The sequence below is a fragment of the Anabaena sp. UHCC 0399 genome (genome assembly GCF_034931465.1).
In the GTDB taxonomy this organism is placed as follows: domain Bacteria; phylum Cyanobacteriota; class Cyanobacteriia; order Cyanobacteriales; family Nostocaceae; genus Trichormus; species Trichormus minutissimus.
Map to the genome: position 1 here is coordinate 1 of NZ_JAYGGZ010000027.1, position 57,671 is coordinate 57,671.

General features: G+C 40.9%; 50 protein-coding genes, 1 tRNA gene and 2 pseudogenes. 29 read left to right on the forward strand and 24 right to left on the reverse strand.

All coding sequences use genetic code 11. The features are described 5' to 3' along the window. The 4 genes and pseudogenes from VB693_RS15570 to VB693_RS15585 form a co-directional block, all read left to right on the forward strand. Positions 1 to 742: pseudogene (locus VB693_RS15570) on the forward strand (serine/threonine protein phosphatase); the annotation flags it as partial. Positions 743 to 1,017: 275 nt separating this feature from the next. Next, a pseudogene (locus VB693_RS15575) lies at positions 1,018 to 1,965 on the forward strand (protein kinase domain-containing protein); the annotation flags it as partial. A gap of 796 nt (positions 1,966 to 2,761) precedes the next feature. Further along, positions 2,762 to 4,351, forward strand: a complete 1,590-nt coding sequence (locus VB693_RS15580) for a CHAT domain-containing protein (RefSeq protein WP_323267055.1) — start codon at positions 2,762 to 2,764, stop codon at positions 4,349 to 4,351. Positions 4,352 to 4,458: 107 nt separating this feature from the next. Next, positions 4,459 to 5,097, forward strand: coding sequence for a hypothetical protein (locus tag VB693_RS15585; protein WP_323267056.1), 639 nt, complete (start codon positions 4,459 to 4,461; stop codon positions 5,095 to 5,097). A 377-nt stretch (positions 5,098 to 5,474) separates the two neighbouring features. Here the strand turns inward: VB693_RS15585 and VB693_RS15590 are convergent, their stop codons facing one another. The 12 genes from VB693_RS15590 to VB693_RS15645 all read right to left on the reverse strand — a co-directional run bounded on the left by VB693_RS15590 (position 5,475) and on the right by VB693_RS15645 (position 22,198). Next, positions 5,475 to 6,815: a PrsW family glutamic-type intramembrane protease gene (locus tag VB693_RS15590; protein WP_190704544.1), complete on the reverse strand. Its 1,341-nt coding sequence runs from the start codon at positions 6,813 to 6,815 to the stop codon at positions 5,475 to 5,477. A 627-nt stretch (positions 6,816 to 7,442) separates the two neighbouring features. Then, positions 7,443 to 8,042 carry a DJ-1/PfpI family protein gene (locus tag VB693_RS15595; protein WP_323267057.1) on the reverse strand — a complete coding sequence of 200 codons (600 nt, stop codon included), beginning with the start codon at positions 8,040 to 8,042 and terminating at the stop codon, positions 7,443 to 7,445. A gap of 134 nt (positions 8,043 to 8,176) precedes the next feature. Next, entirely contained in the window at positions 8,177 to 8,635 is a 459-nt protein-coding gene (locus tag VB693_RS15600; RefSeq protein ID WP_323267058.1) for a nitrate reductase associated protein, read from the reverse strand. 154 nt (positions 8,636 to 8,789) lie between these two features. After that, positions 8,790 to 9,989: a DUF1624 domain-containing protein gene (locus tag VB693_RS15605; protein ID WP_323267059.1), complete on the reverse strand. Its 1,200-nt coding sequence runs from the start codon at positions 9,987 to 9,989 to the stop codon at positions 8,790 to 8,792. A 269-nt stretch (positions 9,990 to 10,258) separates the two neighbouring features. Next, a complete protein-coding gene (locus VB693_RS15610) occupies positions 10,259 to 10,708 on the reverse strand; it encodes a phosphate-starvation-inducible PsiE family protein (protein WP_323267060.1) in 450 nt (149 codons plus the stop codon). 199 nt (positions 10,709 to 10,907) lie between these two features. Next, positions 10,908 to 13,241, reverse strand: a complete 2,334-nt coding sequence (locus VB693_RS15615; protein ID WP_323267061.1) for a nitrate reductase — start codon at positions 13,239 to 13,241, stop codon at positions 10,908 to 10,910. A gap of 124 nt (positions 13,242 to 13,365) precedes the next feature. Beyond that, a complete protein-coding gene (locus VB693_RS15620; RefSeq protein WP_323267062.1) occupies positions 13,366 to 14,880 on the reverse strand; it encodes an MFS transporter in 1,515 nt (504 codons plus the stop codon). A gap of 90 nt (positions 14,881 to 14,970) precedes the next feature. Beyond that, positions 14,971 to 15,804, reverse strand: a complete 834-nt coding sequence (locus VB693_RS15625; protein ID WP_323267063.1) for a nitrate ABC transporter ATP-binding protein — start codon at positions 15,802 to 15,804, stop codon at positions 14,971 to 14,973. An 80-nt stretch (positions 15,805 to 15,884) separates the two neighbouring features. After that, positions 15,885 to 17,861 (reverse strand): nitrate ABC transporter ATP-binding protein, encoded by a 1,977-nt coding sequence (locus tag VB693_RS15630; RefSeq protein WP_323267064.1) that lies wholly within the window; start codon positions 17,859 to 17,861, stop codon positions 15,885 to 15,887. A 273-nt stretch (positions 17,862 to 18,134) separates the two neighbouring features. Then, the gene (ntrB, locus tag VB693_RS15635) at positions 18,135 to 18,974 is read right to left on the reverse strand and encodes a nitrate ABC transporter permease (RefSeq protein ID WP_323267065.1); all 840 of its coding nucleotides are present in this window, start codon (positions 18,972 to 18,974) and stop codon (positions 18,135 to 18,137) included. Between the two features lie 138 nt (positions 18,975 to 19,112). Next, complete coding sequence (locus VB693_RS15640) at positions 19,113 to 20,438, reverse strand: CmpA/NrtA family ABC transporter substrate-binding protein (RefSeq protein WP_323267066.1); 1,326 nt, start codon at positions 20,436 to 20,438, stop codon at positions 19,113 to 19,115. Positions 20,439 to 20,578: 140 nt separating this feature from the next. Beyond that, the gene (locus VB693_RS15645; protein WP_323267067.1) at positions 20,579 to 22,198 is read right to left on the reverse strand and encodes a ferredoxin--nitrite reductase; all 1,620 of its coding nucleotides are present in this window, start codon (positions 22,196 to 22,198) and stop codon (positions 20,579 to 20,581) included. 545 nt (positions 22,199 to 22,743) lie between these two features. Here VB693_RS15645 and VB693_RS15650 point away from each other — a divergent pair. The 4 genes from VB693_RS15650 to VB693_RS15665 all read left to right on the forward strand — a co-directional run bounded on the left by VB693_RS15650 (position 22,744) and on the right by VB693_RS15665 (position 28,760). After that, a complete protein-coding gene (locus VB693_RS15650) occupies positions 22,744 to 23,169 on the forward strand; it encodes a ubiquinol-cytochrome c reductase iron-sulfur subunit (protein ID WP_323267068.1) in 426 nt (141 codons plus the stop codon). Between the two features lie 74 nt (positions 23,170 to 23,243). After that, positions 23,244 to 24,473 carry a HEAT repeat domain-containing protein gene (locus tag VB693_RS15655; RefSeq protein WP_323267117.1) on the forward strand — a complete coding sequence of 410 codons (1,230 nt, stop codon included), beginning with the start codon at positions 23,244 to 23,246 and terminating at the stop codon, positions 24,471 to 24,473. 132 nt (positions 24,474 to 24,605) lie between these two features. Next, positions 24,606 to 26,117, forward strand: coding sequence for a hydroxysqualene dehydroxylase (locus VB693_RS15660; protein WP_323267069.1), 1,512 nt, complete (start codon positions 24,606 to 24,608; stop codon positions 26,115 to 26,117). 1,428 nt (positions 26,118 to 27,545) lie between these two features. Next, positions 27,546 to 28,760 (forward strand): murein transglycosylase A, encoded by a 1,215-nt coding sequence (locus tag VB693_RS15665; RefSeq protein ID WP_323267070.1) that lies wholly within the window; start codon positions 27,546 to 27,548, stop codon positions 28,758 to 28,760. A 71-nt stretch (positions 28,761 to 28,831) separates the two neighbouring features. Here the strand turns inward: VB693_RS15665 and VB693_RS15670 are convergent, their stop codons facing one another. Continuing rightward, complete coding sequence (locus VB693_RS15670; protein WP_323267118.1) at positions 28,832 to 29,272, reverse strand: hypothetical protein; 441 nt, start codon at positions 29,270 to 29,272, stop codon at positions 28,832 to 28,834. A gap of 336 nt (positions 29,273 to 29,608) precedes the next feature. Between VB693_RS15670 and VB693_RS15675 the strand changes: the two genes are divergently transcribed. Further along, a complete protein-coding gene (locus tag VB693_RS15675) occupies positions 29,609 to 30,091 on the forward strand; it encodes a hypothetical protein (protein WP_323267071.1) in 483 nt (160 codons plus the stop codon). A gap of 12 nt (positions 30,092 to 30,103) precedes the next feature. Here VB693_RS15675 and VB693_RS15680 read toward each other — a convergent pair whose 3' ends face one another. Both VB693_RS15680 and crtH read right to left on the reverse strand, forming a co-directional pair. Continuing rightward, the gene (locus tag VB693_RS15680) at positions 30,104 to 30,958 is read right to left on the reverse strand and encodes a DUF72 domain-containing protein (protein WP_323267072.1); all 855 of its coding nucleotides are present in this window, start codon (positions 30,956 to 30,958) and stop codon (positions 30,104 to 30,106) included. Positions 30,959 to 31,072: 114 nt separating this feature from the next. After that, positions 31,073 to 32,590 (reverse strand): carotenoid isomerase, encoded by a 1,518-nt coding sequence (gene crtH / locus VB693_RS15685; RefSeq protein ID WP_323267119.1) that lies wholly within the window; start codon positions 32,588 to 32,590, stop codon positions 31,073 to 31,075. Positions 32,591 to 33,159: 569 nt separating this feature from the next. Here crtH and upp point away from each other — a divergent pair. The 3 genes from upp to VB693_RS15700 all read left to right on the forward strand — a co-directional run bounded on the left by upp (position 33,160) and on the right by VB693_RS15700 (position 34,934). Continuing rightward, on the forward strand, positions 33,160 to 33,810 hold the full coding sequence (upp, locus tag VB693_RS15690; protein ID WP_323267073.1) for a uracil phosphoribosyltransferase: 651 nt from the start codon (positions 33,160 to 33,162) through the stop codon (positions 33,808 to 33,810). Positions 33,811 to 33,896: 86 nt separating this feature from the next. After that, complete coding sequence (locus VB693_RS15695) at positions 33,897 to 34,247, forward strand: hypothetical protein (RefSeq protein WP_323267074.1); 351 nt, start codon at positions 33,897 to 33,899, stop codon at positions 34,245 to 34,247. A gap of 408 nt (positions 34,248 to 34,655) precedes the next feature. Beyond that, positions 34,656 to 34,934 (forward strand): YggT family protein, encoded by a 279-nt coding sequence (locus VB693_RS15700; protein ID WP_190704597.1) that lies wholly within the window; start codon positions 34,656 to 34,658, stop codon positions 34,932 to 34,934. A 70-nt stretch (positions 34,935 to 35,004) separates the two neighbouring features. Here VB693_RS15700 and VB693_RS15705 read toward each other — a convergent pair whose 3' ends face one another. Next, positions 35,005 to 35,421 carry a biotin carboxylase gene (locus tag VB693_RS15705; RefSeq protein WP_416233393.1) on the reverse strand — a complete coding sequence of 139 codons (417 nt, stop codon included), beginning with the start codon at positions 35,419 to 35,421 and terminating at the stop codon, positions 35,005 to 35,007. A gap of 201 nt (positions 35,422 to 35,622) precedes the next feature. Here VB693_RS15705 and VB693_RS15710 point away from each other — a divergent pair, with 201 nt between their 5' ends. Beyond that, a complete protein-coding gene (locus VB693_RS15710; protein ID WP_323267076.1) occupies positions 35,623 to 36,237 on the forward strand; it encodes a hypothetical protein in 615 nt (204 codons plus the stop codon). A gap of 155 nt (positions 36,238 to 36,392) precedes the next feature. On the opposite strand, the gene VB693_RS15715 is transcribed toward VB693_RS15710, so the two are convergent. Then, positions 36,393 to 37,070 carry a class I SAM-dependent methyltransferase gene (locus VB693_RS15715; protein WP_323267077.1) on the reverse strand — a complete coding sequence of 226 codons (678 nt, stop codon included), beginning with the start codon at positions 37,068 to 37,070 and terminating at the stop codon, positions 36,393 to 36,395. Between the two features lie 547 nt (positions 37,071 to 37,617). On the opposite strand from VB693_RS15715, the gene VB693_RS15720 reads away from it, so the two are divergent. Together VB693_RS15720 and VB693_RS15725 are read left to right on the forward strand one after the other, a co-directional pair. Continuing rightward, positions 37,618 to 38,475, forward strand: a complete 858-nt coding sequence (locus VB693_RS15720; RefSeq protein WP_323267078.1) for an SDR family oxidoreductase — start codon at positions 37,618 to 37,620, stop codon at positions 38,473 to 38,475. Positions 38,476 to 38,628: 153 nt separating this feature from the next. Next, positions 38,629 to 38,886: a hypothetical protein gene (locus VB693_RS15725; protein ID WP_323267079.1), complete on the forward strand. Its 258-nt coding sequence runs from the start codon at positions 38,629 to 38,631 to the stop codon at positions 38,884 to 38,886. A 129-nt stretch (positions 38,887 to 39,015) separates the two neighbouring features. Here the strand turns inward: VB693_RS15725 and mgtE are convergent, their stop codons facing one another. After that, positions 39,016 to 40,413, reverse strand: coding sequence for a magnesium transporter (mgtE, locus tag VB693_RS15730; RefSeq protein WP_416233394.1), 1,398 nt, complete (start codon positions 40,411 to 40,413; stop codon positions 39,016 to 39,018). 290 nt (positions 40,414 to 40,703) lie between these two features. Here mgtE and VB693_RS15735 point away from each other — a divergent pair, with 290 nt between their 5' ends. Next, positions 40,704 to 41,075 (forward strand): four-helix bundle copper-binding protein, encoded by a 372-nt coding sequence (locus VB693_RS15735; protein ID WP_323267080.1) that lies wholly within the window; start codon positions 40,704 to 40,706, stop codon positions 41,073 to 41,075. A gap of 697 nt (positions 41,076 to 41,772) precedes the next feature. Next, a complete protein-coding gene (locus VB693_RS15740) occupies positions 41,773 to 42,369 on the forward strand; it encodes a hypothetical protein (protein ID WP_323267081.1) in 597 nt (198 codons plus the stop codon). 40 nt (positions 42,370 to 42,409) lie between these two features. Here VB693_RS15740 and VB693_RS15745 read toward each other — a convergent pair whose 3' ends face one another. The 4 genes from VB693_RS15745 to VB693_RS15760 form a co-directional block, all read right to left on the reverse strand. Next, a complete protein-coding gene (locus tag VB693_RS15745) occupies positions 42,410 to 43,960 on the reverse strand; it encodes a mercuric reductase (RefSeq protein WP_190704621.1) in 1,551 nt (516 codons plus the stop codon). Positions 43,961 to 44,148: 188 nt separating this feature from the next. Then, positions 44,149 to 44,889 (reverse strand): TVP38/TMEM64 family protein, encoded by a 741-nt coding sequence (locus VB693_RS15750; RefSeq protein WP_416233395.1) that lies wholly within the window; start codon positions 44,887 to 44,889, stop codon positions 44,149 to 44,151. Between the two features lie 35 nt (positions 44,890 to 44,924). Next, positions 44,925 to 45,665, reverse strand: coding sequence for a TVP38/TMEM64 family protein (locus tag VB693_RS15755; protein ID WP_323267083.1), 741 nt, complete (start codon positions 45,663 to 45,665; stop codon positions 44,925 to 44,927). A 248-nt stretch (positions 45,666 to 45,913) separates the two neighbouring features. Further along, positions 45,914 to 46,615, reverse strand: a complete 702-nt coding sequence (locus VB693_RS15760; protein WP_323267084.1) for a TIGR04283 family arsenosugar biosynthesis glycosyltransferase — start codon at positions 46,613 to 46,615, stop codon at positions 45,914 to 45,916. A 155-nt stretch (positions 46,616 to 46,770) separates the two neighbouring features. On the opposite strand from VB693_RS15760, the gene nrtS reads away from it, so the two are divergent. Together nrtS and VB693_RS15770 are read left to right on the forward strand one after the other, a co-directional pair. After that, positions 46,771 to 46,995, forward strand: coding sequence for a nitrate/nitrite transporter NrtS (gene nrtS, locus VB693_RS15765; RefSeq protein ID WP_323267085.1), 225 nt, complete (start codon positions 46,771 to 46,773; stop codon positions 46,993 to 46,995). 21 nt (positions 46,996 to 47,016) lie between these two features. Further along, the gene (locus VB693_RS15770) at positions 47,017 to 48,027 is read left to right on the forward strand and encodes a sodium:calcium antiporter (RefSeq protein ID WP_323267086.1); all 1,011 of its coding nucleotides are present in this window, start codon (positions 47,017 to 47,019) and stop codon (positions 48,025 to 48,027) included. 1 nt (position 48,028) lies between these two features. Here the strand turns inward: VB693_RS15770 and VB693_RS15775 are convergent, their stop codons facing one another. Continuing rightward, positions 48,029 to 48,619, reverse strand: coding sequence for a Uma2 family endonuclease (locus VB693_RS15775; protein ID WP_323267087.1), 591 nt, complete (start codon positions 48,617 to 48,619; stop codon positions 48,029 to 48,031). Positions 48,620 to 48,825: 206 nt separating this feature from the next. On the opposite strand from VB693_RS15775, the gene VB693_RS15780 reads away from it, so the two are divergent. The 8 genes from VB693_RS15780 (at position 48,826) to VB693_RS15815 (ending at position 55,576) form a co-directional block, all read left to right on the forward strand. Then, entirely contained in the window at positions 48,826 to 50,061 is a 1,236-nt protein-coding gene (locus tag VB693_RS15780) for an LL-diaminopimelate aminotransferase (protein ID WP_323267088.1), read from the forward strand. A gap of 155 nt (positions 50,062 to 50,216) precedes the next feature. Beyond that, the gene (gene trmFO, locus VB693_RS15785; protein WP_323267121.1) at positions 50,217 to 51,530 is read left to right on the forward strand and encodes an FADH(2)-oxidizing methylenetetrahydrofolate--tRNA-(uracil(54)-C(5))-methyltransferase TrmFO; all 1,314 of its coding nucleotides are present in this window, start codon (positions 50,217 to 50,219) and stop codon (positions 51,528 to 51,530) included. Between the two features lie 91 nt (positions 51,531 to 51,621). Further along, positions 51,622 to 52,116 (forward strand): hypothetical protein, encoded by a 495-nt coding sequence (locus tag VB693_RS15790; RefSeq protein ID WP_323267089.1) that lies wholly within the window; start codon positions 51,622 to 51,624, stop codon positions 52,114 to 52,116. A gap of 8 nt (positions 52,117 to 52,124) precedes the next feature. Next, positions 52,125 to 52,499 carry a hypothetical protein gene (locus VB693_RS15795; RefSeq protein ID WP_237990036.1) on the forward strand — a complete coding sequence of 125 codons (375 nt, stop codon included), beginning with the start codon at positions 52,125 to 52,127 and terminating at the stop codon, positions 52,497 to 52,499. 94 nt (positions 52,500 to 52,593) lie between these two features. Then, complete coding sequence (locus VB693_RS15800) at positions 52,594 to 53,781, forward strand: murein hydrolase activator EnvC family protein (protein ID WP_323267122.1); 1,188 nt, start codon at positions 52,594 to 52,596, stop codon at positions 53,779 to 53,781. A gap of 40 nt (positions 53,782 to 53,821) precedes the next feature. Then, positions 53,822 to 53,894, forward strand: a tRNA-Arg gene (locus VB693_RS15805). Positions 53,895 to 54,250: 356 nt separating this feature from the next. Further along, positions 54,251 to 54,631 (forward strand): hypothetical protein, encoded by a 381-nt coding sequence (locus VB693_RS15810; protein ID WP_323267090.1) that lies wholly within the window; start codon positions 54,251 to 54,253, stop codon positions 54,629 to 54,631. Between the two features lie 204 nt (positions 54,632 to 54,835). After that, a complete protein-coding gene (locus VB693_RS15815) occupies positions 54,836 to 55,576 on the forward strand; it encodes a hypothetical protein (protein ID WP_323267091.1) in 741 nt (246 codons plus the stop codon). A 207-nt stretch (positions 55,577 to 55,783) separates the two neighbouring features. On the opposite strand, the gene VB693_RS15820 is transcribed toward VB693_RS15815, so the two are convergent. Beyond that, positions 55,784 to 56,071 carry a hypothetical protein gene (locus VB693_RS15820; protein WP_323267092.1) on the reverse strand — a complete coding sequence of 96 codons (288 nt, stop codon included), beginning with the start codon at positions 56,069 to 56,071 and terminating at the stop codon, positions 55,784 to 55,786. Between the two features lie 835 nt (positions 56,072 to 56,906). Here VB693_RS15820 and VB693_RS15825 point away from each other — a divergent pair. Together VB693_RS15825 and VB693_RS15830 are read left to right on the forward strand one after the other, a co-directional pair. Beyond that, entirely contained in the window at positions 56,907 to 57,398 is a 492-nt protein-coding gene (locus tag VB693_RS15825) for a hypothetical protein (protein ID WP_323267093.1), read from the forward strand. Between the two features lie 10 nt (positions 57,399 to 57,408). Beyond that, complete coding sequence (locus VB693_RS15830; RefSeq protein WP_242039361.1) at positions 57,409 to 57,651, forward strand: hypothetical protein; 243 nt, start codon at positions 57,409 to 57,411, stop codon at positions 57,649 to 57,651. Positions 57,652 to 57,671: the final 20 nt, after the last annotated feature.

A 57,671-nucleotide genomic window follows, 5' to 3' on the forward strand; every position in this document is an offset into this window, starting at 1 on the left:
CGATGTTGCCGATCGCTTGATAGAAATTGCCAACACAAAAAATGGACACGATAATGTCACTATTGCTTTAGTACACTATCAAGTCAAATACTCTGAACCAGAGTCAGCTATTCAAGTAATCATGCCCGATAGTGCCAGCATCCCAACCGTGAATGCGGCTGCACAACCGACATCACCAACATTACTAGAAAGCGACCCTGGGCAACAGACAAAAGTCTTACGTCAAAAAACTAACTTCCGAAATCTACCTTTAAATTTAATCACGCTATTCATCTTTCTATTGGCAGCAGGAGTATTCGGATACTGGATCAAGCTATTGCGATCTCCACAAACTAACACGAATGGCAATGTATCTAATCCGCCCAATACTCCACCTCTGAGCAATCAGCAGCAGCGATCGCTCGATAACCTCCAAACTGGATGGGTGATTAGAACCACCAACAAAGTTCCTTTGGGAGTTGCTCGAAAATCCAATGAAGAAAGATATTTAAAAGTTTTGGAGAAAACAAACAATGATAATGTATCTTTCAATGTGTGTCTGAATCCAGGAGAATCACAGGCATCACCACAAAAAGTCACATTTAAACTATCAGAGCTAAAAAGCTGGCAAGTAGAAGTATTGCAACCCAGTGATGATTTTACCTGTAATACTTCTTCAGTAGATAACTCATCTTCTACTAGCGAAAGTAAACCCAGTAAATCTAATCCGACGCAACCCAATAATCAAAATACAAGCCCGTAGGTTGGGTTGACGCAAGGAAACCCAACATAATTGATTTAACGCAAAGGAGCGCGGAGGTTTACGCAGAAGGGCGCGAAGCTTTCATCAAAGCTTTGTGTTTTCTAGGACAAAATTTCGGGAAAACTGTAATCGGGATGTTGATTGATAAGTGGTTGTTCGTTTGAAATTGTGGATTGCTGATCAACCAAGATAAAAATTAAAAATTTGACAAGTAGGCTCAGGGAAAATTCGGTTACTATATCTACAGAATCCTTCTTAGTGACGCTTGTCAGATAATGCTCTGCTGCCTCAATCCTGATTGTCCTAGTCCTCTAAACCCTGATGGTAATGTTTTTTGCCAGAGTTGCAGCGTACCGTTAATCAAACTGCTTGGAGGTCGGTATAAAGTTACCAATCTCCTTTCTAGTGAAGGTGGATTTGGCAGGACTTATCTAGCGGAAGATGTACATAAGCTTGATGAATCATGCGTAGTTAAGCAGTTTGCACCGAAAGTCCAGGGTACTTGGGCATTAAAAAAAGCAGTGGAGTTGTTTAAAGAAGAAGCAAAACGACTGCAAGAGTTGGGCGAACATCCTCAAATTCCCACTCTATTTGCTTACTTTGAGCAAGATCACAATATGTATTTGGTGCAGCAGTTTATTGATGGACAAAATCTGCTTAAAGAATTAGATACGCAGGGAATCTATGGAGAAGCTGACATTCGCAAGCTTTTGCTGGATTTACTACCTGTGTTGAAACTTCTCCATGCGCGAAACGTAATTCATCGAGATATCAAACCGCAAAATATTATCCGTTGTAAAAGTGACAATCGTTTAGTCCTGATTGATTTTGGAGCTTCTAAGCAGTTAACCGCCACTGTCTATACACAAATGGGGACAACAATCGGCTCACATGGATATAGCCCAGTTGAGCAGATTAAAGGTGGTAAAGCTTATCCTGCAAGTGATTTGTTCAGTTTGGGGGCTACCTCCTTTCATCTGCTGACAGGAGTTTCCCCTTTTCATTTGTCGATAGATCATGGTTTTGGCTGGGTGACATCTTGGGAAGAATATTTAAAAAGTCCTATCAGTAGTGAATTGGCTAAAATTCTTGACAAGCTGTTGAAAAAAGAAATTGAGGATCGTTATCAATCAGCAGATGAAGTAATTGAAGACTTGACTCGCAAAGCTGCACCACCTCTACCATTACCTCCAACTCAGCCTCCCGCAAAGCCTCCTGCTTTTCCTAAGTCTCCCCCCACAGTGTTTGTAACAAGTTCCACTGGTATAAAACCTCTTCTTAATTTAATAGTTCCATTATTATTAGCGATCGCAGTTGGTGCATTAGGCTTTTGGGTAAAGTTCGTATGGGAAAGCAGAAATAATACTTCTGAGGTAATCCCAAATTCGGTGATGATAGTTACACCAAAGAAGGGGAGGCGATCGATCGATAATCTCGCTCCTGGATGGGCGATTCAGATCAAGAAAGAAGTTCCTCTAAAAAATCAGATAAGTTTATTACCTACAACCTTTTTACAGGTTGAGGAGACGAAAAATTTCCTAGATAGTGACGATTATGATGTTTATTTGAGAATATGCCCTAATCCAACACAGCCAAAGCCAACGCCAAAATTACCAGACATACCAATCCAACTTAAACACTCGCAATTGAAAACCTGGGAAGCAGAGGGGAAAATAAGTGTATTGCAAGCCAATGCTGACACTACCTGTAATACTTCTTCCGTAGACAGTCAATCACCTACCCCAAGTACACCCAGCAGGTAGCTTGGATTGACGCAAGGAAACCCAACATCCTTAATTTATCTGAACTAACGCAAAGGGGCGCGGAGTTTAAACAAAGGCTTTGCGTTTTGTGACTACTACACCCAGTAAGCCTAGTGCAACACAAACAAATAATCGATAAACTTGTAAAAACCTGAAATAATACAGATAATAACTAAACTTAAATTTATAAGATCAGAATTTTCCTATAAATTGTTGGTAGAAATTATTTGTGTTTAGCTGTTAGTGTCATGAATCCATGCCATCCCTGAACCTGGCGATCGCCCGTCTCGTCAATACTGGCAATGATAGTTTCGCCATTTGGGTGGTTAAAGCTCCCTATCCCAGTGGCTACGTTTTGCATGACTGTGGATGGCCGGCTGAACTCACTCAAGTTTGGCAAGAATGGCAACAAATGTTTGCTGGTCATAGCGGTATCAATATTTCTACAAGCTCAACCCATCGGTCAGTCAATCAACTGCCTATGAATTTAGTCGCACCTCCTAGTGGACAAAATACTGGTTACAGCAGTCGTTTGATGCAATATTTGGGGATTAATCTGTGGCGTTGGGTGTTTGAAGGATCAATTCTCGGTAGTCTAGAACGCAGTCGTGGGATGGCGATGGGTCAAAAAACACGGCTGAAATTTCGCTTGGAAATCCGCGACCCAGATTTGATCGCTCTACCTTGGGAAATTATGCAGCGAGAGCCTGGACAACCTGCTATGTCTCTCTCTCCAGATTTGCTGTTTAGCCGCACAACCAGCGAAGTTGAACACCTACCACTTTTACGCACCGATCAAGCTTTAAAAATTCTCTTGGTTCTCGGTCACGATCAAAACCTGCAACTACAAAAAGAAGCCGCTATCTTAGAGCAAACCCTGTTAAGTGGTGGACAGGTGGGTAGCTATGGTCAAAAGTATGCTTCTTGCACAGTTAAAACACTGCTGCAACCTACTCCCCAAGAGTTAATTCAAGAGTTAGAAACTAAAGCATACAATGTCTTTTTCTACGCTGGTCACGGTTTACCAAATCCCGACGGCGGACTGTTATTTTTGCGCCCTGGTATGACTATCAACGGCATAGAATTAGCCCAAGTCTTAACTCGTAGTGCTGTGAAATTGGCAGTTCTTAACGCCTGTTGGGGAGCGCAACCAGCAGCAATTAATCATCAAGCTATCCCCGCCAGTAGCTTGGCAGAAGTTTTGATTCGTCATGGTGTCCCGGCGGTTTTGGGAATGCGGGATGAAATTGCTGATCGTGAAAGTCACAGTTTTATCCAGGTTTTTGCTAAAGCTTTAAGGTCACGTAAACCAATTGACGAAGCAGTAGCGGAAGCTAGGCAAGAACTGTTAACACTGTATAAGTACAACCAACCTGCTTGGACTTTACCAGTTCTTTACCTGCATCCAGATTTTGATGGAGAATTGATTAAAGGTGCCGATGAAGGTGTGACAGAACTACCAGATACGATCATTCCTAACTTAGATGCTTCCGTCCCTGTTGCCTGTTTGCGATCGCTTTCTCCCGGCGGAAGATCCTGGTTTTTAAGAATTGGTGTCACCCGCATTGGTCGCACTAAAGACAATGATATTGTCATCTCCGAACCCTCTGTTTCTAAACGACACGCTGAAATACTCTGTCGTAATACTTTTAACGGCACAACTCCAATGAGAACTTATTACCTCCAAGATTTCTCTACCTACGGTACAACCTGGTATTTAGGAACTAATGGTTGGCAACAAATACTCCGGGAGGAAGTACCATTACAATCAGGAATGCAATTAAAGTTTGGTAGTTCTAGAGGAGAAATTTGGGAGTTTATAATTGAAGACTCGAAAATTTCTTGAAGCACGAGGGTTTCCCCAGTGAGACAATAAAATTCTTTTTTGCGGAAAATAGAATTTAACAAGTGTAGCTGTCAATATCCCTAAACTACTTCATGAGGAAGGAATCAATGACTCATCAAATTAACGGTTCAGATACTCGCCATTCTCTCACATCTCAAGTGGAATTAGAATTGTTAGCAGCTTTGTTAGAACCAGAAGATGCTACCTATCCTTGGAATCCAGCAGATGATGAATCAGAAGCATATTTTTACGAACTAGAACAAAAGTTTGCGATGGCAGAGGTTCTAGAGGAAGAACTCACTAGCCGATCGCAAAGTTTTTTTCATCAATTAGATAACTTGTGGTTACAGGTGGAAAATTCAACATATTACAACTGTAATACAATTACGACTGCTGTGAGTAGTCTTCAAGAAAATTTACAAAAAGCTTTTGCGGCCAGCATACCTCAAAACTGGTTGAATGCGATCGCCGCCAAAGCCACAGAACTTGTCGCCTCTCAACAATGTTTAGGTGATCAATTAATAGAGTGTGTCCAGGCTGTACTACCTACCTGGGGAGCGGATGATCTGTCAATTTTAGCTCGTCCCTATGCCTATGCGATGCGTAGCGGTGAACCACATAAGATCGGTTCAATTAATAATGTGGAAGATTGGACTGCTCTATCAGAAATAGAACAGGCAAAAATGGGAATGGCGATCGCCTACTATGCCCTTAGACAACTTGACGAATCTGAGTCTGAAGGTTGATTAATAGTTTAATTTTTCTTGTGATTTTTTTTACCAGCAATCTTAAATCAGGATCAGAAGGCGGGTTTTCAATTGCTAGAACAGGCAAGAAATAAAAACGTTTTCTTCAATATCCCTATATCTAAAAATTGGTATGATGTGGCTCACAGAAGAAGCTTGTGTGGCATTCTTTCGATTAACTATCATTTGTTTTAAACAAAAATATGCCACAGTAAGCTAAGAATAAAGGAATCACAGAATTCTGCCATCTACCCTAAGAGATAAAGATAGGGAATGATGAGTCATGAATGCTAGTAAAACACTACGGAAATAAAGCTACCATCTCAAATAGGTGAAAAGCTGACAAAATCAGTATTCTTTCTTTTGCCTTTTGCCTTCTATTTCGGCCCCAGAAAACGAGTAGCAAAGTTTTGCGATCGCGTGGGTGATAATGCCCTCGCCTTGAGAATCGCCGCCATCAAAAAAGCGTAAGACAACACACCAACAACAACTAATAGTAAGTTATTACTGTGTCCGGCGGTATTCCACAAAGCATGGAGTGCAGCCGCGCTAAGATAGCCAACAGCCAGAATTTGTTTTGCATGACGGGGTTTGAGTGCAGCCAACCCGATGAAATATCCCAAATAACCACTGTAAGCCATATGTCCGGCTGGTAAACCCAAAATCCTCGCAATCAGAACTTGTAAGCCTACCTCTGAACCTGCTTGTAAAGATACGGCTGGTACATATTGACCTAAAGTTTCTACTAAAGTAAAACCAACAGCAGAAGCCGTTCCCAAGAGAATGCCGTCTAAAGGTTCCCATACTCCTATCCGTTCGCGCCAGGGAGAGGGGAGTGCTAAAGCCGCCAGATAAGCACCAAGTATTGGCAAAGCTTTGAGTAATTCCTCCATCAACCCAGCACCAAAAAAGTAGCGCACAAATAATTCTGTAAGGCTGCTGACAGGCTGATCTATCGGGGGTACATTACCAGGGAGAAGTTCACGAAAAACGAAGATAAAGAAACTTAATATGGGACTGAGTAAGATAATAATCGTCGATAACGCTGCACCTACGAGCATCCACCAAGGCTTGGGTTTACCACACAGTTGGTAAATGAAATAGTAAGCAGCCAGTGCGATGTAAGAGGCGACAATTACCTGATTAGCTTGCGGCTGTCCTACCGTAGCAAACATCAGCACCACAAATATCACTGTGAGAATTCCCGGTACAAGATAGGCTTTGCGAGTTAAATCTTTACCTGTGGAAATAATCGGAAATAGTTGGGTAAAGCTGACAGCATCAGGCTTTGATTGTCTAGCATTTTTTGCTGATGGTAGTGGTGCAATTTGGTTTGTAATGACCGTGGGTTGAGGTGCAATTGCATACTCGAACATAAATTGTGGCCCATCAGCACCCAATGCAATGCGATCGCCTGCGTGCAGTTCTTGACATCCATATAAGCGTTGTCCATTTAAATAAGTGCCATTAGCACTATTCAAATCACAAAGTACCCAGTTAAATTTGCTATCTAAGGACGAAGCAACGGGACGAACCACAGCATGACGACGGGATACCATCCGGTACATCATGGCATCCAAGACAACTTGGCAGCTGGGGTCACGTCCAATTACTGCTTCTTTACTGGTAAGCGAGTAGCGAGATTCTGACCCAAATGCTTCTCCATTACCAGACACTAGCCTTAGAAAAGCACTATGTCTTGCGTTTTTGCCTGTCATCGAGTTAGAGAGTGTCTTTCCAAACTAATCCACAAAAAAATACCTTGGCAGTAGGACTTAACCTCAGCCACACTAACAGCAGCATTGCTAAGTACACTATAGCTTTACTCTATGCGAATAAATTCAAAATTTGCTCACTCAAAATTTAAAATTCTTTCAACCAGTTATTTCAACCAATTGTGGCAAGGATTTCCACTTCAAAAAGTATCCTTTGTACCTTGTTGATAAGATGTTTCAATGGAATTATATATCTCAGAGGTTTTGACAATACTGATATACATAAATATGTACAGATATGAACTAATTTATAGTATTATTTGCCACATCTAAAAACTTACAATAGAAAAATTATCCCATCTCTATAAATGCAAGGAAGCAGGAGGAGAGCAAGCAGTTTTGATGCTATAAATTGGAAGATTTATTTTTTTCAATAAATTAAAAGTTTCTCAATATCTAGTAGAAATTAGTTTTTCAAAATCTTGACGATCAAAATTTTGTTTTTTTTAGTAGTATATTAACCAGAGATTTTATAGTAAACTATCCTTCCTTGAACATCAGTTAAAGACTAGGAACAAAGTAAATTCCTAGCCTTAAATGTTGATTTTTTTAGCCTATGAATAATTTCAATTAAACTTTAGCTACTTCTGGATGCTCAATTTTAGTACCCAGTACCTTGAGAAACTCTGCTAGCCAACGGGGATGAGCAGGCCAAGCTGGTGCTGTGACTAAATTACCATCTACAATCGCTTCATCCACAGGAATTTGTACATAGTTACCGCCAGCACTCCGCACATCGGGGCCACAGGCTGGGTAAGCAGTGCAGTTCTTACCATGCAAGACATCCGCCGCCGCTAATAATTGCAATCCGTGGCAAATCGCAGCGATTGGTTTATTACTATGAGCAAAGTGGCGGGTTATTTCTAAGACTTTTTGATTTAAGCGGATATATTCTGGTGCGCGTCCACCAGGTACAACTAAAGCATCGTAGTTTTCGGCTTTGATTTCCGCAAAGGTGGCGTTGAGGGTGAAATTGTGTCCAGGTTTTTCGCTATAAGTTTGATCTCCCTCAAAATCGTGAACTGCTGTTCGTACTTTGTCACCAGCTTGCTTGTCTGGACAAACTGCGTGAACAGTATGTCCTACCATTTGCAAAGCTTGGAAGGGAACAATGACTTCGTAGTCTTCTACATAGTCACCAATCAGCATCAAAATTTTCTTAGCAGCCATATAGTGGTGTCCTTGTTTAACTTGTAAAGTATCAGTATTTAATTCATCACGAGTTCAAGTAAATATTATTCAATCAGGATGTATTAGACCTATTTTATTTGCTAATTTTTACACATGACCGATTTTCCTAGCTTCTAACTATTGACTAAGCTAAATTCGGCGATCGCACGTGGAAAATTCTTGTTTTCGTGTCCATTACGACTGAGTTTAATCAAAGCAAAACGTTGCAATGGTGTTAAATTTGTCCACTGTGACAGAGTTATATTTATGCCTATTTCTTGGGCTTTTTCTTGCAGAGTGACTGGCATATTGTTAGAATCCAACCATGCGGCATAAGGATCTATCGGTAATGTGGCAACAGGTGTACCTGTGCGTTCTAAAATTAATTCCTGGAGATATTCTTGGTAAGCTTGAATTTCATCTTCTGTTGTGCAAGGTAAGGTAACTAAAGCTTCCCGTTCAGCTTGGGTGATGTGATGCCAATCAGATAATTTTAGCTTAATACCACAGGTATCAAGTTTATAACGTACTTGCATGGGTATACAACGGAGCGAATCAACAAAATCTGCTTCAAATTCAAAGAAAGTATTCATATTTGCATTACCAAAATTATATTTAAATTCATTAAATTCTGCCGTTGTAATAAGTTTTACTCAATGCTTGTTAAATGCTACATCTAGATATATGGCTAAGTTTTTAATCCTAATAGTTGTGATTTTGTTCTATTTTTAGGTATGGGATGACTATTTACAAGTATTTTAACCACTTATGAGGATTATTGGACTTGTAATTCTTAAACCAACTACACAGAGGATAAAGAATAATTATCATGATTATCCAAATATTGTAAATCATTGGCAAATTATATCCATAATCTGCTGGCATCAAGCGGGAAGCTATAAAGGGCATAATAATTGCCTTGAACCCATATTTGGGTAAAGCCAGTAAGATAGCAGTAAAATGGATGAGCCAAAGGTGAATTATATAAAAAAATAAAGGGACTTGACCAAATAACACTAGGGGTTGAAAAATTCTCCATCGCTGCTTTTCAAACAAGTAGAGCAAGAGCATTGCTAGACCTAGAGTCATTAATAAATAAAGCAATGAAGGTGGATATTTATGACAGTTAATAAACGATAGTATCGTATAGGAAAAATTGCTTTGTACTGTCCAAGGGTACGGATCACCATATACATTCAAAGCACGGATAACTACAAAACTCAGAATTAGCCCAAGTCCTAACCATTGCAACAATCGCAGCCTAAAAGTTTTTTCTAGTTTAAATATAGTCCCAAAAGCATAACCTGTTGCCATTACTCCAATCCAAGGAATCAGGGGATAACTAATGAAGAAAATTTTATTAGGAAAAGGAGTAAGCATTTTTTGTTCATGAATTACCGCCCATAACCAACCCCATGTTCCTAGTTGTTCCGCATGGATATGATCAAATAAATTGTGTCCAACTATAAGCAAAATTCCTAGTACAGCTATCATAGGAATTGGTAGCCTAATTAATAGTGCTAAAACGACCATTGACCAACCAATTGCCCATATTACCCCTGCCGCAGTAAAAGAGTATGTTGGGTCAAATATCCAGCCAAAACGTATTATTGTTAATTCTAGAAACACTAACCACAATCCACGAATTATCAGATACTGCGCGAGTTTTTGCTTACTTTGTGGTCGGCTAATGAAAAAAAGATAAGCTGCTACTCCAGCCAGAAATATAAATGTGGGGGCGCATAAATGAGTTACCCAACGGGTGAGAAATAAAGGTATATTTGTCTGGGTCAAATCTGTAGGACGGAAGCGAACATTAGTGAAAAAAGCTCGCACATGATCTAGCACCATTAAAACCATCACTAATCCGCGCAACATATCTATTGAGATGATTCGTTTAGTTATTAATTGTTGATTACTAGGAGTTTCATCACTTGAAAAGCTCATATTTTATATGCGATTTTTTAGTATTTGTTTTTATTTTTAACTAAGTTTCACCAGTATAAAAAATGATGATAAGTAAGTCGGTGAGAATAAACCTAAATATGTTAAGTAATATAAAGTTAATGTGATCTGGTTCGTAGTAAGGACTTAAGTCCTTACTACGAACCATTAATTATTTACGCTGTTCTACTTAGATATTTTTTAATAATACTATTATTTTCCTGAAATTTTAATTTTTTAAATTACTAATTGTGCATATCTAATTAAAATTTTTAATGTCTATTACTAGAACGAATTATTAAGTAACTAATAGATAAGGCTAAAACCGCAGTCCCTAAACCAATAATATCTAGACCTCTCACTTTTTCCAAATCCAGAATAATGATTTTTCTAGCTACAGCAATTAAGGAAGTAACAATTACTAATTCTACCTGAAAAACGTGTCTTTTTAAATAAGCTGTAATGTTTTCCAGTATTTCTAATGCAATTAGGATGTTTAAAAATAAGCCGAAAACTTTAAATAGTGTTGTATTAATTGCGCCATAGGGTGTAGTAAATACTTCTTTAACTATATAAGTTCCTAAATCTATAATTGCTACTAAAATTACTATTACCATGAAAATCGATAATATTTTGGAAACTATTACCTCTATATGTTCTATGAAATACATGAAACTTTCATCTTTAGTAAAGCCTAAAATTTGCCTGATTAATTTCTTCATTGGTTGCACCCATTTTCAGATAAGCTCAAGAATTAAAAAACAAAAGAAAAATCCTATAGATAACTCTAGAGGATTCATTGGTAATGTTTTATTACTATATTAAAAATATTTTATCTTAGTAATAGTCAACTTTAGTACATCAAAAGTTATAATAGTAACGATTGACTATCTTCTGGTAATAAAATCATTATCCAGCAGCTTACCATTGTGAGGACTGGAGTTGAGAACTTTTAGCTGTAATAGTCAAAGAGATAGGTATTAGTTGTACAGCACAGGCTTTTAATTCTGGTTGTAGTGAATCAGGGCAAGATTCTGGATGAGTGAGGGCGTTAGCTTCAGCATTGTCAGCCCAGAGTGAACCCCAGTGCATGGGGACGAAGACTGTACCGGGTGAAATTGCTTTGGTGACTTTGGCTTTAAACTGAGCTTGACCCCGACGCGATCGCACTTCTACCATTTGATTATCGAGAATTCCCAACTTAGCCGCGTCACGGGGATGAATTTCTATAAATGGTTCTGGGTGCATAGCGCGAATTTTTTCAATCCGTCCTGTACGCGTTTGGGTGTGCCAATGTCCGTAAAGTCGCCCAGTAGTTAACACAAAAGGATAATCTGGATTTGGTGGTTCTGCCAAACCTTTAGAATAATATGCCCCAAATTTAGCGCGTCCATCTGGTGTAGGAAAATGTAAATCAGTATAAAGTCTTTTTGAGTGCTGAGTGCTGAGTGCTGTTAGCGGTAGCGGGGCGTTTAGCCCGTGCTGAGTGGGGAGTGAGGAGTGATGAGTGCTGTTAGCGGTAGCGCGGCGTTTAGCCGGTGCTGTTAGCGGTAGCGCGGCGTTTAGTCGGTGCTGAGTGGGGAGTGGGGAGTTGGGAGTGGTTAAGGGATGCGGCCATTGTGTCGCGCCTTCTTGGTGTAGCTGTTCATGACTTATACCAGTCATATCGCAAATACGACCCCTGGTTAATTGAACAAACTCCGCGTAAACTTCCGCAGAATTAGTAAAGGCGAATTTGTCCTCAAAACCTAATCTACGCCCAACTTCCGCAAAGATTTCCCAATCGGCTTTAGCTTCTCGTGGGGGTTGACGGAATGCTGAACACAAAGTTACCCGACGTTCGGAATTAGTCATTATGCCAGTTTTCTCACTCCACTGCGCCGCCGGGAGAAGGACATGGGCGTAAGCTGAGGTTTCTGTGGGGTAATATGCGTCTTGGTAAATTGTGAAAGGCGATCGCAATAATGCTTTCTTAGTCCGTTCCAAATCTGGCATACTCACAGCTGGGTTAGTAGCCGCAATCCACAACAACCCTACAGCCCCGTCTTCCAAACCTGTAATCATATCCCAAGCAGTTAAACCGGGATGGGGTGAAATTTGCCCAGGTTGTAATTGCCAAAATTCTTCTACCTCAGCCCGATGTTGGGGATTTTTCACTAAGCGATAACCTGGTAACAAATGGGCTAAACCGCCAGCTTCCCTTCCTCCCATTGCATTGGGTTGACCGGTGAGGGAAAAAGGCCCCGCCCCTGGGTTACCGACTTGTCCGGTCATCAGGTGTAGGTTAATAATAGTTCTAACTTTTGCTGTCCCTTCAGTGGATTGGTTTACACCCATCGACCACAAAGATAATACACGCTGCGATTTACCCCAATAACGGGCGGCGGTTTCTAAATCTTCAATACTGATTCCACATTGACGGGCTACAACTTCCGGTGAATAGTGGCGGATGACTTCAGCGTAAGCAGAAAAGTTACTGGTACAGTCATCAATGAAGCTAACATCTATCATCTGCCAACGCATTAATAAATGGGCAATCCCATTTAACAAATCGATATCTGTACCGGGACGAATCGCCAAATGTAAGTCAGCAGCTTCGGCTGTGGGTGTGCGCCGGGGGTCTACCACAATCATTTTCACATGACGGTTTTTTCTGTGATATTTCTGCAAGCGGTTAAAAACGATGGGGTGACATTCGGCCGTATTTGTCCCAATCAAAAATGCACAATCAGTTAACTCCAAATCGTCATAACAGCAGGGAGGTCCATCTGAACCAAAACTCTGGATGTACCCAGATACCGCACTAGACATACATAACCGGGAGTTAGCATCAAAATTATTAGTACCCAAACAACCTTTCATTAATTTTTGGGCGATGTAGTAGTCCTCAGTTTGAAACTGACCAGAACCATACATACATATAGCATCTACCCCTTGAGTGCAGCGCACGGTTTGAATGCGTTGGGTGATGATATCAAACACTTCATCCCAACTGACGCGGCGGAACTCTTGATCTAACGAGTCGCGCACCATTGGGTAATGTAGTCTATCTTTATCTAACGATTCGGCGATCGTTGCACCTTTGACGCAAACCATACCCTGACTAGATGGGTGAGATTTATCGCCCCGCACTCGCCAAATGGGATTTCCTTGGCTATCTCGATTAGTTGCTGTATTGGCTTGTGCTGGGGGTGAAACTTCTAAGCCGCAGCCGACACCACAGTAAGGACAGAGAGTTTTGGTAGATTCAATCATGGTAATTTGTGATGATGCTTCGCCCCACCGTAGGTCATCGCTAATTATTGTTCGTAGTGAGGACTTTAGTCCTCTCTGCGAGACGCTCCGCGTAGCTTGCTTCCCCGCAGGGGTACACTACAAACTAGGATTCTTCACTGAAAATAGGCAATTTTTCTACTTCCATCTCTGGTGTTTCACCCTCATGGTGTTCAGCAAACGAGCCTTTGGGTTCTTTCAGGAAGAAATAGCATAGGAAAGTGACAATCAGTGCAGCAATACCCAACGTTTGGAAGAAGATTCTATTACCGACATCTCCCGCAGGTAAAAAACTATAGAGAGTGAGATAAGCTACAGCTCCCACATTACCGTAAGCACCAACATTACCTGCAATTTGACCAGTTACTCGCCGCTTCACTAAAGGTACGATCGCAAAAGTTGAACCTTCTCCAGCTTGCACGAAGAATGAGCAAAGCATAGTTAAAGCGATCGCCAAAGGTAGCCACAAACTACTACTTACCCCACCCATCAGCAAATAACCAAGACCCATACCACCTGTTAATACAGTCATGGTCATTCTGCGACTACCTAAAGTGTCGGAAACCCAACCGCCACCGGGACGTGCAAATAAGTTCATGAAGGCGTAGCTAGCAGCAATCATTCCGGCTAAGACTTTACTTAAGCTGAAAGTATTCTCAAAAAATCCCGGTAGCATGGAAACTACTGCTAACTCTGAGCCAAAATTCACAAAGTAAGTCAACTCTAGAATCGCCACCTGAGAAAATTCATAACGTTCTTCAGGAGGATAACGCTTTTTACCCTGCATCATATCCTGATTCACATCCCAGCATTTATAGGCTTGGAAGAGGTAAAGACCCAGTAACAACAGGTAAACAATCAGCAATTGAGTTTGATTCAATAAGCCAATTTTTGAGATCCGCCAAGCCAATAGACCTAAGATCCCAACCAAGGGAATATTCATTAACATCAGCAGCCAAAAACTCTTTTGGCTAGTAACTTCTATCCCACCGTGGCGATTGGGACGCTGATAAACCTTACCAGAGGGAGTATCTTCAACGTTGAATAAATAGATGACTCCATATACAGCCGCAATAATACCAGTGAGTGCGATCGCTAGTCGCCAGTTAATTTGACCAGCTGCAAATACGGCACTTGCTGTAGCTAAAGAAGGTAAGATAAAAGCCGCAGCTGCTGAACCAAAATTACCCCAGCCACCATAAATACCTTCCGCTATCCCAATCTCCTTGGGCGAGAACCACTCAGCAACCATACGGATACCGATAACAAAACCAGCACCAACAATACTCAATGCCAAGCGACTGATGACCAATTGGCTGAAATTCTGTGCCATTGCAAAGGCCAGACAGGGAATAGCGGCATAAATTAGCAACAATGAGTAAGTAATTCTTGGCCCATATTTGTCTAAAACCATGCCAATAATAATTCGGGCTGGCACAGTCAGAGCAACGTTACAAATAGCGATCGTTCTAACTTGTCCTTCAGTTAAACCAATGGCTTCTTTAACTGCTGTTTGAAACGGCGCATAGTTAAACCAAACCACAAAGGATAGAAAGAAAGCAAACCAAGTCAGATGTAAGATGCGGTAACGATCTTTGAATGAAAATAATTCTTTAAGCATTCTAATCTCCTAATTTTAGGGGCGCAGGGGAGACAAACTAATGACTCATAACTCACAACTCATTACTCATTACTCATTACTCAGCACTCATTACTCATCGTGAGCAAATCGGCGATATAAGAAATCTAGGGCGTAGTTCCGCAGGTTGTAGTATTCTGGGTCTTCCATGATGCGGCGACGGTTGCGGGGGCGAGAAAAGGGGATATCGAGAATTTCGCCGATTTGGGCTGCTGGCCCGTTAGTCATCATCACTACTCTGTCTGCTAGGAATAAAGCTTCATCGATGTCATGGGTAATCATCAGTACGGTGACTTGATGTTCACGCCAGATTTCTAGTAGTTCTTCTTGTAATTCTTCTTTGGTGATTGCGTCTAATGCGCCGAAGGGTTCATCGAGAATTAAGACTTTGGGACGGATGGATAAAGCGCGGGCGATCGCTACTCTTTGTTTCATTCCGCCGGAAATCTGGTGGGGTTTTTTGTCGGCTGCTTCTGTTAAGCCCACCATTGCTAGATGTTCTCTGACTATGGCGCGTTTTTCGGCTTGGGGTTTGTGGGGAAATACTGCATCTACTGCTAGGTAAACGTTTTCAAAGACGTTTAGCCAAGGTAATAAGCAGTAGTTTTGGAAGACCATCATCCGGTCTGGGCCTGGTTCGGTGATGGGTTGGTCTTGTAGGAGGACTACGCCATCGGTGGGGGTGTTGAACCCGGAAATCATGTTGAGTAGGGTTGATTTTCCGCAGCCTGAGTGTCCGATTAAGCAGACAAATTCACCTTCGCGGACTTTGAGGTCGATTCCATCTAGTACGGTGTATGGGCCTTCGGATGTGGGGTAAATTTTGCTGACACCTTCAATTACTAGGAAGTTATCTGGTTTGGGGGTGGGGGGTTTTTCTGTTTGGGTGGTTTTTACTGTTTGCATGGCTTTGTTAAATTTAGGATTTATTCACGCAGAGACGCGGAGGCGCGGAGGGGGAGAGAAGAAGAGAAGAGGAATGGTGGCTAGATGAAGATTTCTTCTACTCGGATTTGATGTTTGATTTCTAGGCTTTTGAGGTAGTCTAGGGGTTCGGAGGGGTTGAAGGTTTTACTGTCAAATAGGTGAATGGGGTTGTCTTCGCCTATGTCTAGTAAGCCTAGGTCGCGGGCTGCTTCACCAAATATGTCTGCGCGACAAACTCTTTCGGTGACTTCTACCCAGTTTTTGGGGAATGGTGTGATACTCCAACGTGCTAGCTGGGTGAGCATCCACAAGATTTCTGTGCGGTTGGGGTAGTTGGTTTTATTGAGGTAAAACTGGTTGTAAGCCGTGAGTTCTTGGGCTGGTTTACCGTCGCCGCGATCGTAGGGGTCGATGAAACCGGGACGAATGTATGCAGGGTTTACGTTTAGGTACTCAGGACGAGAGAGTAATTCGAGAATTTCTGGACGGTTGCGGAGGTCGTCACAGTATTTGCAAGCTTCTAGCAGTGCTTTAATTAAGGCTAAATTGGTTTCTGGGTGTTTTTGCGCCCATTCTTCCCGTACTCCTAATACTTGTTTTGGCTGTCCTGACCAAATATCTAGGGCTGTAGCTGCGACAAAACCTAAGCCTTCATGCACCGCTTGATAGTTCCAAGGTTCTCCCGCACAGTAACCGTCAATGTATCCGGCTTCGAGTTGAGCAACCATTTGTGTGGGTGGAATCACTGTGAGGCTGATATCTGTATCGGGATCTATCCCACCAGCTGCTAACCAGTAACGCAAAATTAAGTTTTGCATTGATGCTGGATGCACTATACCCAATGTGAAAATCTGGTCGGGAGTAGCGTTAATCACTGCTTTTAAGTCAGCCAGACTACGCACGCCTTGGTTATACAATCTTTTGCTAAAGGTGATGGCGTTAGCGTTGCGCGAGAGATTGAGGGCGTTAATTACGGGAGTTGAAGGTTTATTACCTGCACCCAATGTCAGTGAAAGGGGCATTCCTGCAAGCATTTGGGCTGCGTCTAATCTCCCGCTGACAAAACCTTTGGTGATTTCTTGCCAACTGTTAGCTTTACTGAGGATGATATTGTCTAAGCCGTACTTGGCAAAGAAGCCTTTTTCTTTAGCGACGATTAAAGGTGCAGCGTCAGTTAAGGGCATAAAGCCAATTTCTAGGATGGCTTTGGCTGTGCTTGTGGAAGAAGTGACTAAACGCTGGGTTTGACGCTTCTTAGCTAGTTTTTGTTGATTGAGGAAGTATATTATTTCATTCCGCAGATTATAGTAACTGGGATGCTTGACTACTTCCAAACGCTGACGGGGACGGGGGATGGGGACTTCGAGAATTTGTCCGATGTGGGCTTCTGGCCCGTTGGTGAGCATGACGACGCGATCGCTCAACAATAATGCTTCATCTACATCATGTGTCACCATCACAGAGGTAACGTTATGCTCATTGCAGATTTTCATCAATTGCTCCTGCAAACTCCCCCGTGTCAAGGCATCCAAAGCCCCAAAAGGTTCGTCTAACAACAACAACTTAGGCCGAGTAGCCAAAGCGCGGGCGATCGCCACCCGTTGTTTCATCCCCCCAGACAACTCACTCGGACGTTTATTAGCTGCTGGGCGCAGTCCCACCATATCAATATGTTCTTCAATAATTCCTCGCCGCTCACCCTTGGGCTTACCCTGATAAACTTCATCTACAGCCAGAGCAATATTTTCCCGAACAGTTAACCAAGGAAGCAACGAATAGTTTTGAAATACCACCATGCGATCAGGGCTAGGATCTCTAATTTCCCGCCCTTCCAACGTCACACCGCCAATACTAGCGCGATCTAAACCTGCAATGATATTCAGCAGCGTAGACTTACCACAACCAGAATGTCCAATTAGAGAAACAAATTCCCCTTGCTTAATTTTTAACTCAATATTTTTCAGGGCAATATATCTACCACCATTCGGTAAATCAAACACCCGATCAACGTGGTCAACTTCAACAAAAGTAGTCATTTTTTTTAATTCGTAATTCGTAATTCGTAATTCGTAGTTTTTATTTAGAGGATGTTTGAAAAGTCTGTTTCTTTGTCATGTTGAATGCAGCGTAGCGGAATGAAACATCTAGTGTATGTGCCACAAAGCCTAGATTCTTTCCTGCGGAACGCTTCGCGAACCTTACGTCCGCTCCAGTCAGAATGACATTTTTATACCTCTTGAAACTTTTCAAACAACCTCTTAGGGAGGTCAGCTATGTAATACTGTTATTCATTCTCCCTTCCCTATTGCTTACTTCTGATCTGCTACAACTTTACTGGCAATAAAACCTACTAATCTATCTAGTAATAAGCCAACTAACCCAACATAAATAAGTGCCAAAATAATCTCACTTAAATTAGTTTCTGTGGTTGTGTTATAGGCATCCCAAATAAATGAACCAATACCTACACCACCTACTAACATTTCGGCGGCTACAATTGCCAACCAAGATAAACCAATGCCAATTCTTAATCCAGTGAATATGTAGGGAACAGTTGCAGGAAAGACAATTTTTAAGAAATACTTTGCTCCTTTGAGTTTTAAAACCTTAGCTACATTGATATAGTCTTGAGGAATTTGTTGTACGCCAACTGTCGTATTGATAATAATTGGCCAAATTGAAGTAATGAAAATCACGAAAATTGCTGAAGGATTAGCTTGTTGAAATGCTGCTAAAGAAATAGGTAGCCATGCTAGAGGCGGGACAGTTCGTAATACTTGGAAGATGGGATCTACAGCATTGTAAACTAGTCGATTTGCGCCGACTAAAATACCTAAGACAATGCCAGCGATCGCAGATAATGAAAAACCTAAAGCAACTCTACCCAAACTACTAAGTAATTGCCAGCCTAAACCTTTATCACTTTCACCATTATCAAAGAAAGGATGGACAATAAACGGGTCCCAAGTTTCAGAAAAAGTTTCGATTGGCCCCGGTAACTCAAAGTTAGGCAACAAGCAAACTAGTTCCCAAAGTCCTAGAAAGATTACTAACGCTACCAATGGTGGTACAACTTTATTTAAAAGTAATTTATTGAGATTATTTCGAGACTTTTTTCTGATTACCCGACTTCCTAAAACAGCAGCCATATTGTCTATTATTTCCGTAATCTTTACAGTATTTTGTATTTTAGTAAATGCAGTATTCAGCAGATGTAAGTTGGGTTGAACGATAGTGAAATCCAACCTATCCCCTGTCACCTATCCCCTGTCACCTGTCACCTATAATTAGACTTTCTTAATTTTCAAGCCTTGTAAATATGCTTCTGGTTTTTCGGGGTCAAATTTCACACCATCAAAGAAAGTTTCAATACCGCGAGAAGTGCTAGTAGGAATTTCGGAATCAGCTACACTAATTGCTTTCGCTGCTTTTTTCCATAAATCTTCTCTGTTTACTTGATCAACAATTTCTTTAATCTTGGTATCTTTTGCGAGATAACCCCAGCGAATATTTTCAGTTATGAACCAAATATCATGGCTCTTGTAGGGATAAGACGCGTTATCTGCCCAGAACTTCATGCGATGAGCAAATTCTTTCTCAGTCCTTCCATTACCATAGTCGATATTGCCTTTAGACCTTTCTATAATATCTGCGGCAGCAACGTTAAAGTATTTACGATCAGAGCAGATTTTACACATCTCCTCTTTGTTTTCTTGTTTCTCGCACCACTGTTGAGCTTCTAAAACGGCCATTAACATAGCTTGTGCAGCATTGGGATTTTGATCAACCCAATCCTTCCGCATCGCAAAGGCTTTTTCTGGGTGATCTTTCCATAATTCACCTGTCACGAGGGCAGAATAACCCAATTTTTGGCTAACTAATTGAGCATTCCAAGGTTCTCCTACACAGAAAGTATCTACAGTACCGACTTTCATGTTGGCTACCATTTGTGCGGGTGGAACAGGTTCTAAAACCACATCTTGATCTGGATTAATCCCGCCAGCCGCTAGCCAATAGCGCATCCATAAATCGTGAGTTCCACCAGGAAAGGTAATACCAGCTTTCAATGCTTTTTGATTAGCTTTAGCTTGAGTGGCTGCTGCTTTGAGTGCCTTGCTTTCTAGATTGACGTTGAGTTCTTTATACTTCTCTGCTACAGAAATAGCCTGACCGTTAGTATTTAACCGCGCCAAGATATACATTGGGGTTTTGTCTTTGATGGTCATTAAATAAGGCATGGGGCTAAGGATGTGTGCGCCATCAATTCCTCCGCCGCCTGAACCAATTTTCAGGTTGTCACGGGTGACAGGCCAAGATTTTTGTTTGATTACCTCAACATCGGTCATGCCATATTTAGCAAAGAAGCCTTTTTCTTTAGCAATAATTAGAGGTGCAGCATCAGTGAGGGCGATAAATCCGAGTTTGGCTTTGGTCGTTTCTACTTTTGGGGCGTTAGCTACTGTAGAGACGTTAGCGGCTGGATTGGCTGAGGGTGCTTGATCGCCTGTGGTAGCTGAGTTGGAATTATTAGCAGCGCAAGCATGAGTCAAGATAGAAGCCGCCGCCGCCGCACCTGTAGTAACAATAAATTTTCTTCTGGAAAAGTTAGTCATTTTTCTGTGTATGTTGTTAATTCGTCATTAGTCATTAGTCATTGGGCATTGAGCATCAACAGTTATCAGTTACCAGTCAGTTAATAACTGTTCACTGATTTAAGTCTCCTCTACTTTCCCTACACCCTCACTCAGCACTCCTAACTCAGCACGCTGCTCAACGCCCCGCTACCGCTAACAGCACTCACGAAAGCTTCTTCTCTTGCTTTCGCGCCGAAGTGTTGGATGAGTAAATCTCGTAATACTGGCTGTAAGTCTTCGCAGGGTATGCCTTTTTGGACGCAGCTACCTAATTCGGCATCTTTACCCACTTTGCCACCCATATAAATGTCAACGCCTTCTACGGCTTTACCATTTTTACGGGCTTTCGTTCCCATCAAACCAATGTCTGCAACTTGGGGTTGTCCGCAAGAGTTGGGGCAACCTGTCCAGTGAATGCGGACTGGACGCGTGAATGTTAATTCAGTCTCCAAGGCTTCAATCATGCTGAGGGCGCGGTTTTTGGTTTCGATGAGGGCGAAGTTGCAAAATTGTGAGCCTGTGCAGGAAACTAGCGATCGCGTCAATAAACCAGGGTCAATAGAAAACCTCTCCAATAAAGGATCAGTTAAAAATGTCTTCAATTGGGAGTCAGAAATATGGGGAATAATCACGTTCTGCTCAACGGTCAGCCGAATTTCACTACTGCCATAAACATCCGCTAACCGTGCCAATTCAAACATATCTTCGGCATATAAACGTCCTACAGGTATGTGCAAACCTACATAGTTGAATCCGGGTTGTTTTTGTTTATACACTCCAATGTGGTCGCGTTTTTCCCAATCAATTTCATCTTTGGGTGCGGCGGGTAGTAATGACTTACCTAAACGCTTTTCAACTTCTAGACGCAACTTCTCTATACCCCATTCATCAATCAGCCACATCAAGCGGGATTTGAGACGATTAGCCCGTAGTCCATTGTCTCGATAAACTTCCAAAATCGCTCTACATACAGCCACTACTTCTTCTGGAGTTACCCAAGCATTGAGAGGAATCGCCGCCTCGCAACGTTTGGCGGAAAAGAAGCCCCCGACTAGGATGTTGAATCCGAAGACTGGGGATTGGGAAAAATCTTGTCCAGTCCCTTCCTTAAACGCTGGAACGAAGGCTAAATCATTGATTTCCGCATGAACGGAATTGTCTCGTCCACCTGCGATCGCTATATTAAATTTGCGTGGGAGGTTACTAAATTCTGGGTTTCCTTGTCCTTTGTTGGTCAACATATCTTGAATTTGTTGCACCAACTCGCGGGTATCATACAATTCATCTGCATCCAACCCAGCGACAGGATCACCTGTAATGTTGCGGATGTTGTCCATCCCTGATTGGACACTAGTTAAACCAACGCTATGAAATCTATTGAAGATATCTGGTAAATCTTCAATTCTGATCCCCCGCAGTTGAATATTCTGCCTGGTCGTAATATCGGCGTTACCATCATCTCCGTAACGCTGTACTACCTCCGCTAATACACGCATCTGTTCGCTGTTAACAATACCATTGGGCATCCGCAGCCGCATCATAAACCTACCAGGAGTAACTGGGCGGAAGAATACACCCACCCACTTGAGGCGATGATCTCGGTCAATTTCGTCCATTGCTTCCCAACCCAAAGAGGCAATTTTTTCTATTTCCTCCTTGATGGCCAGTCCATCTTTTTCGGCTTTGAATCTCTCGAATTTATTCAGACTGGCTTTTGTGGTAGTTGCTGTATCCGTCATAAGCTGACTCTGGTTGCAAATTGCTGGTCAAGTACGAACCTCTAAACAATTTAAAATTCCATATGAAAAAATACAGTTAACTGTGACCGTCACCCTCAAAAGTGCGGCTATATAAACCGTATTGGTACATGAAAAACCAATATTGATGCCTGATTACTTGTTCTCAAATGCGTTCTAGAGAGCTTTATTTTTTAATTCCCCCGAAGGAGGCCGCCTATTACTCACTGAACGCAAATTCACGAATGAATTAGAGAGAATTTGTAATTTTTTACATTGGCTAAATTTGTCAAGAGGTTTATGTGAATGTTTATGTAACAATTTCGATACTTCTCAGGTTATGTTGGGATTTAAGATAAAATCGTATAACTAGCTACAAAATTCTAGTAATAATGCTGAAATTAAATCATTAATATGCGTTTTCTGCATAACATGGGTTTAGGTGACAGGAAGCAGGGGGAGCAGGGGGAGAAAATCCAATTCCCAATGCCTATTGACTAATAACTAATAATTAATCACTAATAATTAATCGCTAATAACTAATAACTATGAAACGTCGTGATTTTATTAATTGGGTGGGTTTGGGTTGGCTAGCTAGTAGCTTACCTGTAGCGATCGCCGCTTGTGCTTCTCCCAATACAACATCCACCACTTCAGGTTCTGATATTTGGCAAACAATAGGTACTGTGGCCGAATTAGACAAAACTGGGCAATTACTCTTGAATGACTCCCCGGCTGGATCTGTATTAGTAGTAGGTACATCTACAGCTAAAAATTTGATTGCTGTTAATCCCATCTGTACCCATAAAGGATGCACGGTGGTATGGCAAGCCGCAAACCAAAAATTTGTCTGTCCTTGTCATGGTGCAGAATATGGAGTTGATGGTACAGTACAGAAAGACCCAGCTACCAAGCCACTCAATACTTACGCCGCCAAGATTGAGGGGAGTTCAGTTGTAGTTAAGCGAATCTAGTTTCAGTCAGCAACACGTATAGTTACTTGGCTGGAGTCATTAGCATTCATCAAAAATCAAAATTTAAGTAAGGTATTGTGAATAATATCGGGCAGCTTTTGGTGCAGGCGCAAGCAGCGCATGATGCGGCTGATTGGTCATCGCTAGTTCAAGATTTACATCAGTTGATTTTGGCGAATGACTCCAAACATTCAGAAATAGCTAATCCAGAATATCTGTTGGAATTAGCATTGACAATTTTAGAGATGGGGGATTTTCAGCAACGTTGGGATATTGCCAAGGTGCTGAATCAATTAGGAACTATCGCCATTCCTTCGTTGATTGCCATATTGGAAGATGAAGACGCAGACGATGAACTACGCTGGTTTGCGGCGCGGATTGTCGGGGAGTATAAATACCCAAATGCGATCGCTCCTTTAGTAGAATTATTGAAAACTAGTGAGGATGAAGAACTCAAAGCGATCACCGCTACAGCACTTGGACAAATGGGAACTCTGGCTATTCCCATACTCTCAGAACTCCTTACCGAAGAAGATACCAGGCTTTTAGCTGTGCGATCACTCTCTTATATTCGTCGCCCAGAAATTATTGCCCCGCTATTGAGCGTAGTACAAGATGCCCAAGCCGCAGTACGTGCAGCCACTCTGGAAGCCCTCAGCAGTTTTCATGATCAACGTGTCCCACCTATACTATTGAACGCTTTAGAGGATGTCGCTGCTCACGTTAGAGGTGTAGCAGTCCAAGGTTTAGGTTATCGTTCTGACTTATGTACAGAATTAGATTTGGTTGCTCAACTACAACCTAGACTTTATGACTTTCATATTGAGGTTTGTTGTAACGCCGCCATCGCCTTAGCGCGGATGGGTGGTGATGCAGCTACCCAACATCTATTTACAGTTTTAATTTCCCCTCACACACCAATAACTCTACAACTCGAAATCATCCGCGCCTTGATTTGGGTAGAGACATTATTGGGTTTGGAGTGCTTGCAAAAGGCACTAAATCATCTAAATTCAGCAACACTTTTACAAGAAATTGTCACAGTTATAGGAAGAGTACAAAAACCAGAGTTAATCTCAGCAGCATCAGGAATTTTGTTAGATATGGTGCAATCACAGCATCCAGCGACAAAAATTACTAGTGTTAAAAGTGCGATCGCTTTATCTTTAGGCCAGTTAGGTTGTCAAGAAGCTACGCCACTGTTGACTGATATGCTGACAGATGGTGATGAATTTGTCAGAGTCCATGCGATCGCTGCTCTCACAAAGTTAGAGAGACATTTCACTGATATCCTCCCCTGCTAACCGCTTACCCTGTGTAGTGGGCGCATTTTTGATCAAAAATGCAAAACAAACCATCACCTCACTGCAAAATTTCTGCGGTAAATCGCAACTTCAGGTAGATTAGTTGATGGGCTGCAATCATTGGAGAGCAAAATGACAGAAGAAGCACAACCAAAACGAGTAGTAGTTGTGGGTGCTGGTTGGGCTGGTTTAGGCGCAACCTACCATTTAGCAAAACAAGGTTATGATGTGACGCTTCTGGAAGCAGGCCCCTATCCTGGTGGACTAGTAGCAGGTTGGCAAACAACCGCAGGTAAATCTGTAGAAGCAGGAATCCACGGCTTTTGGTATCCTTACAAAAACATCTTCGCCCTCATCAACGAATTAGAAATAAATCCCTTCACTACCTGGACACGTTCCGCCCAATATTCTCCGGCTGGTTTGGAAGTAGAATCACCAATTTTTCAAGATTTACCTAGACTACCCACACCCATTGGCACTTTTATTTATCCCCAATTTCAACGTCTACCATTAATTGACCGTCTCAGTGCCTTACCTTTATTTTATAGTCTGATTGATTTTGATAATTCGGATGAGGCTTGGCGACGTTATGACTATGTAACAGCACGAGAATTATTCAAGTCTTTTGGTGTGTCAGCACGATTGTATAAAGAAGCATTTGAACCAATGTTATTGGTGGGTTTATTTGCCCCTGGTGAACAATGTTCAGCCGCTGCAACATTGGGAATGCTGTACTTTTTTATTTTGGCTCACCAAGCTGATTTTGATGTGGTTTGGTGTCGGGGAACTGTCGGTGAGAAAATATTTCGTCCCTGGGTGGAACGCATAGAAAAAGCTGGGGTGAAAGTCTTACCAAAACACCGTGTTACTGACTTAATTATTGATAGTAATAATCGGGCGACTGGTGTAGTTTGCGGTGATGAAGTGTTTGAAGCTGATGCGGTAATTTTTGCAGTTGGTGTGACTGGGATGAAAAAGATTGTCGCTAATAGCCCCAGCTTACAAAGCCGCGATGAATTTCGTAATTTGCATAATTTAGGGGCAATTGATGTATTAGCAACGCGGTTGTGGTTTGACCGTAAAATTGATATTCCCCGTGCTTCTAATGCTTGTTTTGGTTTTGATGACACCACAGGCTGGACATTCTTTGATTTGAATGCTTTACATGACGAATATAAACATGAAGAAGGCACAGTAATTGAAGCTGATTTTTATCACGCCAATCAGTTTTTAAATTGGAGTGATGAGGAAATTGTGGCTAAAGTCCAGCGATATTTAACTACTTGTGTACCAGGATTTAGAGAAGCGAAAGTAATAGATAGTAGTGTGATTCGGTTACCCCAGGCGGTGACTCACTTTGCACCCGGTAGCTATCGCCATATGTTGCCAGCTAAGACAAGTTTTAGTAATGTATTTATGAGTGGTGATTGGATTATTAATCGTCACGGTTCTTGGTCACAGGAAAAGGCTTATGTTACAGGTTTAGAAGCGGCGAATCTAGTAATTTCTCATTTGGAAGATGGTACAATTGCCGAAATTTTACCCGTTGAGGAAGACGAAGCACATATACAAGTAGCGAGAAATATTAATCAAACAGTACGTAATTTAGGTAAATCTATATTGCCTAATTTCTGGTTGCCGTAGGAGAATACAGGCTAATTACACAGTAGGTTGGGTTGACGCAAGGAAACCCAACACGTTATCAGTGAACATTTATCAGTTAAATGTTCGGTTGCGCTGCGTTGGGCTTACTGAGATTTCTAGCCCTTTAAACCTTAAGATTATAGGACTTCACAAATTACGGAATAACGAACCACAGAGACGCAGAGAACACAGAGAAATAAGGGTTTGAGATTGGTGCGTGACGGCAAGTTGAATATATGGCTGATGTTTTAAATCTTATCGCTGCCGTCACACACCCTACGTTACTGGGGTAATGCCTGAAAAAGTAAAGATTTATATTGCTTTTCGGAAATTAGCTTGGAATTTTCCCGATTATATTGATAATATCTATACCAGATTAACCACAGAACCTTGAAAATTTAATCTAAAAGCTTACTATTACTTCTGTAAACTTTTGTTGCGGAAATGGCATTTGTGGGGGTAGAGCGATCGCTGAAACTCTGATTATTTCGTTGACCCCCGCAGATCGCTTGCTATGCAAGGCTTTGAGTAGGGTAAACAGGTAGGTTATTCTCAATAATTTCAGCTTGTTGACAGGTAATTTCCACCCCCCGCAAAAATAACCCTTTCAAACTCAGTCACAGTAAGGTTTCTATAAAGGCAGGGTTTTCCATTTATTCCCCTTCGCGGGGACGGAAACTTGTAATCCAGCTTGGATATCTGCTTGTGAAATTGTTTTCCATTTATTCCCCTTCGCGGGGACGGAAACTTAGCAAGTCCTCACCCATTATGGGACAGTAAGCAGGTTTTCCATTTATTCCCCTTCGCGGGGACGGAAACCTTAAGCAAAAGCTGGAGAGGAATCACGGAATATGGTTTTCCATTTATTCCCCCTTCGCGGGGACGGAAACCTTTTGAAAAATGCTCGAAAACCTAACTGAGCATTTTAGGTTTTCCATTTATTCCACTTCGCGGGGACGGAAACTTGAATGAATTCAAAATGTGTACAATCGAACATGATCAAGTTTTCCATTTATTCCCCTTCGCGGGGACGGAAACCTCCTATCCATTTCTCAAAAACAATAGCAATTAATAGTTTTCCATTTATTCCCCTTCTCGGGGACGGAAACCCAGTGCCGCAGCACATGGTATTCTCTGAAAACCCCACGTTTTTTTCCACTCATTCCCCTTCATGGGGACGGAAACGTCATAGTGACAAACTGCACAACGGCAGAAAATACAGACTTTCCATTTATTGCGAATTACGAATTGCGAATTACGAATTGCTTTTATTCCCCTTCGCGGGGACGAAAACCTGCTGTATTACCTGGGAAGAAGTTCATGCAGAGTGTTTGATTTTTCTGCTGGATGGGAAACTAAAGTAGGAAACAATGGTCTTAGGGTGTGATAAAAACATCTCAAAGATGTGCATCTGAGATTCTGTTAAATATGAAAAAACCACTGGCTTTATTTTCCTTCGGTTTGGGAATTACACTTTTCAACCCGTTACCAATAGCTGTGAGTCAGGTAACTCCCCAACCATCAGCACCGCCATCTCAGATATCGCCAGCGTTAAAACTAGTTGATATTGGTACTTGTCAACCTGCGCGTGCTTGTTTGGGTTGGGATGAACAATTGTTTCTCGGTCATGGCGGTTTAAAAAAAGATCGCCAATCTCTATTAAAATCAATTGACAATAGTTTGAGTTATTTAAATACACCTAGAGCGATCGCAGTCTACAATAATTACCCTATCAAGGAAATTACCCTCGAAAGAGTACGCCGCAGTTTAAGACGGTTTCGCCAATTAGTAGCTACAGCCAAATCACCTGCACAACTGCAAACTGCGGTACGTCGGGAGTTTGCTTTTTATAAGTCAGTGGGTGACGATAATCGGGGTACGGTGAAGTTTACCGCCTACTACGCACCGATTTATCAAGCCAGTCGTACACGTACTGCACAATACAAATATCCCATTTATCGCGTACCCTCAGACTTTGAGCAATGGACTAAACCCCACCCGAAACGAGTTGAGTTAGAAGGGGTAGATGGTCTGTTGGGAAATAAAAGCCGATTAAATGGGTTGGAAATGTTTTGGTTACGCGATCGCTTTCAAGCATACATGATCCATATCCAAGGTTCAGCCAAACTCAATTTAACTGATGGCACTCAAACTAGTGTTGGTTTTGTACGCGGTACAGATTACCCTTGGAATAGTATCGGCCGATTACTGTTTCAAGATGGCAAACTCTTTAAGGAAGAGTTGAATATGCCAGGGATTATTCGGTATTTCCAGAAAAATCCTCAATCAATGGATAATTATTTACCACGCTGGGAACGCTTCATCTTTTTCAAAGAAACTAAAGGTGAACCAGCTACAGGTAGTATTAGCGTTCCTTTAGTACCAGAACGTTCCATTGCTACAGATAAAGCCATTATGCCTCCCGGTGCTTTAGCTGTCATTAATGGTTCATTTCCCTATCCCGATCGCAGTGGTAAATTGGTAAACCGTCAAGTTAGCCGCTTTGTGCTTGACCAAGATACAGGTAGTGCTATCAAAGGCCCTGGTAGAGTAGATTACTTCTTAGGTTATGGTGACTTAGCAGGCGATCGCGCCGGTATTACAGTCGCTACTGGTTCTATATACTACTTACTTTTGAAATAATTTCTAATTCGTAATTTGTAGTTAGTAATTAAAATTACGAATTACGAATTACGAATTACGAATTATTAACCCTACATTGCTCTTTGCCCCATATGTTGACTGTCAAGCCCTTGCTTGATCCATTTCAGGCATTCATATTCTGATTTAAATAATTTCGGTGCAGCAATGTTATTTAACAACTCTGGTGGGTAATGATCGTAAAAATACCTGCCATTTTCATGGAAGAGAATAATTAAATTTTTACGATAAACATAGCGAGATTGAAAAATGTCACGTTGACTAACAAAATCTGCATTTTTGTCTAGATGTTCTATAGCAATTTCAACAATGTTATTAGTGCTATTGCCATATATTTTTGCAGGATTATCTGCTTTATGAAACTGACTTTTACGTCCCACTTCTGACAAGAGTTTATACGAATAAATTTCGTACTGGTCTGCTTTGCCAAAAATAAATGGAATGATGAGATATCCTTTATATGAAACCGAATTTTCATAAAGAAGACGACTCATCTTAACCTCCTTTGATATAACAGCTTCAACAGCGATTACCTCAACAATCCGCATGAGTATTGAACCCATTTCTATGAGTTAATCAGCAGCATTGTTGAACAACCTTTTAGCAATTTTGACAAGAGGGGTATCACCCCCTTTTTTGAAGATGATACTGGATAAGTTCTGATCAAAAAAGGATTGCAATCACCATTATCTCTTTTTTTTAAAGTAGTCTTGATGAGATATATTGCAAAAGTCAAAAAACCATGAATTTAAGTATATCGATAGATATCTAGAGAGATATACAAGATAGTGCCATAAGATAAACGCTATACGTCAAAAGTGGAGAAAAACATGAGATGGCTCTGGATGGCTATTACTTGGGGATTAACTGTATCACTAATATTAAGTATATTTGCTGTGATGAAACCGACTCAAAGCAAAGTACCCCAGTTAAGTAATGAAGAATCTCCGTCATATAAATTGGAAATAGTCAAAAACCGTGGTGATTTAATTCGTCTCAATGGTCAAAGGGTCAAACTGATTGGGCGTTATACATCAAAAACTTGGAAACCAGACCCAAGATTTACAGGAATTGCGGATTTTCAAGGACTTTATACAAAATCGCAAATTGTGCTTGAGGATGGTACTGAGGTGAGTATTTTTCCATCTTGGAACAAACAATCTTTGCGATCGCCAGATGAGGTAGAGAAATATAATAATCAAATGGTTGCAGCGATGGGAGTAGTGCAGTTTGAAGCCACACTCTATCCAAATTCTCAAACACGCGAATCTTTCATTAACTTAGTCGAAATGGAAAACCACGCTCAATTCTGAGTTCTCCTCTCATCACCAAAGACTAAGTTGATTAGGTGGAAAGTCTAGCTGATTCCACGGTAAAGGGGGAACTGCAACAGCATTTTGTTCTAATAGCTGTTGAAAGTGGCGAGCTATGTTAGGCGATCGCTCTTCTAGGGGACAATGAACAAAGAAATAAATTTTTACTCCTGAGTCCAACCATTGCTGAATCTGGCTCACCCATTCTTCCATAAACGGCTGATTCACTGACAAGTTGGGATGAGAAATAAATCGAATCAGACAAAAAGGTGCGGTGACGCTGAATTGTAAAGGGAGTTTAGGTTTGCGTCGCTCTGATTGTAATTGGGGGTCATCATCTCCAGAGTAGATGGGACGGGAATCTAAAAGCACTCTTCCCACGCCTAAAGTTTGTAAAAGCTGTGTCAAATTAGTGGTGTGTGGTTCTCTAAACCAGTCGGGATGTCTTACTTCCAGTGCTAGTGGTGATTCTTGACGCGGCCAAGCTTCTAGAAACATAGCCAAATCATCAATTGATGCAGGGGAATAACTTGGCGGTAACTGGGCAAATATGGGGCCAAGATGCTTACCTAAAGGGCGCATTCCTGCTAAAAAGTCTAAAGCAGTCGGAATATAAGGTGCTAATAAACCTTTGTGAGTAATATCCCGTGGTAATTTCAAACAAAACTCAAAGCCTGGGGGTGTTTCCGTCGCCCATCGGCTGACAGTTTCTGCATTAGGTATGGCATAGAAAGTGGTATTACCTTCTACAGTGGTAAAGCGACGACTGTAGAGGTGGAGAAATTCTGTTGCACGAGTACCTTGGGGATAAAGTTCCCCCAACCAACCTTTATATGCCCAAACAGCACAACCAATAAAGAAGTTCACAAGCTTTGATAAAAATAACTTCTGGAGAACTTTGAGTGTTCCTAATTAATTGTAAGTGCTGTTAGCAGTAGCGGGGCTTTGAGCAGCGTTGCTCCCGTTCTCATTTGAGGTGTTTCAAATTCTCAAATCCACAGCAATACGATGGGCGCAAGCAAAGCCCGAAAACGCCACTGCATTCAAACCCTGACCCGGAAATGTACTGTCTCCCACACAATAAAGCCCTGGAATAGATGTGCGATTAAAGGGCATTCCCAATAATCCCCACAACTTGCGCCGGGGTATCGGCCCGTAAGTCCCATCTACGCGCCCCAAAAAACGGCGATGGGTTCGAGGTGTCCCCACTTCCAGATAGTCTAAGCTTGCATCTAACCCTGGAAAAATCTTCTCTAATCGGTCAATAATTCGCCAAGCAGCCGCTTCTTTCTTGGCTTCGTAGTCCCTAGCAGACATTCCCTGCCAATCATCAATCCAGTGGGGTGTGAAGGCATGAATGATATGATATCCCTTTGGTGCTAAGTCTGGGTCAAGCAAGGTGGGAATGGACACAAAAAGCGTGCCTTCCGATGTCATCATATTTTGCCAATCTTCTAAAATAATATGATGGCATTCCGTCCCAGCAGGCAAAACTGACTCTTTGACCCCTATGTGCAGACTTAAAAAGCTCGGAGACTTTTGATAAGATTGCTGCCAATTTTTCTCATTATATGGTATTTTCTCCACAGGAAGTAATTTTTCAAATGTATCCCAACGTGTAGCATTAGAAACTATGCGTTTACCTTGGTAAATTTCACCACTAGCTAATTGCACACCAACAGCCCGGCCTTTTTCGGTGAGGATTTTTGTTACCTTAGCTTGGTACTTAATCTGACCACCTGTATTTTCTAACCCTTGTACAAGCTTTTGAGCAATTTGTCCTACGCCACCTTTGGGATAGTTTACGCCGCCATAATGTCTATCAGAAAAGACCATTCCAGCATTAATCATGGGTGTCATGTTGGCTGGAACTACAGACCAGCAGTAACATTCCATATCGATAAATTGTAATAATTGGGGGTCTTTAATATAGCGTCGGGCTACATCTCCAACATTTTGAGGCAGATACTTGACTAAACCAAGACACGCTAAAGGGTGCTGCAAAAATACCCGCAGCAGATACCGAGGTTCTTCTAGAGACAGTAAATCTATATTGTTAAGATAATTGAATACGCGCCAACATTCGTTATAAAAGCGACGAATCCCTTTAGATTCATGAGGAAAGTAAGCAATAAGACTTTGCAAAAAGTGGTGATAATCCCTATCAACTTTCAAGTCTAAACCTTGGGGGAGATGATAATGAATTTGGACGCGATCGCTAATTGTTTCTAGGCTAGTATTGACAGCTTTCAGGGCGCGGGTAAGTAAATTTGTAGTACCTTTGTTTCCTAATCCAAAAATCATCGATGCCCCCACATCAAATCGATAACCTTCGCTCTCAAAGTAGCCAGCACTACCCCCAGGAATTAAATAACTCTCCAGTACCAGCACTTTCGCGCCTTTGGCTGCTAGCTGGGTAGCTGTTACTAAGCCACCAATACCTGAACCAATTACAATTACGTCAAATAAAGATGGTGTAGTGCTGAGAGTAGGAGACATGGGGAGAGCCGATACAAGAAATTTACTAAGACACTTGTATTCTATATTACTTTTAGTTAGTCCAATCATAGACTGTCTTTACTAAGGCAAAAACTGAGAAAGACAAAGATATGTTTGGCTATTTTTCTGAGTACCTAAAAACATAAAAAAGAGGGACGAGTCTGCTACCGCCGACCAATCCCGTCTGCCGATCCTTAAAGAGAGGAGAACACTGATAATAATATAACCATGATTGAGAATACTTGTCAACTATTAATGAAAATTTATTGCAATAGTTTTGGGGACTGGGGATTGGGGACTGGGGATTGGGGACTCGGAATTTTAGATTTTGCGGAAAGTTCTGTAGGCGGGTTTCCCGCCGTAGGAAACTTTTCAAGACGGATTTTGGATTTTGGATTGAATAATCTAAAATCCAAAATTGAAAGGCTGGGGAGTGGGGATTGGGGACAAGGGTCAGTAACTTATGACTGATTTAATGCAAGAATTTTGAATTCCCCGAAGGGGGTTGACCAGGAAAGAGTATGATGATGTTTCAGTTCTTGTAGAATAAAAAACGGCTATTTTGAGCTATGGCGGTACAACTGCGTGTTTATGTTCCTCCTCATCCTTTAATCAAGCATTGGCTGGCAGTTGCCCGTGATGCGGCTACGCCTTCAGTCTTATTTCGTAGTGCTATGACTGAGTTAGGTCGGTGGCTAACTTATGAAGCCGCGCGGGAATGGTTGCCGACACAAGAAATTATGGTGCAAAGCCCCCTGGATAGCTGCCCTGGGACAGTGGTTAATCCACAAATTCCTATGGCAGTTGTGCCGATTTTACGGGCAGGTTTGGGGTTATTAGAAGGGGCGCAAACTTTACTGCCCTTAGCGTCGATTTATCATCTGGGTTTGGTGCGAAATGAAGAAACGCTAGAACCTTCATGCTATTTGAACAAATTGCCAGAAAAATTTGCCCCCCAAACGAGGGTATTGATTACTGACCCGATGTTGGCTACAGGTGGATCAATTATGACAGCTATGTCAGAATTGATCCGGCGAGGTGTTGATCCAGCTTTAACACGGATTGTTTGTGTAGTAGCTGCGCCGCCAGCTTTACAAAAATTGAGTCAGACCTATCCTGATTTAACAATTTACACTGCCACTATTGATGAAACAGTCAATACTCAAGGGTTTATTGTACCGGGACTAGGAGATGCAGGCGATCGCATCTTTGGCACATAAGTTAGTATGCAGCTAGGGAAGGAAAATAACTCAACTGATCTAAAACTGATCTAAAAGTTGCCAAGTTTCTTCAAAGGGATAAAGTTATGAGTCAGCGCGATGGTTTTGCTAGTGGTTTTTTCGCAGGGGCGATATTTGGTGGCGTAGTCGGGGGAATTGTGGGTGCTGTCATTGCTTCTCGTCGAGATGAAGAAATAGTGGAAGAAGGTACAGAATTGATGAGTAGCCCCAAAGAAAATAAGAAAGTATCAACGAAACGCCGTCAGATGATATCTTCAGAGAATGAAGGCATAGAAATGGAGACAACACGGCGATCGCTCGAAGATAAGATTGCCCAGTTAAACGCCACAATCGATGAGGTAAGGAAACATCTGGGGGATGTCAATGGCGGTTCTACTCAATCTGCTCATGATCGATCTCTTAGCCAAGATTCTTAAAAAGGTGACATCTACACTATTCCCCCACTTTCTCACAGGTGTAGGTTTTGACACTTTCCCCAACCAATACTGCTTTTAGGGTGTAGGGTTATGAAGGTGTAAGGGCATAGAAATTGATAAAACTATGATTATTCCCTTAGTTTTACAAACATCACTCATTAGACCTAGCTTGAAAATGATATGTGTCATTCTGAATGAAATGTAGAATCTTTGAGATGTTTCGCTTTGCTCAACATGACAGCTTCAGCATTTATGCAAGAGGTCTATGGCTTGATTCAAAACCTACACTTGTCATATCCCTGCTCATGGCGGTTAATGCGGTAACTCTCGGCATACGTCAATGACATCGACTAAATTAAAATCTATAGTAAGACCGCGTTTAACACTTAGTAGGAAACTAAACCATCCATGTATTTACTGATTACTACGTTAGTTACTTTCTTAACCGTTTACAGCTACTTGCTAATTATTCGGGTTTTATTGACTTGGTTTCCCCAAATCAACTGGTATAACCAACCATTTGCAGCCTTAAGCCAAGTCACAGACCCCTATCTCAACTTATTCCGTTCAATTATTCCCCCTTTGGGTGGTATGGATTTTTCTCCCATTCTCGCTTTCGTGGCGTTGAATTTAGTCACTAACCTTCTAAGCAATCCTTATCTTCTACGTTTGTTCGGAGCATTTTAACTCTGCAAACCTTTGAATTTAGTGGGGTGGATTTGATCCCCCCACTAAGTTCAAAATTCAAAAATAACTTCTACTTACGGATTTGTGCGCTAAAACCCGAAGCTTTAAATTGCTTCAGCTGCAAAGGTAAAGGCTGATTTGCAGGTACAGAAATTCTTAATTCAAAATCACTAGTGCCGGGTGGGACTTCTGCAATAGAACCAAGACGATTACGATTTTGTAATATGGAGTCATTGTTGGCATCATATATGCGCCCATAGATATCTGCATCGTAGACGGTTTTATAAGTGCCATTCTGGGCTTTTCCAGTAACAATAAAGCAATTAGCAGCCGCACTACCACTACTGCTAACAGCCCCTTGAGCCAATTCAGGCGGACAATCCTTGTAAGATAAGTCAGAGAGTTTAATCTGTGTCAACGCTACAGCCACAGGAGTCCATACCCACGAGATTAATGTCATGAGACAGGAAAGCAAGATGCCTGTCATAAATCTTGAGTAGTTTAACTTAAATGTTATTCTGATTTTCTTTTCCATAGATGTATAAGGTAGCAAGGAAAGTTGGGGATTGGGGATTGGGGACTGGGGATTGGGGACTGATGATGCCCAATGCCTAATACCCCATGACTAGAAACTTCTATTTAACTTTTGTAATAATTATTAAATCAGACCCTCGATTACTATTAAATTATGACACCAGATGAGATAACAACAGCGTTGCAAGCAGCTTTTAATCGTTGTGATGCAGCCAGCTGTCCTCTCACTGACAGGCAAAAAGAGATTTTATTGCAATTGGTCGAGGAAATTCACAAGCAATCTAAGCGAGGGAAGTTAGATACTCCCAATCCTTTAGATGAACTCACCCCAGAGGAACTAGAGATATTTTTAGAGTTCGTGAAGATAGAGGAACAACAAAACCGCACTTGGAAGGTGCAGTTACTGAACGACTGGCTGCATAACAACGACTCAGGTAAAGTGCAGTTTATTCGCGATCGCTATGGTTTACAGTGGTTAAATCGTGTAGAGTCTTATCACTTCGACAAATATGCCTATTTTGAGGATGCACTAAAACTAAGAATAGGCGATCGCATTGAAGTTTCCAATGCCCTATGGGAGTGGGTGCAGAATGATGGCCCCTGCAAAAGAGAATGGTTTCTTTCCATTGTGATTCAGATTGATGAACTTAATAATAGTAGTGAAGACTCCTCTACTAACTGCGTTGTTCGCTTCTATAACGGGACTGAGTACGAAATTCAAGGCATTTACGAGTGGAATAGATTCAATTGGCGTTGGCCGAAAAAGTAATGAGTGGTGAATGGTGAGTAATGAGTGATGAGTGGTGAGTGATGAGTGATGAGTAATAAGTAATGAGTGCTGAGTAATAAGTAATGAGTGCTGAGTGGATATGAGTTACTTTTTTGTCTATTACCTGTCACCTGTCACCTGTCACCTGTCACCTATCACCTATCACCTATCACCTTCTTCAAGGCTAAAGTTAAGCCGTCGCCGATGGGGACGAGACTTAAACTTACTCTTTGGTCTTGTAGTAGTTTTTCATTAAAGGCGCGGATTTTTTTGGTGCGATTATCTTGGATTTGGGGGTCTGCGACTCGTCCTGACCAGAGAACATTATCAATGGTTATCAGTCCTCCTGGACGAACTAGTTGCAGCGATCGCTCATAATAGTTGTCATAATTGCTCTTGTCAGCATCAATGAAGGCAAAGTCAAAGGTTTCTGCTTCACCTGTGGCTAGTAATTGGTCTAAAGTCTCTAAAGCTGGGGCGATGTGTAGGTTAATTTTATGGGCTACTCCAGCTTGTTGCCAATAACGACGTGCGATCGCCGTAAACTCTTCACTATTATCACACGCTACTATCTGTCCTTTGGGGGGTAAAGCTAGTGCTACCACTAGAGAACTATAGCCTGTAAAAACTCCCACTTCTAAGGTTTTCTTTGCGCCTAATAACTGCACCAGCAACGCCATAAATTGTCCTTGTTCTGGTGCAATTTGCATCCTACCCATTGGATGTTGGGCTGTTTCTTGCCGCAATTGGGTTAATATTTCTGCCTCTCGCAATGAAACGGATAGTAAATAATCATATAAATTTGGTTCGAGTCCCAGAGTCTTAGTTGTCATTGAATGCTAATTTTGCTAATGGTAATAATAATTAATTTGTTATAGCTTGTCTTCCTAGTGAACGCGTAACGTATCCGTAGGATTCACCCGATAGAGTATTTTGAATTCACTGCGGTACTAGGTAGTATGTAATTATTATAAAATTTTTCTCAATCTAGAGGTGGATAATATTCTATTTTTGTTTCCACCTCCAGGGCGATAAAGTGCCAGGATTTAATAGTTAATTTTAAAGCAGATGAATGGACTAAATCCTTCATTGTAAGCAAGAGAGTTGTGTACTTGTTTTCGTGGTCAGTTTCATAGTAGTGTGTGTTTGGTGTGAGGAGTAATTCAGTCACGTACACTGAATAAAAATTGGTACGTTTGGCTAAATATCCGGGGTAAAAGTCCTAAACTTGCTTCTAGCAAGTCAAAGGAGAAATAGTTAAACCTTGGGTTGATATTATCTAAGGTTTAATTATTTTATTATTGTGAAATAATTGTATGCAAAAAAATATTTTTTTAATTGTAAATCTAAAAACATTTTAAATAAATAGGTTGAATTTGTATGACAGAAAAACAAACCTTACAACCACCACAGCAGCAAGAACCACCAGGCGTTGAGTCTAAAATGCAGCCAAAACCTAAGGCAGAAGATCCTCAATATGAAGGTAGTGGTAAGTTAAAAGATAAAGTTGCCTTAATTACGGGTGGCGATAGTGGAATTGGTCGTGCTGTGTCTATTGCATTTGCTAAAGAAGGCGCAGATGTAGCGTTTGTTTACCTGAAAGAACACGGTGATGCTGAAGAAACAAAAAATTTGGTAGAAGAACAAGGACGTGCTGTATTATCTATAGCAGGCGACATTACCGATGAAGCTTTTTGTCAGCGCGTTGTTCAACAAACAGTAGATGAGTTTGGTAAACTAGATATTATTATCAATAATGCTGCTGAACAACATCCACAAGAAAGGATTGAAGATATTAGTCAAGAACAATTAGAACGCACTTTTCGTACTAATGTTTTCTCGATGTTTTACATTACCAAAGCAGCAATAAAGTATTTGAAAGAAGGTAGTTGCATTATCAATACTACATCTGTAACCGCCTATAAAGGCAATCAGCAACTGTTAGATTACTCATCTACAAAAGGTGCAATTGTTGCCTTTACTCGTTCCTTATCACAAAATTTAGTGAGTAAGGGAATTAGAGTCAATGCTGTCGCACCTGGTCCGATTTGGACACCTTTAATTCCTTCAACTTTTCCCCCAGATAAAGTAGCAAATTTTGGCAAACAAGTGCCAATGGGCAGACCAGGACAACCGGAAGAAGTTGCGCCTAGTTATGTTTTCTTAGCTTCTGATGATTCCTCTTATATATCTGGTCAAGTATTACATCCTAATGGTGGAGAAATAGTCAATGGCTAGGGCTAAATGAGTAATCAAATTTCACTGAAGACTTGATAAATCACATCTTTAGTAAATTTTGAATTGCTTTGTCTGCCAATAGAGGGATGATTTCATGAACAAATGTTGTTAGTCTAACGGGGGAAAAAGATTTAGAATTAACAAAAAAAGCCTATGGTATCTGCAAAACAACTGTATGGAACTGACCTGGTAGATTGTGCTAGGGCAAATGCCAAACTGGGAATTGAAACTGCTGCTTATCAATGTGGTTATGGCGATGATATTAATACGTTTGCACGAAAACTCAGACAAGCTTGTGAGCAGATGAATTTACAAGTTAAGGAACTGAGTGAATTAGTGACTGACCAGGACATAATACTAGAAATGGGTACTGGTGAAATCATTGCTCCAGATACATCTTCAGAACTGTAGAAATTGGAGGCTAGTACCGCTACGCGGCAGAAAAAGCTGATAAAATAGGCTTTTAAGTTATTGAGAATAGTTGCTGTATTTACACCCTGCTGTACTAGTAATTCCTACTCAGGACTTAGCAGTCATTAATCAGTTTAAGATGAATCTTGCCAAGTTGAAGTAAATCAAGACACCTAAGACATCAACTGCTGTAGTAATAAATGGTGCAGACATCAAGGCGGGATCTAAACGCAGAAAGCGAAATAAAAACGGTAGTGCTGAACCAGAGACAGAAGCCAAAATCGAAATAGCTACTAGACTAGTACCGACTGCGATCGCCACTTCTAATTTTCCTTGTAGCAAGAAAGCCCACACTGTAGCGATACTACCTAACATACCACCCAGCAATGCACCAGCGATCGCCTCACGCCCAATTACCTGCAAAGTCCCCAGGGATCTGATTTCGTCGGTATTCATACCCCGAATCACCACAGTGGAAGATTGTGCGCCAACGTTACCGCCAGTACCAGTAAGTAAGGGAATAAAGGCAGTTAAAGTAACAAACTTGGTCAAAATATCTTCTTGGGATTTAATAATCGTACCTGTGACAGTATTGGTAATCAGCAAGATAAATAACCATAAAACTCGTTTACGGGCTACTTTAAATAAATCCATCTGAAAATAATTATCGCCATTAGACTGCACGCCACCGCCTACAGCATAAATATCTTCAGTAGTTTCTTGTTGCAAAATATCAATGACATCATCGACGGTGACAATACCCACCAGACGTTCTTCTCGGTCTACTACAGGCACAGCCAGAAAGTCGTATCTTTGAATCAATCTGGCGACTTCTTCTTGGTCTGTATCAGTGTGAACAAAAATCACATCACGGGTCATGATTTCGCCAATGGTTTGTTCAGGCTGAGATGTGACCAACTCTCGCAATGAAACTATCCCCGTTAATCGTCTCGCTGCATTAGTAACGTAAAGATAGTAAATCATCTCACTAGCATTAGCTAGGCTGCGAATCCGCTCTAAGGCTTGAGTTACCGTAAAGTTTTCTTTTAGAGCTATTAACTCTAAAGTCATTATTCGCCCAGCCGTATCAGCTTCATAACCCAAAAGTAAAGCTGTAGCTTGGCGTTCTCCTGGACTCAGTTGTTCTAAAAGACGATTAACGACTTTAGCCGGTAATTCATCAAATAACCTAGCTCGGTCATCTGAAGACATTTGGTCAACAATATCACGGACTTCTTGGCTTTTGAGTTCCTCAATCAGCCGTTCTTGAACGCTGTAATCGAGATATTCATAAACTTCAATCGCCTCACTTTTTGAAAGTAACCGAAACGCCAGAGCGTGCATTGCTTCTGGTAGACCTTCAATGGCCTCAGCAATATCCGCAGGCTGCACAGGTACGAGAATAGCTTTAGCTCCCTGCAAATCTCCTGCTTCCAATAGCATTCGCAGCTGAGTCCTAACTAAATCTCGTAGTTCCCTACGTGACATATCCTGAAGGGCAGAGTTTAAATTGTTCGTCTCTGTCACTTTCCACTTTCCTCGACCAGTAATAACAAAGTTGCTGCCCCTAGTCTAAGGGATAGTGGCAAAGTATAAACCTAAACTTGTTGTAATTTTTCGTGATTTAGGTATGGGGTGCAAGAAACTGGCTCATATTCCATACTCAGATCCAAGTGGAATATTTGCTTATACTCTTCAAGCAAGATTTATTAATACGTCAATAGTCAGACGCTAAAGTTTTACCTGGCTTCTAAATTAAAGCCTATGAAGTCATATCACTTCATCGAAAAAATTCAGAAATAAAAGAGGTTTTGAAAATGGCAATACAACAGTTAAGTTTGCAAAAAGTTAACCAACAAAACCAAGAATGTATTCAAGACTGTTTAGACTGCTCTAATATTTGTTTAAATACTGTGACCGCATATTGCTTAACAAAAGGTGGTATGCACACAGAACCAGAGCATATCCGATTAATGCTTGATTGTGCTGAAATTTGCCAAACCAGTGCTAACTTTATGTTACGCAGTTCTGACTTGGATGTGCGTACCTGTGGAGTTTGTGCTGACGTGTGTGAACGATGCGCCCGTAATTGCGATCGCTTCGAGAATGATTCACAAATGAAGGCTTGTGCTGATATGTGTCGCCGTTGTGCCGAAACTTGCCGGAGAATGTCTATGGCTAGAGCTTAAGAATCAGCATTTTTTCTCTGTTGATTTATTCTCATGGAGGGATATGGAATAATCAGCAAAAAGTCTATTGCATAATAAAGCCAAAAATCAAGCTCTCAAGAGTGTAATTTGAGAGCTTGGTTTTTTATAATCTAGAAAAATGAATATAAATTAATTAACGTCTAGATCACTCTAAAATTTTCTAGTCATCCTGAATCATGGGAGATTAACACTACACTCGGCTTTTTTGAGAGGTTGGGTATCTTTAAATTAGCAATCAGGAATACAGATTTTTATTTCCGTGTTTCACGCTATATGTAAAACATTTAAGTCAAAGCAAATATACTGCTATGTTATAGTATATGGTAGTGTATGGTGATAAGATGTAATAAATAATGCGGATCACCTCAATATTATGCTGAAATATTAGATAATATGTACATTGAAGAAGCTAGGCAGTCATTGAGCTAGTCCCACATTAATGATAAGATGTAAGCAGTATCAGTAAATTTACCAAGAATATACGTAGCTAAAACTGATTTTAGACAAATAGTCTCTTGTGTAAAAAAATATCATCCTTTGGACTCTTGCAGTTTAGCTAAAAACCAAGTAAATACTACAAATAGCTCAATTACAAATAGGTTTAGGTTGCATATTTGATGCAACTAATTTAAAAAAATCCCCGCCTACATCAAGAAAATTATTAAGTATAATTCTCATGGATACTACTACTAATAAATCAATTTCTTTGTCACAAAAATCAACAGAACAAATCATGGAAGAACAGCGTATCCATGATGTGCTGCTGTTGTTAGAAAATTTGTCATATCGAGAAGAAACAACAGTTAAGTTGATATTAGATTGTTTATATGATGTAGGAGCAACCAACATAATCAACCAAAAATTTCATTCATACTTCATGAATGGTGCAGTTAAGAAAGTTGCCAGATTATCTAAGCCTGTATTTAGAATGATTGCTTGGCGATGGTTCAAGAAAAATTGCCCACAACTGATAACTAATTGGCTCTACGAACAAGTTAGTTTTAACAAAGCTATTATACCGCAGGCACAAATAGTTGTGGAACAGGTACAAATCCCAAAAGACTTACCAGTAATATTAGAACATAAAAACAGAGAAGTGAAAAACCTTCGTTCTCAAGTCAGAGTCTTAATTGCAATTTTTATCCTGGCAATCACTTCATTTGGTGGTAGTTTTTTGTGGCTCAATCATAAATTAGAGCAAGCACATCTACAAACACTTGAAGAATTACAAACTCAACTCCAAATTAGACCAACGAGTGTGAATAATCCTTAACCAGTGGTGGCGATGAACTACACACCATATTTTGTCTAAATCAAGAAAACTTGGTCAGAAATCCCAAAAGTTTTTTTGTTTTCGGTGTCAGAAGTGTACGACGATAAGCGTCTGCGGCTTTTTTAATTGCTTCAGCTTGGGTGGGATAGGGATGAATCACATTACTTAACTTACTTAAACCAATTTTATTGACAATTGCTGTTGTCACTTCCGAAATCATCTCGCCTGCATGACTAGCGACAATTGTTGCACCGAGAATTTCATCAGAACCTTTTTTGTGGTGGATTTTCAAGAACCCTTCTTCTTGAGCATCTGCGATCGCGCGATCTACACTACTAAAAGGAATCTTAATTGTCTCTACATCAATCCCCTTCTCCTTAGCTTGATGTTCATACATCCCTACATGGGCAATTTCTGGGTCAGTGTATGTCACCCAAGGCATAACTAAACTACTCAGTTGAGAACGTCCTAAACCAAAGGGAGAAAACAGCGTATTCTTAATGACAATCCGTGCTGCTGCATCTGCCGCATGGGTGAACTTCCAATTCATGCAGATATCTCCAGCCGCATAAATTTTAGGGTTTGTGGTTTGCAGGTAATCATTCACCTTCACACCTTGGCGTTTGTCGTACTCTACCCCGACAGTTTCCAAGTTCAGTCCTTCCACATTCGGCGCACGTCCCGCACCCACTAAAATTTCATCCACAGTCACAGAATCTCGATAATCATTCACAGAAAAATACAACCGCTTACCATCGGTGACACTTACCACCTCTTCTAACTTGCAATTCAAGACTAAGCGGATTCCATCGCGGATTAAAGCCTGCTGTACAATTTGCGCCGCATCCCCATCTTCTTTATTGAGAACATGAGAACCGCTATGGAACAGCACCACCTCACAACCCAAACGCCGGAATGCTTGAGCCAATTCGCAACCGATAGGCCCGCCACCAATTACCGCTAACCGTTCCGGCTTTTGGATGAGAGAAAATACCGTTTCATTAGTCAAATAACCCGCCGCTTCAATACCCCGAATCGCTGGTTTTGCCGCCCTTGCACCAGTTGCAATCACAGCTTTCTTAAACTTGAGGATCTTACCGCCAACTTCCACCGTATCTTTGCTAGCAAAGCGACCACTACCCAAGAAAACATCCACTCCCAGGGATGAAAAACGTTCTACCGAGTCATGGTGACTAATTCCCGCCCTGACGCGCCGCATTCTTTGCATGACAGTGGAAAAATCAATTTCGATTTGTTGTTTGGGAATATTAATCCCCAAACTTTTCGCATTCCAAATTTCCCCTACCACCCGCGCCGACCGAATCACAGTTTTAGAAGGTACACAACCCACATTTAAGCAGTCTCCTCCCATGAGATGCTTTTCAATCAATGCGACTTTCAAACCCAAACCCAACCCAGCCGCACCAGCCGCCACCACTAACCCCGCAGTTCCAGCACCAATGACCACCAAGTCATAACAATCAGCAGGTTGAGGATTCACCCAATTAGGCGGATGTACATAAGAAACCAACTTCTGGTTATACTCATCCACTGGGCGAACAATAACTCTCTCTAACTCGGAATTGGACATTGATGGTATCTCCTTCAGAAATTTTAAATTTAACTAAGAGTAGTGAGTGCTGTTAGCGGAGCGGGGCGTTAGCCCGTGCTGAGTGCTGAGTAGTGAGTAGTGAGTAGTGAGTGGACATTGTATTTTTCTCCTCCTGCTCCCCCTGCTTCCCCTGCTCCCCCTGCTTTCTTTTCCCCATTCCCCAATCTTTACAAAACTTCCTCATTTAAAGCTTTTTGAGCAATGCGGGTGACATAGATGGTGACAGCCACCGTGGCGATAAAACCCACAATCCGAATTGCCCATTGTGCTGTGGGGTTTGTGGGTTGACCTTCAGTCCCAATCATAGCGAGGTTTCCAGCTAGAGAGCCAATGTAAACGTACATAATAGTTCCGGGGATCATACCAACAGAGCCAATAAAGTAATCTGGGAGTGAAACCCCTGTAATTCCAAAGGCGTAATTTAATAGATTAAAAGGAAATATAGGGGAAAGTCTGGTTAAAAGCACAATTTTTAAGCCTTCTTTACCCACAGCCCGGTCAATGGCGGCAAACTTTTGATTATCAGCGATTTTTTGGGCAACCCAACCCCTCGCTAAATAACGTCCCACTAAAAAAGCCGCTGTCGCCCCTAGGGTTGCACCGATGAAAACATATATTGAACCCCAAACGACACCAAACACTACACCAGCACCCAAGGTGAGGATTGAGCCGGGTAGAAAAGCAACAGTCGCAATAATATATAGTGCAATAAAAGCGATCGCTCCTACTGTTCCCAAACTATCAATCCACTGCAAAGCATTGCGTAAAATAGTTTGGGGATGCCAAGAACTGGGGTTATCTATGGTTTGCGCCGCCGCTAAATCGGAGTTGACGAGGAAAGCGATCGCTACTGTCAGCAATGTTAAACTGAATAACTTAACAGTCTTGTGATTAAATATATTTTTCATAACTTGATTTCTCATAAATTCCTGACTTTTACCTCTTAACTCCCGTCTCCTGCATCGACAACCATACTTTTATTTAAAGCCTTTTGAGCAATTTTTGTGACATATATAGTGACACCAATAGTTGCAATTAAACCGAGAATTTGCATTGATAACTTCAGCATTTGCGTTTCTGGCGTGACTGGTTGATGAGTCATATCCAGCATTGCCAAATCACCAGCTAAAGAACCAATGTAAACATACATCATAGTTCCTGGTAAAATCCCAAAAGAGCCTAAAATATAATCTTTCAGAGAGATTTGCGTCACTCCAAAAGCATAATTCAATAAATTGAAAGGAAACACAGGAGACAGACGCGTTAACAGGACAATTTTCCAACCTTCTTGCGCTACAGCTTGATCAATAGCTTTGAATTTAGGATATTTTGCTAGTTGTTTGCAAACCCAATCTCGTGATAAATAGCGTCCGATGAGAAAAGCCAGAGTTGCGCCCAGAATTGCGGCAATTAACACATAAATCGAACCCCAAACAACGCCAAATAAACAACCAGCTTTCAACGTTAGCAGCGAACCGGGGATAAATAATAAAGTGGCTAAATTGTAAATAATTATATAGGCGATTGCCCCCCAAACTCCCAGACTATTCACCCAAGTGACTAATGTGTCTAAAATTATTGGGAAATTAAATTGTCTTGCAGCGATTATTAATATAACTACCAAACAACTTAACAGCAGGAGTTTAAGTTTGCCATTGAATCGCATTTGATACTTGGGAATCATGGGATTACCTGAGTTTTTAACGTTCCTGTCAACCACTTACGGATGATTTTTGTAAAAACAGCCGAAAATCTCAACATTCCTGAATTTTTGACAGTTCTCATCCCTACCTCCCCATAGAATATGCCACTTAGATGAGAAACAGCTTAAAAAAGGATAAATCCTGAAGCAAATTCTCCGCACACCTCTGCGTATACCTCTGCGATACTTTGCGTTTAAACTTCCGCCCTCAATTCACAAAACATCACAAATTACTTAAAACCCCGACGATACAACTTACGGAGTCGCTCTGGTGCTACACCTAATAAATAGCCAATCACCACAATTTGATTAATTAGAGTAGTTTTCAATAAACCCTTTTGCAACCATCTCCGGGATGAAGTAATAACTGGCACAGATAAAATAAATATTTTACCGATACGTTGCAAACGCCGGATGAGTTCAAAATCTTCCATAATAGGCATTTCAGGAAAGCAGCCAATTTCTTGAAATACAGATTTAGTCATAAAAATTGCCTGATCACCGTAGGGCATTTGCCAAAAATGCGATCGCCATTTTACCCCCCATTCCACCAATCTTAAAGCAAAAACTGGTGCATCTATCTGCAAAGTAAATGCACCAGCAACCACCCCAGGCTGTTGCAGTGCTGTCCGAATCATCTCGTCAAAACCCATTGGTAAACGCGTATCTGCATGGAGAAACAGCAAAATTTCCCCACTAGCCACAGCCGCGCCTAGATTCATTTGCGCAGCACGGCCAGGAATAGATGAGATTACTTTTACACCGAGGGCATTAGCTATAGCTACAGTGTCATCTTCAGAGACTGCATCTACAACTATTATTTCTATATTTTTACTAGATTGAGTAGTGAAAATAGCTTGTTTAATATTCGCTGCTTCATTGAGCGTGGGAATAATGATAGAAATTTTAGTATTGTTAATATTTTGACCCATGAATAGTTACCCTTCCAAGGTAAATCATAAAATATCTGCTTTTCTCTGTGTGCTTCTGTGGCTTATAAATCATTTATATAACCACGGAGACACAGGTGACACAGAGATAAAAGATTAAAAAGGGATTTTTTGACGAAAATTTTTACAGGTGACAGATGAAAGCTATTAGAGAATATTGTTTGTGTCTTGGCAATAAAAAGATGATGCCGACGGCGGTAAAAGTAGCTTTGGTTGTTGGTTCTATATTATTTACGATTAATCATGGTGCAGCACTAATCAAAGGTCAAATGACTGGCGATCGCTGGATTGCTGCAAGTTTAACTTACATAGTACCTTACTTAGTGAATATTCACGGTCAATACATTAGTCGTTACAAATAAGAAAATTCACTATACATAATCATGCTACTTTTCCTTCAAGTCCTTGTATGCTTCATTTTAGTGATTCTAACAGGTGCAAAACTGTCACAAAGTGCCGATATTTTTGCAGAGAAAAGCGGACTAGGCCGGACTTGGGTTGGTACAATCCTGCTAGCAGGCGTGACATCCTTACCCGAATTAGCCACAGGGATAAGTGCCATTGTCATTTTTAATTCCCCCGATTTGGCTGTAGGTGGTATTTTGGGGAGTTGTTTGTTTAATTTGCTGATTTTAGCACTACTGGATATTTTTACAGGCCCCGATCCTTTACTCAAGCAAGCACAAATTAGTCACGGATTAGCAGCTAGTCTCGGCTGTGTGATGCTGGGTATAGCTGCTGCTGGAATGTTTTTAGCAAAAACCGAAATTAATCTAACTTTAGGATGGGTTGGTATTCCGAGCGTTTTACTCATTTTGCTTTATTTCGTTAGTGCTAGAGCCATTTCTCAATTTGAATCTAGACGACGTATGGAAGTGCTAGAGGAAGAAGAGGAGATGTTTCAATACGAACACATCACCACCCAGCAAGCCTATCGACAGTTCACTTTATTTGCAACTGCAATTGTAGTTTTAGGTATATGGCTGGCATTTTTAGGTGATCGAGTTGCTGAGGTGACTGGCTTAGAGAAGAGTTTCATCGGTGCGATTTTGTTAGCAACAGCAACATCTTTACCGGAAATTGCTGCATCTATCGCAGCTATTCGATTGGATGCCGTTGATTTGGCAGTTTCTAACGTTTTTGGTTCTAATTTGTTTAACTTGGCGATTTTGGGTATTTACGATTTCGCCTATTTGCCGGGTAGTTTGTGGTTAACGATGAGTCCGGTACATATTTTCACAGCTATTGTCGCAATGGTTATGACCTCAGTGGCGATCGCAGGCTTAATTTACCATGCCGTCAGTCGCTCCCGAATGTACATCACCTTAGATGGACTAACGATCATCTTTCTCTACATTGGCGGAATGTATGTTGTTTACCGTAATTTATCGTAAATTACGAATTACGAACAGCTTGCTCAAACTCAACCACAGCATCATATTGGTCAGGCATAGCGATATAATGTAGCAACAAAGCAGGGTCTAAATCTGGAAAAAACCCACTTCTGTCTACTTCCTGATACTCACCACTCTCAGTCAGACGAAATATCTTTATAGTATGAGATTTCCAAAACCAAACTTCAGGTACTTTTTTGGGTTTAAATAACTCTTTCCTGTCAATAGTGCCACTGGTAACAATAACTTCAATCACAATGTCAGGAACTTCTCTTTCTTTACCGATGCTATAAGACTCATCTGGTGTACCAGAAGCGTACCCTTGTTCTTCCAGAGTGAAGCCACCACGTCTATAAAACCTGATACCCAATACTCTCATATAAGCTTCTAGCAGCAAGCCAACGGTACTTTTCACTTTTTCATGTTTATCTCCTATTGGGGACATGATCTCTAAAACTCCTGACAAATATGACAGTCGGACACTGCGATTGCCCAACAAATGTGACTCAATACCTTTGAACTGTTCCCAAGAAACATCCTTGAGAGTTACCAATTTTTCTTCTGTGGGCTGGTCTACAAGTGGGATGCTCATAACAACACTGCCTTAACAAGAATAATCATATGCTCACTCAATTTTAGTATTTAACAGAAGTTACCAGTGATAGAGACTAATATTTTTCCTCAAAACTCATTACTCATGACTCAGCACTCAGCACTCATGACTCAGCACTCCTCACTCCTCACTCATGACTCAGCACTGGTAAGCTGTTTTATCTAGGCCTTTTTTTCAACTTGACTATGGCAACTATTAACGACAACTACCTAAAACTCAAAGCTGGTTACTTGTTCCCGGAAATTGCGCGGCGGGTAAATGCCTTTGCCGAAGCTCATCCTGATGCTAAGATTATTCGTTTGGGAATTGGGGATGTCACCGAACCATTACCAGAAGCTTGCCGAACTGCAATGATTCAAGCTGTGGAAGAAATGGGCGATCGCTCCACTTTCAAAGGCTATGGCCCAGAACAAGGGTATGCTTGGTTAAGGGAAAAGATTGCGGCTCAAGATTTCCAAGCACGGGGTTGTGAAATTGATGCCTCAGAAATTTTTATCTCGGACGGTTCTAAGTGCGACTCAGGTAATATCCTTGATATCTTTGGTGATAACAATATTATTGCTGTTACTGACCCAGTTTATCCCGTATATGTAGACACAAACGTCATGGCGGGACATACTGGAACTGCCAACGAACAAGGGGAGTTTGAGGGTTTAGTTTACCTCCCTGTCACCGCCGAAAACAACTTCACAGCAGAAATTCCTACCCAAAAAGTCGATTTAATTTACCTCTGTTTCCCCAATAACCCCACAGGTGCAACCGCCACTAAAGAACACCTCCAGGCGTGGGTAGACTATGCCAAAGCTAATAACTCGATTATTTTCTTTGATGCAGCTTACGAAGCATATATTACAGATCCAGCCCTGCCTCATTCTATATATGAAATTCCCGGCGCGAGAGATTGTGCCATTGAATTTCGTTCTTTTTCCAAAAATGCCGGCTTTACTGGAACTCGTTGCGCCTTGACTGTTGTACCCAAAACCTTGACAGGTAAGGCCGCCGATGGTTCTGATGTTGAACTATGGAAACTGTGGAATCGTCGTCAGTCTACCAAATTTAACGGTGTATCCTACATTGTGCAACGAGGTGCGGAAGCCGTCTACTCTGAAGCTGGACAAGCACAAATTAAAGCATTAGTGAGTTTTTATCTAGAAAACGCCAAAATTATCCGCGAAAAACTCACCGCCGCCGGACTAGATGTATATGGTGGAGTAAACGCGCCTTACGTGTGGGTAAAAACTCCCAATGGTCTTTCTAGCTGGGATTTCTTTGATAAATTGCTGAATACCTGCAATGTTGTTGGTACACCTGGTTCTGGTTTTGGTGCTGCGGGTGAAGGCTACTTCCGCATTTCTGCATTTAACAGCCGCGAAAATGTAGAAGAAGCAATGCAGCGTATTATTAGTAACTTTACATCATAGCTTCTCCGTTGTAGCCAGATTGTTGTAGGGTGGGCAATGCTATAAAACACCGATTTTTACCTTGCTGGCATTGCCCAGCTTACCGTTATTAAGAATGGTGCAAAATATAAATACCTTCCCAGCAAATTATCAAACTAGGAATTACAAAAATGATTATTGACAAACAACCAATACAAGTAATTGGAGGTGGACTAGCTGGGACAGAGGCTGCATGGCAAATAGCCCAAGCTGGAGTGCCTGTAATTTTACATGAGATGCGCCCTAAACGCTTCAGCCCTGCCCATCATACAGAAGATTTGGCAGAGTTAGTATGTAGTAATTCCTTTGGGGCAATGGCAAGCGATCGCGCGGCGGGTTTGCTGCATGAAGAATTACGTCAACTAGGTTCTGTTGTTATATCCAAAGCCGATGAACACGCTGTTCCGGCTGGGGGTGCGCTGGCTGTAGATAGAGGACAATTTGGGCAAGATTTAACCCAAACGTTAGCCAGTCATCCTTTAATTGAGTTCCGGCGAGGGGAAGTCCCAGCCATCCCTGAAGGAATAGTGGTTTTAGCCACTGGCCCCTTAACCAGTCCCGACTTAACAGAGGACTTGCACCGCTTCACCGGGATGGAATATATGAGTTTCTTTGATGCGGCTAGTCCCATCATTGTAGGAGAGTCCATCAACCGCGATATTGCCTTTATGGCATCGCGCTATGACAAAGGTGAAGCCGCCTATCTGAACTGTCCCATGAACAAGGAGCAATATCTGCGGTTTTGGGAAGCACTGCGTCAAGCTGAACAAACAGAACTCAAGGACTTTGAGAGGGAAACCGCGAAATTTTTTGAAGCCTGTCTCCCCATTGAAGAACAAGCACAACGGGGAGAGGACACGATGCGTTACGGCCCTTTAAAACCAGTAGGATTGTCTGATAGTCGCACCGGGGAACGTCCCTATGCAGTGGTGCAGTTACGACAAGAAGATAAAGCCGGTCAGTTGTGGAATATGGTAGGCTTCCAAACAAATCTGCGTTGGGGTGAACAGAAGCGAGTCTTCCAAATGATTCCCGGTTTGGAGAAGGCGGAATTTGTGCGGTTGGGAGTCATGCACCGCAACACCTTTATTAATGCACCCCAGTTAATGCTACCGACTTTGCAATTTAAACAGCGTCCGACATTGTTGGCGGCTGGACAGTTGATTGGGACTGAAGGTTATACAGCAGCAGCAGCCGGGGGTTGTTTGGCGGGAATTAATGCTGCACGGTTAGCTTTGGGTAAAGAACCAATGATGCTTCCCAATACAACCATGATGGGGGCATTATTTGATTTTATCAGTTCCGCCTCACCTAAACATTTCCAACCGATGCCGCCAAATTTTGGGATTTTCCCCGATTTAGGGGTGAAAATCAAAAACAAACAGGAACGATACGGACGTTACCGCGATCGCTCCTTGGCTGATTTGGCTAGTTGGAAAGCTAATTTGTAAGAGTTATTAGCCTTGAGAGTTTTCATTCCTATTGACCCCAAATCAATAGTACGTACAATTATACGTAAAGATAATTGATAACGCATAACCTATGAATCTGGGGAATTTGGGAAATATTTACTCAGATGAGCTAATTACAGCCACTGAATTGAATCGTCAACCTGGACGAGTTCTAGACAAAGCTTTAGAACGTCCAGTAACAATTACTCGTAATGATCAGTCTTTTGCGTTGTTGCGTCGGGAAGAAGTAAATTCTCTAGTTAAGACAGCAACACAGAGCAAAGCTGTTTTTGAAGGATTAACCGTGGCTTTTTCCCTATTATTGGGTAAAGAAATCGGTTTTGAGCATCCTTATCGATGGCTGAGTGTATTTGAACAAGATGAGCTGCAAGACTTTATCAAAGAACTCAGTGAGGCTTTTCGGTTAATAGATTCCTCAACTACAGCATGGGAGATGATTGACGCGATTATTCATGAATGGTACGAGAGTGCGATCGCGATCGCTAGTCCTGAACTTGCAGCAGCGTTTAGTGCTGAGACAGATGAAGTACAGTTAACCAAGCCATCTGCTGAGAATGTTGTGTGAATCAGAGTATGTCAGACAATCCAGCAGAAAATGCCAAAGTGGAGAATGTAGAGCCACCAGAAGTTGAATTGACGGCTTCTGCATTATCTGAGATAGAAAGCACTTGGTTAGTGGTAGCTAAAAATCGTCGAGTCAATCGAGACTGGGAAGCTTTAATGCAGCGTCATCCAGAAAACACACGTCGATGTTATGAGGATTTATGTACCGCACCAACCACTAGACAGCCTGGCCGTGTTTTCCCTTTAAAGGGCAAACTTTATCAAGGTGCATGGGAATATGAAGTGACAAAAGGGGACAGAGTGTTTTACGTTCCTAATCAAGAACAGTTAAAAATCGTTGTTTATTACGCAGGAAAACATCCAAATTCTGCACCTAAACCGTAAATTATCCAGATCACAGACAGTTTGCTGTTAGATGTTCTTCAGTTTTGGGAACAATGTTATCTATGCTTGCAATCCCTTGGCTGAACATAACGGCATGAAAACGCCATTGATTCGACACTGGAAATTGTGCTGGTGTTTGCTGATAATTTGCTGGATTTTGGTTTGGCTACCAGTATCTGCAACACCTCCAACAGTTAACAACCTCCGACAACAACAGCAACAAATTGATCAAGAACGCCAGAATGTGATTCAGGAACGCGATCGCCTGACTAATTTACAACAGGCGGCGCAAAATCACCTGACTGGGATAGCCAAGAACTTGCAAACTACCAACAGCCAAATTCAAGAGAGTGAGGCGCGATTACAAGCTGCTACTCAACGCCTCCAGCAACTAGAAGCTGATTTATATGTGGCGGAACGTGCATATGGAGAACGCCAATTAGCAACCATAGCTAGGTTAAGGTATCTCCAGCGATCGCCAATCAGTCAAGGATGGGCAGTATTATTACAAAGCCGTGATATCAGCGACTTTATCAGCCGTCGCTATCAATTAAAGTTAGTGTATCAGGCTGACCAACAAATTTTGGCGAAGCTCGAAACTCAAGCCACACTGATTAATCAACAAAAAACCCAATTAGAAGAACAAAAGAACGAAGTTGCTTTAATTAGAGAGCAATTATTATCACAAAAAGCTGATTACCAAGCTCAAGCAGAGTCACAGTCAGAATTAGTTCAAAGGCTAAATAGCGATCGCCTAGCTTTAGAAGCCGCACAAAACCAACTAGAAAGAGATTCCCAAAATTTAGAAACCCTGATTCAACAAAAGGTAGCAGAAGCCAGAGCCAGGGAGGAGGCGCAAGCTAAAGCCAATAACCGCAAAAACGTTTTTATTGGCGGTACTGGATTATTTGCCCTTCCTAGCAATGCACGTACAAGCAGTTCCTTTGGCTGGCGTGTACATCCCATTCTCGGTTATCGCCGCTTTCATGCTGGGTTAGATTTTGCTGCTAGCTACGGAAGTACCATTCGCGCCGCCGATTCCGGGACGGTGATTTTTGCTGGTTGGTATGGCGGTTATGGTAAAGCAGTAATTATCGATCACGGCAGAGGTATTACTACACTATACGGACACAGTAGTGAATTATATGTGACAGAAAGACAAACAGTGCAAAGAGGTCAGGCGATCGCGGCTGTCGGTTCTACTGGTTTATCTACCGGGCCACACCTGCATTTTGAAGTCCGCCGCAATGGTACACCAGTCAACCCAGCCGATTATCTGTAATACCAAATGTTTGATATCGTGATATATTAGTCAATAACGAGGGCGCGTAGCTCAGTGGATAGAGCAACAGATTCCGGTTCTGTGGGTCGGGGGTTCAAATCCCTCCGCGCTCGTTTTTTGTAAAGAATAAGTACAAAACAGAAGGTTGGTCTTATCTCACATACCTAATCTTACCCCTAAAACCATTACTAGGGGGAACTGGTTGATTTAGATAAAGTTATTACATTTGATATTTACATCAAATATATCCGATAAACTTATCAAGCGTTAGAAGATAACCATATTAGCTAATTAATCCCGCTATATTCGCCTGTAATACCTCTGTTTTAGCTTTTAGGTAATAATTGTCATATTAGCCTTGTATCGTCTGTTATACGGCATTTCCTAACTAAGTATTTTTATGTATAAATACTGGTTGCAAACTAAACATACATAGCTACACTGTATTCACTAATTTCAGTTAGCTCTTATGTTTATAAGATATTTTTGTCTAGCTTTACTATTATTTGGATGTAGTACCGCCAGTAACTTTGATAGTGCATTATCAGAGAGATTAAAACACTTTGATAATCAACAAAAAAGTATATTTAATGAACTATATACATATAGTAGTGCTGCTAAAGAAGCTCAAGAATACTGCAATAAACGTACCAGTGGAAAAACAGAAGAAGATATTGCTAAAGAAGATGTAGAATGGCAAATTAATTTAGTTTCTGAAAAAAAAGTAACACCTGATGAATCTGCTGACTTATTAGCAATAAGAGTAGCTTTACAAATTCTTGCACTAGATTTCTATTGCCCTCAATATAAAAATAAGCCATTGCAGCCACTTAAAGAGAGAATAAAATAGGATAATTAACTTATTTGTAATAAGTATTATTATAATCCCAGTATAATATATCCTGTGAGTTGTAAGAGTATAAATTGCAGTATTAACTATAAATAAACTGTAATATCGCACATATCAATTAAGTAAGTTTAATAAGTTATATTATTAGCTGGGAAAGATTAGTCTTAATATATACACCCTACTATTTAATTAAAATAGAGTGAAATGGCTATTCTGATTGTTCTATGTTTAATATTATTATTTTCTGTATTTATTACACTTGGCATTATAGGCATGGTAATAAATTTTATACAATACCTTAGTCAACAAACAATCTCTTCAATATTTATAAAAATGTTGAATGCTATTTGGATTTGTGTACCATTATTAATTACATTAATAGTTTTCGCCACTTTTGTATCAATATGTTCTGGATACACCTTTCTAATTGAACATAATCAGATCACTAATCCACTCAATTTAATTAGAGAGATACTAACAGAAAATGGTAGTATTAAAAGTTTGATTAATAATCTGATAATAAAAACAATCATAATTGGGCTAATTTTTTATAGATTAAATTTTTATACAAGAAAAATCAAAACTAAATTGGTTTTTATATTCATGGCTTTATATTGTTACTTATCTATACCATTTGACCTTGTTTATGAATATAAAATAATTCCAGAACAAGTAAAACTAGAACAGAAAGCAAAGCAGGAAGAGGCAATAAGAGAAGCAGAAGCAGCATTTGTTAGAACAAATTTACAACCCATATACGATAGGTTGTACAATACAGGAAAAGGAAATACGTTTATTAGTTTACCTACAAAACAAGGTTGTATTGATAAGACGTATGAACGAACAAAAGCATCTTGTGGAGAAGCTACTTTTTTGTGCCAAAATATATCAAGGCTAGAAGATACCAAAGATATTAGATACAACTGTAAAAAAAATGGATGGTAAAGAAATATAATTATCAATCCAAAAACAGTTATTTGATGAGAGATAGTAGACATATTGTCAATACTCACATTCAGTACGGATAGAGAATGTGTTATTGGCTTATACTGCCAGTATCTTACATATTGTAACTTGCGAAAATATTAATCAAGGTACTGAACATACTGCAAGTAGATTGATTACTTGCAGTATATTCATTCGAGTTAGAAGTTAGTTTTCTGGGTGATAATTTGCAAAATCTCTAGCCAACTTTCCACCGTCTGATTTTTTGTCTTCTCCGAAAGAACAGTAGTTAGCCTGTGGGTCTACTATTTCGTTAAATGCACACAAAAGGTCATATATTGTCTTTGAATTGCCCCAATTTCTACCAAATACTTGATAAATCCAATCAAGTATTTCTGCACTTGAATAAATTTCTTCAAGATCAATCTCATAGCCTTGAGCTTCATTATTCAACGTAAGATTTTCTGAATTAAAAACCCAATCACCCCAATTCATAGAGTAACTCTCCATTGATGTTATTTTATCTATAAAACTTGACCAACACGACCTAGCTATCTTTTAAAAAGATAAATTTCCCTATCTTGCGGTAAGGGATAACTAGGATGGTTCTACAAACTTGGTTAGGTACTATTTAATTTTCAAGGTTCAGTGAGGTTATTATCCCTCATTCTGCTATTGTAAACGCAAAAAATCTGTTTTTGTTTAATTTTCAAGGAATCATCCATTGTTTTTATTTATCATTCTCTCCAGCATATTTCTATTTTAACAATTTAAATTTATGCCAGCATTGATTTATCACAGTTAATGTAATAAGCTAACTATCGTCTGACTATTATTAATATTCTAATAGCATCAATATCTTACTGTATTTAATAAAGATAAGCGAGTTTAATTAGTTTATGCTACTTATATAGCTCACTGTTAATGTAATTATCTTTTTTTGAAATTAATGTAATTAATCAATATGCAATTACTTTTACTCAAGTAGATACAACTATATTAGTTCACTTAATTGTATTTACCTTTTTCTAATTGAATTAACTTAATCTAATATAATTACAGTAGCTATTATCTTAGAAAAAGAGATAGTTATTGTTGGTTCTATCCCTTGTTACTGTATGTATGGTATGTGGTGTATGGTCAACGGTCTTAGTGGCAGTAAGATAATGTAGTTTGTAACTGGGGTACTGATTGTACCTAACGTACTTGCATAACGTTACTTATCTCAACTTCTGAAACGTTGTAGATAGCAGCTAGTAACTTAATTGACTTATCATCGAGAAGCCAGGAAACAAAACTCAGGGAAGATTTGCGGGTAAGGGCGAATTATTTGGCGGGAAAATGTATTGAACCTTTACTAAAACGCTTTATTCGCGCCGCATCGGATGAAACCAAGAGTGATGCTCAATGGTTGGAAGCTTTGGTGATGATTGTCGCAGATAAACCGGCGGAATCATGGACTGATGATGATGCAACAGCGTTTGAGATGAAATTAGCCGATTTGGTGCGACGGTTTAAGAATCTGGAAGCATTGCAAAAGGAAGTCGCCGCCAAGGGGGAAGGTTTTGAAGCGCGACGCATTACTATGACTCGTCCCGATGGTGAGGAAATCCATCGCATGGTATGGGTAGATCATGGGAGAGAGTCACAGGTTGAGAAGATTGTTGATAAGATTTTGGCAGAATTACCCGATGAACAGCAGTTACGCCAAGCAATTTTAGCAAGGTTGAGTGAACGCATTTTAAATGCTGATTTACCAGAGATGGTGACGCAGATTGGGGATAAGGGGAATGATGAAATAGCGGGGAAAAATGCCGGTTAATAGAAGCATTATGATGAGGAAAGAGAACCTAACAACAGCAGTTATTGCGTCAGTTCCAGAGTTACCCGATTGTATGGTGGAAGTTGAAAATCGTGATATGGCTTACGCATCTTTACAGGAGCAAGTTCAGGCTAAACTGGCAAATAATCCCTGGATAGACTTTATTGGGATGTTTGAAGGAGATGAAGAGTTTGCAGAACTAGCGCAGAAACTGCGTGATGAGCGTAAGTTAGATATAAATAGTACCGTATGAGCAGCTAAGAGTGTCAATGG

Coding starts and splice junctions, on each gene's coding strand:
- VB693_RS15720 (WP_323267078.1), top strand. CDS start 37,618: ATGACAGAAAAACAAACCTTACAACCACCACAGCAGCAAGAACCACCA.
- upp (WP_323267073.1), top strand. CDS start 33,160: ATGGCGGTACAACTGCGTGTTTATGTTCCTCCTCATCCTTTAATCAAG.
- VB693_RS15620 (WP_323267062.1), bottom strand. CDS start 14,880: ATGCTTAAAGAATTATTTTCATTCAAAGATCGTTACCGCATCTTACAT.
- VB693_RS15780 (WP_323267088.1), top strand. CDS start 48,826: ATGGCAACTATTAACGACAACTACCTAAAACTCAAAGCTGGTTACTTG.
- VB693_RS15650 (WP_323267068.1), top strand. CDS start 22,744: ATGAAACGTCGTGATTTTATTAATTGGGTGGGTTTGGGTTGGCTAGCT.
- VB693_RS15600 (WP_323267058.1), bottom strand. CDS start 8,635: ATGAATACTTTCTTTGAATTTGAAGCAGATTTTGTTGATTCGCTCCGT.
- VB693_RS15745 (WP_190704621.1), bottom strand. CDS start 43,960: ATGTCCAATTCCGAGTTAGAGAGAGTTATTGTTCGCCCAGTGGATGAG.
- VB693_RS15710 (WP_323267076.1), top strand. CDS start 35,623: ATGACACCAGATGAGATAACAACAGCGTTGCAAGCAGCTTTTAATCGT.
- VB693_RS15675 (WP_323267071.1), top strand. CDS start 29,609: ATGAGATGGCTCTGGATGGCTATTACTTGGGGATTAACTGTATCACTA.
- VB693_RS15815 (WP_323267091.1), top strand. CDS start 54,836: ATGGCTATTCTGATTGTTCTATGTTTAATATTATTATTTTCTGTATTT.
- crtH (WP_323267119.1), bottom strand. CDS start 32,590: ATGTCTCCTACTCTCAGCACTACACCATCTTTATTTGACGTAATTGTA.
- VB693_RS15590 (WP_190704544.1), bottom strand. CDS start 6,815: ATGACAGGCAAAAACGCAAGACATAGTGCTTTTCTAAGGCTAGTGTCT.
- VB693_RS15790 (WP_323267089.1), top strand. CDS start 51,622: ATGAATCTGGGGAATTTGGGAAATATTTACTCAGATGAGCTAATTACA.
- VB693_RS15605 (WP_323267059.1), bottom strand. CDS start 9,989: ATGAGCTTTTCAAGTGATGAAACTCCTAGTAATCAACAATTAATAACT.
- VB693_RS15640 (WP_323267066.1), bottom strand. CDS start 20,438: ATGACTAACTTTTCCAGAAGAAAATTTATTGTTACTACAGGTGCGGCG.
- VB693_RS15615 (WP_323267061.1), bottom strand. CDS start 13,241: ATGATTGAATCTACCAAAACTCTCTGTCCTTACTGTGGTGTCGGCTGC.
- VB693_RS15735 (WP_323267080.1), top strand. CDS start 40,704: ATGGCAATACAACAGTTAAGTTTGCAAAAAGTTAACCAACAAAACCAA.
- VB693_RS15820 (WP_323267092.1), bottom strand. CDS start 56,071: ATGAATTGGGGTGATTGGGTTTTTAATTCAGAAAATCTTACGTTGAAT.
- nrtS (WP_323267085.1), top strand. CDS start 46,771: ATGAAAGCTATTAGAGAATATTGTTTGTGTCTTGGCAATAAAAAGATG.
- VB693_RS15700 (WP_190704597.1), top strand. CDS start 34,656: ATGTATTTACTGATTACTACGTTAGTTACTTTCTTAACCGTTTACAGC.
- VB693_RS15580 (WP_323267055.1), top strand. CDS start 2,762: ATGCCATCCCTGAACCTGGCGATCGCCCGTCTCGTCAATACTGGCAAT.
- VB693_RS15610 (WP_323267060.1), bottom strand. CDS start 10,708: ATGAAGAAATTAATCAGGCAAATTTTAGGCTTTACTAAAGATGAAAGT.
- VB693_RS15760 (WP_323267084.1), bottom strand. CDS start 46,615: ATGGGTCAAAATATTAACAATACTAAAATTTCTATCATTATTCCCACG.
- VB693_RS15795 (WP_237990036.1), top strand. CDS start 52,125: ATGTCAGACAATCCAGCAGAAAATGCCAAAGTGGAGAATGTAGAGCCA.
- VB693_RS15625 (WP_323267063.1), bottom strand. CDS start 15,804: ATGCAAACAGTAAAAACCACCCAAACAGAAAAACCCCCCACCCCCAAA.
- VB693_RS15810 (WP_323267090.1), top strand. CDS start 54,251: ATGTTTATAAGATATTTTTGTCTAGCTTTACTATTATTTGGATGTAGT.
- VB693_RS15775 (WP_323267087.1), bottom strand. CDS start 48,619: ATGAGCATCCCACTTGTAGACCAGCCCACAGAAGAAAAATTGGTAACT.
- VB693_RS15665 (WP_323267070.1), top strand. CDS start 27,546: ATGAAAAAACCACTGGCTTTATTTTCCTTCGGTTTGGGAATTACACTT.
- VB693_RS15630 (WP_323267064.1), bottom strand. CDS start 17,861: ATGACTACTTTTGTTGAAGTTGACCACGTTGATCGGGTGTTTGATTTA.
- VB693_RS15770 (WP_323267086.1), top strand. CDS start 47,017: ATGCTACTTTTCCTTCAAGTCCTTGTATGCTTCATTTTAGTGATTCTA.
- ntrB (WP_323267065.1), bottom strand. CDS start 18,974: ATGGCTGCTGTTTTAGGAAGTCGGGTAATCAGAAAAAAGTCTCGAAAT.
- VB693_RS15830 (WP_242039361.1), top strand. CDS start 57,409: ATGATGAGGAAAGAGAACCTAACAACAGCAGTTATTGCGTCAGTTCCA.
- VB693_RS15705 (WP_416233393.1), bottom strand. CDS start 35,421: ATGACAGGCATCTTGCTTTCCTGTCTCATGACATTAATCTCGTGGGTA.
- VB693_RS15695 (WP_323267074.1), top strand. CDS start 33,897: ATGAGTCAGCGCGATGGTTTTGCTAGTGGTTTTTTCGCAGGGGCGATA.
- VB693_RS15585 (WP_323267056.1), top strand. CDS start 4,459: ATGACTCATCAAATTAACGGTTCAGATACTCGCCATTCTCTCACATCT.
- VB693_RS15645 (WP_323267067.1), bottom strand. CDS start 22,198: ATGACGGATACAGCAACTACCACAAAAGCCAGTCTGAATAAATTCGAG.
- VB693_RS15740 (WP_323267081.1), top strand. CDS start 41,773: ATGGATACTACTACTAATAAATCAATTTCTTTGTCACAAAAATCAACA.
- VB693_RS15660 (WP_323267069.1), top strand. CDS start 24,606: ATGACAGAAGAAGCACAACCAAAACGAGTAGTAGTTGTGGGTGCTGGT.
- VB693_RS15715 (WP_323267077.1), bottom strand. CDS start 37,070: ATGACAACTAAGACTCTGGGACTCGAACCAAATTTATATGATTATTTA.
- VB693_RS15800 (WP_323267122.1), top strand. CDS start 52,594: ATGAAAACGCCATTGATTCGACACTGGAAATTGTGCTGGTGTTTGCTG.
- VB693_RS15750 (WP_416233395.1), bottom strand. CDS start 44,889: ATGAAAAATATATTTAATCACAAGACTGTTAAGTTATTCAGTTTAACA.
- VB693_RS15595 (WP_323267057.1), bottom strand. CDS start 8,042: ATGGCTGCTAAGAAAATTTTGATGCTGATTGGTGACTATGTAGAAGAC.
- VB693_RS15670 (WP_323267118.1), bottom strand. CDS start 29,272: ATGAGTCGTCTTCTTTATGAAAATTCGGTTTCATATAAAGGATATCTC.
- VB693_RS15725 (WP_323267079.1), top strand. CDS start 38,629: ATGGTATCTGCAAAACAACTGTATGGAACTGACCTGGTAGATTGTGCT.
- VB693_RS15755 (WP_323267083.1), bottom strand. CDS start 45,665: ATGATTCCCAAGTATCAAATGCGATTCAATGGCAAACTTAAACTCCTG.